We start from the raw sequence: 57,671 nt of genomic DNA on the forward strand, positions 1-57,671 counted from the left end.
TCGATCATCTGATTACACTTTTGATGGTAGGGAATGATGAAATTACCCAACGTTACCTGAATCGCTTACAGGAGAAATACGCTCCGGGTAAATCAGTTAAGCCAAATATCGGGAAGGGATTAACAGCAGATCAAAAAGCTAAATTAGGTGGTGCTAGTTCTGGTACGCCGGGAGGATGGGAACCACAAGGTAGTAAGAACGCTCAGAAGCACAAAGCGGTTAGACAACAACAGAAAAATCGATTTGAGGAATTGCGAAGGATTTTTGATAAAAATGACCCGTCACGAGATTTGATGATTGATGGAAAAATTATTAGGCAAGGAAGCGGTGGAAATCGTTATACAACAAAGGTTTTTGAAAGCCAAAAATTAACAGATAGGCAAATATATCGTTATGCAAAACAGTTAGCCGGACAGCCTTTAACAAAGATTAAAGATGGTATCTATACAGCAAAATTGAATGATGGCACTCTCATAACGCTTAGAAATGTTTCAAGTTCGGTTAAACAAACTGGAGCACGCTGGACAATACAAATTAGAAATAGCCCTGTATTACGTCAAGTAGAAAATGGTCTTGGTAGAAATGCTGAGATAAAATTTAGGTAATGAAAATGGTAACTGATGCTGAGTATAAGATGGTTGTTGAACATGCTGAAACCCAAGCACTAGATGGGTTATGGGCTTATATAGCTCCAGATATGCTTCCATCTAAGCGTGTAACTTCTGGAGATTTTTCCTTTAAAGAAAGGAAAAGACTCTTCTTTTGGTTTTTAGAAAAGCTTTTAACAGAAGGAAAGCTAAGATTAGCTAAGCACGGTAAGTTTTTAGAAGGCACAACTAACGAGCAATTACAGTCTTTTTATTCTGTTTTTCCCAAAACTGAAGAAGAGTTAATTGAACAATTTTGGTTCTTTGATGAAGCTTGTCCGGGAGGTGCTGTCTGGGTACTTGAAGATGGCTCTCTGGAGTGGACTTAAGCCTGCCCCGCACTGCTAGCGTCGGGGGATTTCATTTCAATAACCGCCTGAATGACCATGTTAGTGAACATAATCAATTTATACGAAAAACTACCACTGTATTAATGAAAAGATTGGTAAATATTATTAGAAAAACAACAAACGATATCACCTTATATACTCATTAGTAATAATAAAGGAGCTAGTAAAAGAGGTGATGAGGGTGTTAATGCTAATGGAGGCAACGGTGCACCTGGTGGTAACGGTGGAAATGGCAATAATTCTCCAGGTGGTAAAGGCGGAGAGGGTGGTAAAGGCGGTGAAAACGGTGGGCATGATGGGCATCGAGGTAAAGATGGATAGTTATAGTTTAAGAAAGCAAAAATACCATACTAATTGGTATTTGAAACAGGGCGTCTGTAGCCCTGTTTCTATTTCACGTATCAGTGTTGACAAAATCTCCCATTTGTTCAGCCTCATTAAAGAGTATATGAGGCTGGTTAATGGTATTTATTGCTGAATACTATTTTGTAATTCATGCAAAGCAGCCACCTGTAAAAAGCGGCTACGGTTCTTGTATAAGTTTGGACTCGCTTTAACCTGATCATCGATTTTCTTCGATAATAAATCAGGCAGAGTGACATTGAATTTTGTCGATTTACCTAAATACGGCTCAACATCAACTTCAACTACAGCCCACGCCCACCCTCCGTACTCGTCATCTTTGATCCAATAATCCAATGATTTTGCTTCAGGGGGAATTGGTTCATTTCAGCCAATAACTCTAAATGCCCTGTGATAGCTTCCTTGGCATTTTTTACTGCGTCTTCCATTGAGTCACCAGCAGAGAAACAACCTGATATATCGGGAACAACCACACCATAAGCATGATTTTCATCACCAATTTCAATCGCAATAGGATATAACACGTAACCTCCATAACTTTGAAAAATTTGATTAGTGCAGATAAGGGGGCTTACAGCCCCACTTGTTTCTGTATTTTCCTGAGCAATCCCGTTTTGATTTCCTGTTTAGGATGTGGAATTGTCAGCAGGTCGTTACGTTCAGGATGTTTAAAGTGCGAGAGATTAATTATCCACTTTAATTTGAGCTGATTTGTATGCTGTTAATAATGCCAATATTGGTGCAATGGAGAAGAGTAAAAATAACCAATAAGAGGAAGATGCGGCTGCTACTACTCCACCAGGCTGATAAAACCCAAATAAATTAACGACCATACCACCCAATGCAGAACCAAATGCAGAGGCAAATAACTGCACGGTAGTAATGGATGAAGCAGAGATGTTTTTATCTGCATCACTGGAAACCTGCAAAATGCGGGTCAAAAGATGAGGCCAGCCGAATCCAACCCCGAAGCCAAACAATCCTAATCCTAAAATTAGCGGCAATATTATCTGCCATTCACCTGCCGATCGAGATGGCAATAATACAAGTAGCAGCAACATACCGGCTAACATAAAAATCGGGCCGCTGACAATTGCAAACCGCATCTTTGCTCCTTGCCAGCTAGCACTGAGCATTTCTCCTATTGTCCAACCCACTGCTGCGGAAGCAACCATATAGCCAGAAGCTAAGGGGGATTGCCCATGCAGAATTTGCAGAAAATAGGGAATAAAAACATCCCCCGCCAAACCAATCACCAATAGAGAAATGGTAGTGAATAGAATCAGATGAGGAGAACGCAAACTCAGGGCATTTTCAGGCAATAATCTTGCTGAAGCCCGGCGTTCATGAATGACCAACAAAGCGATCAATAGAACAGCTGCGACAATACCGATAATGTTAAACCGAACATCCTGTGACAAACTGCCTGAGGAAACCGCCAGCACTGCGGCTGATAACAGGATCAATTGCACGATGGGCAATGCTGTTTTGGTTTTATTCTGCGCCGATGTTTTAGGTAAAATCAGGTAGGTGAATACGGCATAACACAGGGTAATTGGGAGCATAATGCCAAAAGCGTAACGCCATGCGTTTATTTCAGCAAAAATCCCACCAATAGCTGGCCCGATCAAAGTTGCTACCCCCCACATTCCCGAGATCAGCGCGATGGCTCGAGGCCAAAGTGATTGAGAAAATACGAGATTAACCATCGCATAGGAAAGTGCAAACAGAAACCCGCCACCAAGTCCTTGAACGGTTCTGCCAATCAACATAACGGACATCATCGGTGCAAGGGTACAAATTAAACTACCGATGAAAAAGATCAGCGATGCAACCAGATAAGCATTCCTTGCACCCGATAAACTCAACAATCTTGTAGAGAGAACAGAGCCAACAATTGATGCCACGACAAATAACGTCGTATTCCAGGCGTAGAGGTTCAATCCTCCAATATCATTTACGACAGAAGGCAGAATGGTAATCGCAATTAAGGTATTGGCTGCCATCAATCCCACGCCCAGTGAAAGTGCTATCGCACTCGGCGCATTTTTGCTGGAAAACAGATCCCTCCAGCGGCTTTCTCCATTCATCATCATGATTGTTATCCTGAACATAGGTTGAGTTGCGGAAAGTCTTACGTTAAATTAAACAAGATAAAACTTGGAATAAATTAATGTCGGAATCAATAATATGTCAAGCACTTACTTGGAAAATGATGTAATCGTAGGGCAAACAGTGAGTGAGAAGCTATTAATGCTGCTGAAAACTCAAGGTGCCTTACAAGCCTCTGATGCCGGCAAATTATTGGGAACAACGGGAGAAGCCGCCCGCCAGCAATTTGTGAAACTGGCTAAAGAGGGATTAGTTGAAGCAAAATCGGAAACAAGGGGAGTTGGGCGTCCAATACAACTTTGGCATATCACAGAGAAAGGCCATGCCAAATTTCCTGATACCCATGCAGAGCTAACAACACAACTGATCTCGATTATTCGTAGTCAATTGGGTGAAACTGCCATGGATTTGATTATCAGCGCCCGCGAACAAGAGGCTTTTTCCAACTATAAAAAAGCAATGGAAGGAGCTACCGAGTTACAGGAAAAGGTTGAGCGTCTGGTTTCAATTCGCTGTCGAGAAGGCTATATGGCTCATTATTCTGTTGAAGAAAATGGCGCTATTCTATTTTTCGAAAATCATTGCCCAATTTGTGCTGCCGCTAAAATGTGTCAGGGATTTTGTCGGACAGAGCTGAAACTATTTAGGGAGGTTCTGCAAGCCAATGTGGAAAGAACCGAATATATCCTCAGTGGACACCGACGCTGCACTTATCGCATCACCACCTCACGTTCTCAATAAAGAGCCTGCTGCTTGGTATAACCCTTGAAAAAAACCTACACAACTGAAATGTTGCGTAGGTTTTTTTGTCGACGTAGATCTTTTTATTGATCAGTTTTCAGACTACTTAACCAAAACTGAAATCTGCCAGTTCATCCGTGGTCGGCGCACCATTGGCACCAGGGCGGCTGACAACAACAGCGGCAACACGGTTTCCGAGATCTACGGCATCGCGTAAAGACATGCCCTGCGATAATCCCGCCAACATTCCACCACAATGTGCATCACCTGCGCCAATGCGATCCTCAGCCTTGACCTTATAAGCAGGAACATATTCTGGTTCGCAATTGGGCTGGCATATCCATGCCCCTTCAATGCCTACCCGAGCAATAATCGTGAAACCATGTTCATTAGCATAACGGCTGGCCTGTGTCATTGAATCCCCCGTACCACACAGTAAGGCAATCTCATCTTTATTTAAGCTGAGTATTGTTCTTTCCACAGGTAATGCTCGAATAAATTCAGGGTCTATATCAAGCAAGCGAGGGCCAAAATCCAATACCAAAGTCAGCTCTGCCGGAGAAGCCAGCAGCCATTCACGCAAATCTCCTGCTTTTAGATTGGCTAGTTCATAGCCGCTGGTATAGAGATATCCCTGCTCAGGAAGAGGGATCGTCGCTAATATATTTTTATGCCAATTGTCGTCACAACCAGGAACGGAGACATAAACGCGTTTGCCATCGGGCTGCATCATGGCAAAACACCAGCTATTGTCTTTTGTGGGATGACGCAGGGTTACCTTCAACCCAAGGTCTTCCATTTCTGTTGCGACACATTTACCCCAAGCACCATTACCTACAAATATGCCATTGATAACTGGCGCTTGAAGACGGCACAGTGCACACGCCACATTAAATGCACAGCCACCGACTTGCCGATCAACTTCCTCAGCTTCCCAATATTCACCATCATGAAATGGTTCGGGTAATCTGAGAACAATATCCCCTGTCGCCGATCCCAACACAACAACAGGTAATAGAGGCTCCTTCATTTTTTGTACCTATTCAGCATTAAATACAGACCATAACAGATAAGACTGACGAAAAATGACAGGAATAACCCAAGGCTGGAATTGGCAAAAATTCCCACTGCCCACGGGCCACTTATAAAGTCATTTTGCGTCACCAGAACACCAGCCAATGCTCCCAACAGCCAGCATGAGATGGGGATCCATTGAATGCCACCATTCGAGCCAATATAGTTAAATAACTTATCCGTACAATACCCCTGCTTGCGGCGGATCACGATGTAATCAAGTAAGAATACCGCTTCCCACGATGCCAAAAACACACCGCAGAATATCAAGAATGCGACAAACGGCCCCATGAAATCACCAGTAACAAAAAGAGTATAAATCGCAACGGTCAGCACAATAACGGAATCAATGGTAACAGCATGGACTCGTTTAATTTTTATTCCCAATGTCAACAAATTTAAACTGGCAGAATAGAGACTCATGACTGCCATTGTGACTATCCCCGCAATTGCCGTCATTAAATAAGGAATCACCATCCAATCCGGCAAGATAGAGCCAATATGAGCAATCGGATTCTCTGATTTAGGAAGGTCAGGCAATTGAACGGAGAGCAGGATCCCTGCAAACAATAGCAATACCAGGGGGATCATTCCGCCTGCGGTTACCGCCGTAAAAATTTTTACTTTGGAGGAATTGTCATTTTGATAGCGACTATAATCAGCGCTCGTTGCTGCCCACGCAATACCACTACCGGCAGCAACTACCGAAACAGCGGGCAGGAAACCCGTTATCCAACTGCCTAATGGCATGGTTAATACAGCTTCCCATTCTGTCGTGAACAGAATATAGAACACGACAACGAGCGTCATTATGCCGAAAATTTTGGTAACCCACCGTTGCATGGTGATGACCATCTCTTTTCCCAATAAAGTGACACCAATTGACAGCCCAGCAAACAATACCATGCTAATTACAGTCAAAAGTGTACTTTCACTGAGTCCGCAAGCCTGAAATAGTGCAGAAAGCGTCAAAGTACCGGTAACAATATTGATGGATTCCCATCCCATAGAGATGAACCAGAAAATCACCGTCGGCGCAATATTTCCCTTAATACCAAAAATAGTCCGGGAGAGGGTGAGCGTGGTGGTTCTTCCCAATTTGCCACTGAAACTGATATAGCCAACCAACGCGAAGCTGGAAAGGCCAATCAGTGCCGCGAGTACAGATTGCAGAAAAGAGAGTTTAAAAGAAACGATAATGGCACCGTAAACAATGCCGAGGATGCCAATATTAGCGGCTGACCAAACCCAGAATAGATCCAGAGGTGAACCTGTGCGTTCTGAAGGAGGGACAATATCTATACCAGTGCGTTCTACCTTCCAGAACCGATGACGCTTTTGTTGTGTACCCATTATGTTTTCCATCACTGTCTTAAGATCAAACCTAAGACACAAGGCGAAAAACCCTATCTGAGTTGAACTTCACTAACTTATACCATTTACCTCAGCAGGGAATATGAAAATATCGGATAACGTCCTGAAAAATGACTCTGGTCATGGCTACAATGGTTCTCTTTCCCTAGGTTGGCGCAAATCACACACTTTACCGGAGTACCAAAAAAAATAGCGCCATGACCGGAGCACTACGTTCCGGCTTGATTAACCCAGCAAAAGAAGTCAATTAAGCCGATGTTTCTTCAAGCACAACTGGCAGCAGGACGTCTGCTCTACCACGCCACGCCAGAGCCGATGTCAGACATAAACCCCAAGATTGAAGAACACATAACGTTTCTGTATACCCTTCATCTTCCGAGCTACAGCTCTGTTGGATGTCATTCGAAACATATTGGATATACAGCTCCTGCAAATAGATCAGGTAGTTTCAGAAAAAAGCTCCAGAAAAAGCTTCCAACCCCCGACTTCTTATATAAGCAGGATTTATACTTTATCTATCAATTAAGGCCAATAAAAGTCCAATTTCGTCATTATGTGATGCCAATCTAATTCCAATACACTCTATACCTTGCTGTACAGGCTAATGTACACTTAGGCCATCAAATAACAGGGGTTAAAAAAATGCTGAATCACTTTGTTGACTGGGTATACAAACAACTTGAAAAGAAAAGCAATAGTCCTCGTTATATACAACTGCAAAAAGCCATTGAAATGGCACTTGAAAATCGATTATTGAATGTTGGTGAGTTTTTACCACCAGAACGCCGATTAGCTGAGCTTCTCAATATATCTCGAGTAACCGTCAGTAAGGCAATGCAGATTCTGGAAGAAAAAGGGGTCATCATACGCCAGCAAGGTATTGGTACTCAGGTTGCCAAACCGGGATGTTCTTCACTTAATCAAGCCGTTGGTTTCACCTCTCAGATTATTAAAGAGGGAGGAACGGTATCCAATTACTGGCTATCGAGGAATATCATTCCCGCACCGGAAGAAATTGCGAAAAAACTGTCGGTTAACACAGGTGAGCCGATCGCTGAGCTACGTCGTATTCGCCTTGCCAACGGTACACCGGTTTCCCTTGAAAATACCTATATTCCCCGGCACTATCTGCCTCATCCTGAGCTGTTGGAAGGTTCCCTGTATGCACATTGGGAGGAACAAGATATCCACCTCACCAACGTGAATCACAAAATCAAAGCCATTTCCTGCCCTGCGGATCTGGCGATATTACTCAATATTGCTGAAAGCTCGCCATTGCTACAAATTCACCAAATAAGTCTGAATAACCAAAATGATATCATTGAGTTCAGTGAAATTTTGTGTCGTGGTGATATTTATGGACTAGATTTTAATTCTCCTCAAAATATCGACATTAATTAAAAACTTAAAAATAATTAATACATCTGACTATTTATAAATCACACATCCCTTCTCTTGAAGAGAGTGATCCAGCCTAAAATCCGCTCATCATTTCCAGTTAATTACCTACACTCTGCCATTAAAAAATGACATCTCTGTACAAAAAACAACATCTATAGATTAATAAAAGACCAATATATTGTTATTAAATGAAAATATCACTTTAGTTTTTATAAAATATATTAATAGCAAAAACATCACTTACATATTCATTAAATATCTAATAAAACAATTGATTATATCACATCGGCATCAATACATCGGAGGTTTCAATTCATTGGAAAAAAATAAAAACAGTCCACCGACATGGAGTGATACCGATTGGGAAGCAGCCATGACAGTAAAAGTCATTATTAACGGCAAGGCTTATTTTTATGAATCCCGGGAAATAATCCACTCTTATGAAGATATCAGACATATAGCGGAATCAGTGGGATGCAAGACTGAAATCATTCCTCTTCAAAAATTGGATGGCTTCACAAATGACGCCCATATCGTAGCCATATATCTGTGACGCATCTCTTCAACATCCCTTCTGTCAAACAACATCATCGACAGAAGGGGTAGTAGAGAAAAGTAACAATGAAAACAAGGGAAAACAGCGAAAGTTATGTCTTATTTACTGGTTCCAACTGATGCCGCCTCCAACTGCTGGTAAATATAATGCTTATAACTCTCTACCAGCGCATTGTCCTGACAATCATCCAGCGCACCATCACACAAATGACGCATGATCATATTGGCTCGGTAAAACACAGGGACAGGCAAACGAGCACGCTCCAGAATCATTCCGCCAAGAAAGGAGATATCGGTCAATTGACCCGTTGTTATTGACGCTCCCTGTTTCAGGTTATCCCTCAGGGTAAATTGAGTTACATGTGCGGGATCACGTAGCGGAGAATTATAGTGCTCAAAGTGGAGGTTCGGTTGATGATCACCAAAATAGAGGAAAACGGTAGGTTTGTCGCGATGGGCAACGAATTCACTGAAATCCTTGATGGCCGGATCAGAAGCCACAATTTTTTCCATATAATGACTAAACTTACCTACCACTGTTGAAGGCTCAACGTTGCCAGCCAAACCATAATCATCATTATGGCTCTCTTCATAAGGGCCATGTTCATACATTGTCAGAGAAAAAATAAAAATCGGCTTATTTGTTTCCTTAGCCAAGATGGCTTTCACATAAGACAACATATCTTGTGTCGAGATTTTCCATAAATTTTCTTCCATGTCTGCCGGATAGCCCAGCTCTTGCGGTTGAATAATCCGATCAACACCCAGCGTTTTGTAAGCATGTCCCGCATGATAAGCAGACTTATTAAATGGTGTCAGAACAACTGTGTAATAACCATTGTTTTTCATTACGCGGAACAAGCTGTTTTTAAGATGATCAACGACAGTGTAAAACACTGAATTTTTATTGGGTTCAAAGTCCTCTGTATTCAATCCGGTTAAAACGGAGAATTCAGATAACCATGTTCCTCCTCCAAAGGTCTGTACCCTGAGTGGACTTTGGCTACTGACACCTGCATCACGCTGGAACATATAAAGATCTGGCAAATGCACATTGGCGGGTAACTGATAAATATGGGGATTAACGGTGGATTCCTGTAACAATACAACGACATCGGGTTTAACATCTGACTGGGGTTCAGGCAACATCACTTTTTTCGCCTGTTGTAAGAAATAATCAGCAGATGAACCAAATTTCGGAGGCTGATATTGCGAATCCGAGGCAGACATCACCATATTGGTCATCGTCCCCCGTCCCTTCGGTAATTCACTTTGCCATTCAGTATAGTAAGCATTAACCGTCAGATTGATACTCCCGATACTCACTACCATCGAAGCGATACTGGCGAGTCGCCATTTGATCCCACGTGCAGAAGGTGCCGATTTCCAACTCAATATCATGTTTAATATCAACCAGATAAGCATAGCTACTACAGCGATACCTGCCAGCCAATAATAGTGTAAAGTCTCCTGATTTGAAGGATCCAACATGACATTTAAATCAGAAAACAGTAATTGCTCTTTGTAGTAATGAACTTTTATCTGGTTGAGAAATTTGAGGATGATAAACAATGTTCCAGTTAACACTGCCGAAAATAACCAGCGCGCTGAAACTAAAAAAGCCAGACCAAAAATGACGCCAAATACGCCGACAGAAACCAGTGCAGGATAAATATCTCCGCCCTTTTCAAACACTAATATCAAGGAAGCAATCAACAGCAATCCCAGATAAATCTTCGAGATTATCTTTTTTTTCATACTCTATTGAATTCCACACATGAGTTTAGTTTGACAACTCTTTGAAAAATAGCACAAGTTATCAAATATACCGCAAATAAAATGCCGCAGATTCGCTCAGTGAAGACAGTATGAATTCAAAGGAGTTCAACTGCTGAAGCTATTGAAAACAGATATCGAACAGGTTTAAAACCAAGCGCTAAAAAATGCCCTCATCCCGCAAAACATGCAAATCCGCTTTCCTGCGGGTAAATCCCATGCGATCAAAGTATTCCAGTATTTGGATCGCTAATTTCCGGCCAATCCCCAACTCATCCCGAAATTCTATTGCCGTTATGCCTCCCTTATCCTGACAATAGCGACGGATTAAATCAGCAAACTGCTGAATGCACTGACGATGGTAATAACGATCAGACACAATAGCGATGATCAGCCCTAATTGCGCAGCTTTTCGCAAAAGGCTACGCATAGTTTCGTCATCTTCCCCCATTTCCGTTGCCAAATCGCGTACCCACCACACTTCCGCTTTAAAATGTGGTTCTACGTTTAACCACAGGCACTCCTGCTCCGCGGTAAACATCAATCCATGCTCAGGCGAATGTATCCAGCCATTTGTTTGTTTTAGTAATTTTTGATCTATTAGCTGGTTGATTAATTTATAAGCCAGCATGTCATCCAGTGTTGGCAGAGCCATTCGTTTCAAACGTGCTTTGCCTACTCCCAGTTGATCAGGGTGTTTTTCATGGTATCCCGCCATAGCCTGCAATAATTTTTGTTCTGCCAACGCAGCATGGTGCTGCGATAGTGCCCAATCACCCGCAATAATCACCTTCATCTCGGCCAGCAAGCTATTGAGCTGGTTTTCTGTCAACTGACGTGACCAAGCAAAATGGCTGAGTGACAATGCACCACGGGTTAAATATAAGGTGAGGATTTCCACATGGCTGTGCATTCGAGCCAGTTGGGATAACCAACCAAGAAATTCAGGCCGACGCTTACCCCTGCGTGGGGAATTTAAGCTAATGACCCTCGCTCCTGCCAGCGTTCTCTTGGCACTGATATCACGCAATATCAAGCGATCATTTTCTACCAGCCACAACGGGCGATCCAGCGTCAGTTCAGCCAATATTGGCGCATCAGTCAGCGAATTCAGTATAGAAATTCGTCCGGTGATATGGCTGGCAGCATGGTGGATATGGAGAGATTGCCAGTGTTGCAGTGGTACATCAGCTTCAATTTCCACCAGCACTTTTTCAGCAGCAAGCAATAGGCCTTGTGATGTCGATTTCTGCAATAACGGTTTCTGCAATAACAACCAGTCGCCACGGGAAATTTGTTCTTTGCTGATATCGCCGACGATATTCAATGCAGTACGCTGTCCCGCTTTAGCGCTCTGGGCAGGTTGATTCTGGGCATGCAGACCACGTATTCTCACGGCTTGCTCACTGCCAGTCAGCCATAAAGTTTCACCGACATCGATACTTCCCGCCAACGCTGTCCCAGTGACAACCAATCCTGCCCCTTTAACGGTAAAAACACGATCGATAGCCAAACGGAAGCGTTGCTTCAATTTTTCATGCTGCAAATTTTGCAAAGAAGAAGGGGGGCAAAATTGATGGACAGAATTAATCTGATGAATAGACAGCAAATGATCCCGCAATGGAATAATGCCATCCTCCGTAATCGCTGCCGTTACAAACAGAGGCGCTGATTGCCAACCTTGTGATACCAATAATTGCACAGCCTGTTGCCGGACTTCCTCAATTCGTGCTTGTTCGACACTATCCGCTTTAGTCAGCACAATCGTGATGGCAGGTCGCCCGATTAAACGCAAAATAGCCAAATGTTCCCGCGTCTGAGCCATCACACCATCATCACAAGCCACAACTAACAGGATATGATCGATGCCACCAATCCCCGCCAACATATTGGACAGGAATTTTTCATGTCCCGGTACATCGACAAACCCCACCGAAGATCCATCTGGTTGCGGCCAGTAGGCATAACCGAGATCGATAGTCATCCCGCGTTTTTTCTCTTCCGGTAAATGGGTCGTATCAACGCCCGTGATTGCTTGAATTAGTGTCGTTTTACCGTGATCAACATGTCCCGCAGTGGCAAAAATCATAGTTATCGAACCTATTTTTTATAGCAACAATTTCCATAACAACAATTTCTATAACAAATTTCTATAACAACAATGCCCGTAATAATTCACTTCCATCTTCCAGACAACGTAGATCCAGCCATAACCGACCATCATACAGGCGTCCAATCACTGGTTTTTCCAAATTGCGCCATTGGTGAGCTAATTTTTCCAATGTGCTGCCACGTCCATCAACGGCAGTAAAAGTCAGCGCCCAACTGGGCAATCGATCCACAGGCAAGGAACCACTGCCAATTTGGGAATAGCAAGGTTCATCACGAACAATGAGTTTTTCGCTGTAATATGCCTGCATTTGGAGAAGTAGCTGTTGCGCCATATCACGGATTTCGCCTTGCGGACGGGTCAACAAACGTAAAGTCGGTAATTTCTGGCGAAGTTGCTCTGGATGTTGATAAAGGCGCAAAGTTGCTTCCAGTGCAGCCAGCGTCATTTTGTCTGCCCGTAAGGCACGCTTCAGGGGATGCTGCTGGATAGCCTCTATCCACCGTTTTTTGCCCACAATAATGCCGGCTTGTGGGCCACCTAGTAATTTATCGCCGGAGAAAGTCACCAGATCGATGCCGTGATTCAGATAATCCTGAGGCATCGGCTCTGTGGGTAAACCATATTGTGTCATATCTATCATGGAACCACTGTCAAGATCGATAGCAGTTGGTATTTGGGATACCATGCCCAATTTCGCCAGCTCCCCTCCCGACACTTCAGCCGTGAAGCCCTCAATACTGTAATTACTGGTATGCACCTTCATCAGCATACCGGTATCAGGATTGATCGCCCGCTGATAATCTTTCAAATGCGTCCGGTTCGTTGTCCCCACTTCTACTAAACGGCAACCCGCTTGCACCATAACGTCAGGAATACGGAAAGCTCCGCCAATCTCAACCAATTCACCACGGGAAACGATAACCTCTTTTCCTTGCGCCACTGTTGCCAGCACCAGTAAAACCGCAGCAGCATTATTGTTAACGATGCAGGCATCTTCCGCACCAGTTAATGTACAGAGTAAATCGGCCAGTGCGCGATCACGATGCCCCCGGCTGGCACCATCAAGGGAGTATTCCAATGTAACCGACGAGCGCATGGCCTGTGTCACGGCATCAATTGCTGTTTCAGCCAACAATGCGCGCCCCAGATTGGTATGGAGCACTGTTCCGCTCAGGTTAAATACTGGCTTCAATGCTGATGTCTTGCCCCAGTCCAATCTTCGGTGCAATGATTCTGCCCAGTCATCACTCCATTCTGGCAAGGCTTGATGCTCACGAATATTGAATCGTGCCTGTTCCTGCATTTCCCGCAATATATCCACCACTTGCGTCTGCCCATGAGATGCAATCAGCAAGGTGATTTCCGGCTGCCGCAACAATTTGTCAATGGATGGTAACTGACGGTACAACGAATTTATTACTTGTGTCATCTCGCCCCCCATTCCCTTTATTCGTTGGGAAACAGAAAAGGGTTCAGGCTACTGCGGGCAAAACCTTCTTCTTCCATTTTGGCATCCAGAATCAACGACGCCAGATCATCTGCCACAGCATCTACATTCGGATCTTTTTCCTGATACAGAATTTTGAGATAACTGCCACAATCACCACAACTTTCCACCTTAATTGCCGCTTTCTCACTCTCCAATGACCAATAATTCAGGTCTCTGGTTTGTTCACAGTTACTGCATTTGATTCGAACAACATGCCATTCGCTTTCACACAGATTGCAATGCAAATAACGCAACCCCTGACTAGTACCGATTTGCACCACACTGACCACCGGCATACTGCCGCATACCGGACAAAATTGGCGATGTTCTCCATATTCCGCCTGTGCCTTACCGGGGATTAAACTGGCCATTTGTGTCCAATACACAGATAACGCAGCCCAGACAAACACCGCCTGATCAGCACTGACTTTGCTGAACTCGCTATTGAGCAACGCACTCGCCATCTCTTCTAATTCTTGTGCTGAATTTTTTGCCAGATTTTCGAGGACAGGTTTCACATGTTCGGGTACAGTAGGTTGTAATTCCGCAATCAAGGAATGCAGGATATTTTGCCAGTGCTGAGTACGCCGCAACGTTTTGCAATCCAGAGGGACAAAACCCTCTTGTTGGGAAGAATAACGAAGCAACTCGTTCAATTCTACATCCAGCGGGTTGTCATACAATGCCTTTTGCTGGGCTTGTGCAATTTCCGCCACAAAGTTCAGATAATTTGCAAATGGATTACTTTCTGTTGCCAACGTTTTCAGCCGCTTGGCGCGCTGTTGGTACAATTTTTTCAGGTTGGTAAACAACAATGGGGGAATAAAGCCAACAGATCTTTCATTCACTCGCTCTTTGGTCAACTGCTCTTTAGGAACAATGCGAATACTCATTATCTTAACCTTTCCTGTTATGTTGATATGCCCGTTATATTGATACATAAATACCCAGCCATCTTACCTTGCCGGACAGCAGAATAGCATTACCATATACCCAAGGGATTTCAAATTGCATCCTATAAAACAGCAAGTTGGAATATAGACTGGATAAATTTCAACACAAGTTTACTGACCTTGCAAAAATTCAGATTAGACTATTGTTAGGCTATTTTTAGTCATAAAGAGGGAAGGGTGGATTTGATAGCATGATAATGAGCGCTCTTCTTGGTTAAACTATCGATAATTGAAGAGATTAATGATGAAACTTACACCTGAGAAATTGCTATCTGCAATAGAAAAATACGCCCATACCCCCGAAAAACAGCAAACCTTAAACCAAAAACAAATGCTGTGGTTTTCCGATCCTGAGAACGTTTTCTTATTACTCAGCCTGGTGCTGACCCTACCTGAAGAGATGATGACCAAGATGGGGGACAGCATTAGCAATTGGGTTAACGTTGCAGTAGCGGAACTTGCATTAACAACAAACAAATTGCCTGTTGAAGACAAACAGCAGATTGAAGAGATCATTGAGCAAATTTTGGTTTATGCCAATGAAAATTTCGAGCTTAACGGTGAATGCGTGCTGTTATGTCTATCGAGCTTGAAAAGACATCAGTTTCATATCAAAACTGACATCGCCCAACTATTGGGTACCCCGAAATATGCTGATGACACTAACATTGCCACCTTTCCTTCACCTCCCCCCAATTTAAGCCAACTATTTGAGCAAGTCAGAATTGAGTCCGGCCTTGAGTTCCTCGAATTTTTTGAAAGCGGTTTTTCCGTGATTCCCCATGATGGCCTAAGCCATCTATTTTCAGAAGTGGCCCGGTATCCGTGGGGCATAGATGCCCTGCTTCTGTTGACCCAGTACTTTGAGGAACCGATAGCCCTTGCCAGTGCGCAAGCGTTGGACGATTGCCCTTCCTCTGCATGGAAAAACTTATCCTATCTGCAACTTGTCAATCTGTGTACCCGATTTAACCGCCATCCTTCCATTCACTCTTGTTTTAAGCGCTGGAAAAAAAGAGCGATGGCACATCATACCGTTCGGGAACCCGCTGAGATACATGAATTATACGCCACCCATGTTGATGGAAATGACTGCGCCAACATGATCATGACAATCAAACTGGATGGTCAAGAATACCAAATGAATATGATGCTGGATTTTAAATCTGGTATCCGCGAGAGCTTATTGAATAGTGATCCTGACCTAACCATCCTCGAACTGATTAAAGAATTGAACACTCATGACGCTCATATTGACTTTGTCCCCGTTTCTCCTGACTGGCTACAACAAATTTTACCGTGGATACTTTCAGTTCAGCTAAATAAAAAAACACCTATTGAGCTTTACTCACTTTATTGGTTGTCACGACTTCCCTTCGAATGGACACAGCCAGAAGAGTTTGAACTTGAGCATTGGAGCCAGAAGCTGGGCTATCAAGCTGATCCAAAACGACAAGAGCGGCACCGCCTTGGCACTACCATGGGTTCACCATTAATCCTGAGCTGGTTAGCGCCAGAAGAATACTTATCAGAGGCGAAACAGCCCAAAGATTTATTAAAGCTCTATTACTATGCAAATCGGGAGCTGTTTGCTGGGCGACTGACTTATTCCGCCGCAATCGAGCAATATAGGCTGCCATCACCAGCACCACATTTGGTAAATCAATATTTAGATTTGGCCTATACCCTCAGAGATCCCGCGTTAAATCGCAAGAGATTTGCTTTATTTGACACTTTAGCTGAGCTCAGTTTTGAATATTTTTACTTGGAACAAGATGAGGAGATCCTGCCGCAAGGATTGGTTCTCAAAGTGAGTTTACTTGATGCCAGCCCGGCCGTATGGCGCCGAATCCGTGTCAGCAATCAGCTCACGCTGATTGAATTTCATGATGTAATACAAAATGTCATGGGCTGGGAAAACGAGCATTTATTCAGGTTTAATATTTCAGGGATCGATATCCCGGAAGAACATTATGACCAAACATGTATCGGCGTATTTCTGGATGAAATTGGAGACGAACTCAGCTACCAATACGACTTTGGTGATGATTGGCTCCATCAGATAACAGTAGAGAAAGTGCTGCCAAAAGATATTATCCAGCCTGAAATAACCGCAGGTAACGGTATGTGTCCGGCAGAAGATTCTGGTGGCATTTGGAGTTGGAATTATTTACTCAAACTAAGAAAACAAAAAGTACTGACGGAAGATGAAGCTGAACAATTAGAGTTTGTGGGCTTGTCGCCAAGTGAATCGTTAGAGCCTTTTGATAAACAGCAGGCTAATAAGCGGTTAAAGGCACTATTCAACCAATAAAAGTCTCAGTCAATAAAACCGAAGGAGGAGAATAATCCCGGTTTTCTTCGCTAACGGCTATTTGAATAAATCAGCATGGTTCCCAACGCGATACACGATCAATTCCGTGTCAGTGCGTTAGTAAATCAAGAGTAAATCTGGGGCACCATGACACTCCAAGTAACCAATATGGTTACCAATCAGTCGGTGCTCTTTATATTTCGAAGGTAATGGCTGGCCTGTCTGTAAAAGCGCAAGAGTTTCGAGGATAATCCCTTGCGCTTTTTTGTTGTTGGCATACTTTTTAGCATCCTTTTTAAACCGACTCTGGTAAACAATTGTCAGCATGATCTACCAACCTAGCTCATGTTTTAACTCATCAATTGTATTGACTCGGTGAACTCCCTTACCATTTTCCAAATCACGAGTAGCTTGTAGTGTTTCGCTATTTGGCTGAAGAAATCCATCAGGAAGTTGCCCTTCAACAGCCAGTCTATTAACAAGCATACGGATCACAGTAGACAAATCGAGTCCTAAGGCTTTGGCATTCGCCATAGCTGCTTCTTTAGAAGCTGAGGACACTCTGGCTCTCACTACGGTATCAACCATACAATTGCTCCCATTAGATGTACAAATAATAAACATTGTGGCCATATTGTAGACACAAAGCAAAGCTTATCAATTGTGACAATAACCAAGGAAACAAGAACGGCAGAAACAAGGCAGGATACACAAAATACCCTGCCTCAAATTTATTTTTTCTCTTTTTGCCGTTCTTGTTTCACAATTTCACGATACCAGCGAGGATGATGTTTTTTCGCCCAGCCACGTGTTACCCAACCTTCTACCATTGCCCGCACTGATCCCTTCACCCAAAACGCAGCATAGGCATGAATAATAATAGTCAGGATCAGACCAATCGCTGCCAGTGAATGAACCAGTAAAGCAATTCGGATCAATGGAATAGGGAAATACTCTGCAAAGTAAGGGCGCCAGATAATGATTCCACTGAGCAACAACAGAAACAGGCAGACACTCACTAACCAGTAAATCCCTTTCTGACCGAGGTTGTACTGCCCTGTGTCCCCCGCTTCTTCATTACGCAGCACTTTGTGAATATTCTTCGCCCATTCGATGTCATTCCTGTCAATCAGGTTATGTTTGAAATACCTGAAAAACATAAAGACAAACAGGAAGAACATCACCGAACCTGCAAATGGATGTAGTATCCGTGAGAGCTGTGGTGTACCAAAGATATTCATCATCCAGTTCAGAGAAGGAAAGAAAAATCCCAATCCGCTGATGGCAGTAAACAGGAAACAAATCACAACCGCCCAATGATTGATTCGTTCAACCGGAGAGTGGCGAATAATGACATCGTTACGCTTTTTCATTTCTTCACCTCCTCATTGTTTGCATTGTTCGAATCAATATCATTAAGTGCGCTCTCTTCCTCTTCTTTGGAAACTCGGTTCGGCCCAATACCCACATAATGGAAAATAGAAGCAGCAAAAGTAGCGGCAAAACCAATCGCGGCCAATGGCTTCCAAATACCTTTCCAAAAGGTGACAGTCGGGCTGATGCCAGGATTATCCGGCAACCCATGATAGAGCTGAGGTTTGTTGGCATGGTGCAGCACATACATAACATGAGTTCCGCCTACACCTTCGGGATCGTACAAACCCGCATTTTCATAGCCTCGCCCGTTAAGTTCCTCAACCCGCTCTGCCGCCAGTGCTTTCATATCCTGTTTGCTGCCAAAATGAATCGCACCCGTTGGGCAAGTTTTCACACAGGCCGGTTCCTGCCCTACACCAACACGGTCAACACACAGAGTACATTTGTAGACGCGATTATCTTCTTTGTTGATACGCGGCACATTGAATGGACAGCCTGCAATGCAATAGCCGCAGCCAATGCAGTGTTCTGACTGAAAATCAACGATGCCATTGGCATACTGAATAATCGCCCCTTCCGCCGGGCAGGCTTTCAAGCAACCCGGATCAGCACAGTGCATGCAGCCATCCTTGCGGATCAACCATTCCAGCTTGCCATTCTCCTCCACTTCGGAAAATCGCATCACCGTCCATGATTTCGCCGTCAGATCAGCAGGATTGTCATAAACACCAACGTTGTATCCAATTTCATCGCGGATGTCGTTCCATTCTGAACATGCCACCTGACACGCTTTACAGCCGATACAGGTTGTCACATCGATCAGCTTTGCTACCTCTTGCTGGTGATCCCGCACACGAGGCGCGGGAGTCAGTGAATTGGTGGCAGATCGACGAATAATGTCCTGAGATTGCAATGACATGATTTTTCTCCTCTACACCTTTTCCACATTAACCAGAAACGCTTTGAATTCCGGTGTTTGCGTATTGGCATCACCGACAAACGGCGTCAGTGTATTCGCCAGGAACCCTTTCTTCGCCGCGCCTTCAAAGCCCCAGTGAATTGGAATACCGATGGTGTCCACTTCACGGCCGTGAACATTCAAGGTACGAATACGTTTCGTCACTACCGCTTTGGCCTTGATATAGCCACGATTAGAGCTGACTTTGACGGTATCGCCCTGTTTGATGCCTTTCTCTGCCGCCAACCGTTCACCAATTTCCACAAACTGCTCTGGTTGAGCAATAGCGTTCAGCAACGCATGTTTTGTCCAGAAATGGAAATGTTCGGTCAGGCGGTAAGTGGTTCCCACATAAGGAAACTTATCCGCCTTGCCCATTGCTTCAAAATCGCTTTTGAATACCCGGGCAGCCGGATTGGAAACCACATTCGGATGCAGCGGGTTGGTTCCCAACGGAGTTTCAAATGGTTCGTAATGCTCAGGGAACGGCCCTTCTGCCATTTTGTCGATGGCAAACAGACGTCCCATACCTTCTGGCTGCATGATAAATGGCCCTACATCCGTTCCAGGAGCCGCATTGCTGTAATCAGGAATATCCACCCCGCTCCATTTATCGCCATCCCATGCAATCAATTGGCGTTTAGGGTCCCACGGATTGCCCTGTGGATCGGCAGACGCACGGTTATACAGAATGCGGCGATTCAATGGCCACGCCCATGCCCAACCCAGTGTATTACCGATGCCAGATGGATCAGCATTATCGCGGCGTGCCATCTGGTTACCTTCCGGTGTCCAGCTTCCGGCGAAAATCCAGCAACCACTGGCGGTTGTGCCATCATCACGCAATTGGGCGAAAGAGGATAATTGCTGACCTTTTTTCACCAACATATTGCCGCTAGCATCCAGCAAGTCAGACAAAGCGCGACCGTTATTTTCCTGTGCCACCTCTTCCGGTGTTGGAGCATCCGGATTAAAGTAATCCCATGTCATGCTTAACACTTGTTCTGGTGCCGCACCACCTTCCTCGCGATACAGATCACGCAATCGCTTGAAGATGCCCGACAAAATTTCACCATCCCCAATCGCTTCCCCTGGTGCATCCGCACCTTTCCAGTGCCATTGCAGCCAGCGGGCTGAATTGACTATCGAGCCATTTTCTTCCGCAAAACAGCAGCATGGCAGACGGAAGACTTCGGTCTGGATAGTTGCAGGATCAACATCGTTAAATTCACCATGATTTTGCCAGAATGACGAGGTTTCAGTACTGAGAGGATCAACCGTGACCAAGAATTTCAGTTTCGATAACGCAGCAACAACTTTATTCTTGTTCGGGAATGACGCTATCGGGTTGAAGCCCTGACAGATATAGCCATTGACTTCCCCTTTCGACATCATTTCAAAATATTGCAGGACATCGTAAGGTTTATCCCACTTCGGCAACAGATCAAAACCCCAATCATTCTCTTTACGGGCATTATCACCATAGAAACTCTTCATCAGGCTGACAAAGAACTTCGGATAATTTCCCCAATAATTAACCTGCCCTGAAACGGTGGCTTTTGGTGTATTGGCCTGCAAATAGGTTTGCAAATCGGTCTGTTTTTCCGATGGCAGGGAGAGATAGCCCGGCAGGCTCTGGGACAGTAATCCCAAATCGGTCAGTCCCTGAATATTGGAGTGACCGCGCAGCGCGTTAATGCCACCCCCAGCCATGCCCATATTGCCGAGCAGCAACTGGATCATCGCCATCGTGCGGATATTCTGCGCGCCAGTGGAGTGTTGCGTCCAACCCAGTGCATACAGGAAAGAAGTGGTTTTATCTTTCGCACTGGTTTCAGCCAGATATTCACACACCTTGAGGAAATCTGCCTTTGGTGTACCACAAATATCGGTCACGACATCCGGAGTATAACGGCTGACGTGAACCTTCAACAGATTCCAGACACAACGTGGATGGGTCAGAGTTTTATCACGTTTGGCGAAACCATTTTCATCCAACTCATAATTCCATGTCGTTTTATCGTACTTACGATTTTCAGCATCATAACCGCTGAACAGGCCATCATCGAACGAGAAATCTTCCCGCACAATCAGGCTGGCATTGGTGTAAGCCTCAACATATTCACGGTTAATTTTTTCATTGGTCATCAGGTATAAAATCACACCTGATAGAAAAACAATATCTGTACCGGAACGGATAGGCGTATAGAAATCCGCCACGGATGCCGTACGGGTAAAACGGGGATCGATAACAATCAGTTTGGCCTTGTTGTGAATTTTGGCTTCCATCGCCCAACGGAAACCGACAGGATGTGTCTCAGCAGCATTCCCGCCCATCACGACAATCAAGTTCGCATTCTTAATATCCACCCAGTGGTTGGTCATCGCACCGCGACCAAATGTTGGAGCAAGACTTGCTACCGTTGGTCCGTGTCAGACACGCGCCTGGTTGTCTACGGCAAGCATGCCGAGAGCGCGACTAAATTTCTGCGATAAAAAACCGGTTTCGTTACTGGCCGCAGAAGCACACAACATGCCCGTGGTCAGCCAACGGTTAACCGTCACACCATCTTGATTGGTTTTAACGAAATTGGCATCGCGGTCTTGTTTCATCAATCTCGCTATGCGATTGAAGGCTTCATTCCAGCTTATTCGCTGCCATTGATTGGAGCCGGGGGCACGATATTCCGGATAGTGCAGACGATTTTTGCTGTGAATAAAATCCACCAAACCAGCCCCTTTAGGGCATAGTGCACCACGGTTTACAGGATGATCCGAGTCTCCTTCAATATGAAAAATCGTAGATTTGGCATTTTTGGCACCATCACCGAGGCTGTACATCAATAATCCACAACCGACAGAGCAGTATGTGCAGGTATTTCGGGTTTCACGCGCACGCAGCAATTTGTAGTTACGTGTTTGTGCAATCGCGGCGGTTGGGACAAACCCCAGCGCGGCTGCCGTCGTACCTGCCATACCGCCAGCGCAGATCTTAAAGAACTTTCTTCTGCTGACTTACATGGGGGATCTCCTTACTCACATTGCTTATTAACACTTGCTTCTTATCAAGATTTTCTTGGGTGATAAAACAACATTTGGTAATAATTTGATGAATCATTTTTGATTCTGGGCACTGTCTGCTATAAATCCACACAAACAGTATTATGAATCAATCTATCGGGGAATTCACTAATGGATGATGCAAGGTCAGAAAATGAGTTAACCATGGAAGGAATCAACGGTGCTTTCCGTATCAATGTGCAACAAAAAAACGCAAAACAAAGCAAACAGTTAAGCAGAGCAAAGCTGGATTGGGTAGCCGAAGAAGTTCCTGTCGCATTGGTTTATAACGGTATTTCCCATGTCGTGATGATGACCAGCCCGAAGGATCTCGACTATTTCGCCATCGGGTTTTCATTGTCGGAAGGGATTATCGCGTCTCCACAGGAAATTCGGGGCATTGATTCGATAGTCAGCAGTCATGGCGGCATTGAATTGCATATTGAACTTTCCAACCGCCGTTTTGCCAGATTAAAAGAACGCCGACGTAATATGGCAGGAAGAACTGGCTGCGGTATCTGCGGCACTGAGCAACTGACAGAGATCTTTCGCCCAATTACACCCCTGCCTTTCACCCAAACCTTTTCCCTCTCTCACCTTGATACTGCACTTGCCCAATTACCGCGTGTTCAAGACATCGGTTCACTTACTGGCTGTACCCACGCGGCGGGTTGGATTGCCCCTGAGGGGGAATTGCTTGGTGGTTGTGAAGATGTCGGCCGCCATGTTGCGTTGGATAAGTTACTGGGAATGCGAGCCAAAACGGGTTGGCAGCAAGGCGCTGTGTTGGTTTCCAGCCGCGCCAGTTATGAAATGGTGCAAAAATCAGCTAATTGTGGCTCAGAAATTTTATTTGCCGTTTCTGCTGCAACCTCGCTCGCCATTGAAGTCGCACAGAAATGCAATCTAACGTTGGTCGGGTTTTGTAAGCCGGGACGGGCAACCGTGTATACCCATCCACAGCGAATTTTGGATTAATCAAGGCCGTGATACATCCACAGATTTGGCTCAATGTAATAAATTTAATTACATAAGAAACTATTTTAAAAATAATTGTATTGTTAGTAACAAAATAACTTCTGTAAATTAAATCGACTTACCTCACATTTCCAACAAAAAAGCAAATAACTCAGATTTCCCTAAAAAACAAGAAAATAAGTAAAATTCAATAAATTAGATAAAAATAATATCTGATAAACCCTACAAAAACAGAAACAAATAGAAATAATTATCATTTACATTATCATTTGATCGGTGTACGTTTTCCACGCGCAATAAATCAGGCCGTTTTTATGATTGGGTAACGAGGGATCCCCCATTCCAAACGAGGATAATGATGAAAAAAATTAAGGTATTAGTCGCCGCTTTAGCCACATTGGGATTCATGGCACAAGCTCAGGCAGCAGTTGGATTTGGTCAGAGTCAGATAGATACTACACCACACATTCAGGTAGGTGAAACTAAACCCGGCTCAGGCCCACACGGCGGCAAAGGTGGTGAACCTGGTATTGGTGTCAGTTCCGTTTATGGTGGTCAAATCACGGGCTTTGCCGGTTTGACTCGCATGGCACCTGCTGACAACAATGGTATTCATAATATCTCAATGGCAGGCGCACCCGGCTCTCACGGCGGTATGGGGGTATTCCATTTCAGTAAAGTTGCCAATGCAGATGTTTACTTTGGTGAATGGTCTCAAACGGGTAAAGCATCGGATAGCACTCACACCGCTTATTATGCAGGCAAGGATGTCACCACCAATATTCCAACCGACGGTACAGCAACTTATACGGTGGCAGGTATTAACCAATACAGCGGTGACAATGCGCTGTCCGGTACATTTACCGCAGATTTTGGTGAGAAAACGCTGGTTGGTTCACTGGCAAATGCGGCGATGACGATAAATATTGATGCTGATATCTATTCTGATGCCAAGTTTGAGGGCGACGCCAAGATCGGTGATCTTAAGGGGGCAACTCAAGGTCATTTCTTTGGTGATAGTGCCGCCAGTCTGGCTGGATATGCCACATTTGATGGTGACCACTCCAAAGATACCGCTTTTGGTGGTTCTAAACAGTAATCATTAATTTTTCAGAGAACAGTGCCAAAAATGGCACTGTTCTCTGTTTTTTATTTATTTCCAATAACGTGAGCTTTTTGGTCTGGTTTCCCGATGTCTGACAATAGAACAACGCCAATATTATCAGCGGCACTGATGGCTCTAAGCCTCTCTCTGCCCGTTTATGCCGATGAAGATACTCCACGAAAAATCTGGCAGGAAGCACAACATAACCAACAGAAAAATGAAACCAATCTGATTACACCAGATCCTGTTTTCATTGGAAATGACGCTTCACTGATTGTGATTAATGGGCAAACATTTCAGGTTGAAAATAATATTGATGATATCGGTCAGGCTTTATTCCTTGCCATTAACCACCAGCAGTGGCCGGACGTCAAACGCTTTCTGGCGGCTTACCAGAAACTGCCGGGGCATGATGTTATGTTGGTCAATTTTGCCCAAGGCGGATTGGCACGTCTTGAGGGAGACTTAGATCTCGCTGCCTATCATTATCAACAGATTCTGAATCAACAATCCGATTTTCCCCGTATTAAATTGGAACTGGCCCGTGTTTATTTTGAGGATCATAAGAATCGGGAAGCTAAGCAACTCTTTGCTGGATTGAATGAAGAAAAGCAGTTACCCGAAGCCGTTTTGAGAAACATTAACAGCTACCTGGAAGCGATAGAACTGAGAAATGGTTGGCGCGGCTCTTTTTCGGCGGGTTATGCCTATAACGATAATGTGAATATGTCTCCCAATCAGGAGCCCAGTTGTCAGAAATACATAGGGGAAAAATGCTTCGAGTCCCGGAACGTACCCAAAGCCATAAAAGCATGGGGCATGTCTTATGATGCAACATTAAGCCGACGCTACCAGCTTGTTGGTCATCATGGCATTTTTGGCCGCAGCCTGATTTATGGCGAAAATTATCGTGATCACCATGATGAGAACGAAAATACGTTCCTGATGGTCGGCGGATACAGCTATAAAAGCAGAAGTCACAATTTCTCCTTTGGTCCTCTGTTTGAATATAAACAACGTGCAGGTGATACCTACTACCACGCCACCGGTGCCAAAACAGAATGGCGATGGATATTCACTCCCCAAACCGCTCTGAATGTTGAACTTGAACATAAAAAACTACGCCATCAGCAGAATCTCCGTCGGAAAGATGGTGCTCTTTCCTCAACTTATCTCACTCTCTCCCATGCCATCAGCAAAGATTTTGTTCTGTTTGGCGGTGGCGATTGGTTATATCGGGACAATGACCAATATCCCGTGGATCGCTATCAGCAATGGGGCGTTCGGGCAGGCATCGCCGGACAACTCTATCCCGGTATTAATAGTTCGCTATTTGCCACGCTGAAGGAACGGCGCTTTGGGGCCTACTTAGCATCATGGGATACCAGACGTCAGGATACAGAGCAGATCTATACCGCCGGCATTAAAATCCCTGCTGCTGAAATATGGGGAATGACACCTTCTTTCACTTTCCGCCACCGACGCAATCACAGCAATGTGGATTGGTTGTACAGCTATAACAAAAACGAAGTGCTGGTAAGGCTGGAAAAGTATTTTTAATCAAAATCTGATGATTTTTTATTTTTGATGATAATCGATAAATTGAGGCGAGGGATATCAATGGCATACCGAGTTAAAACACAATTCACCCCTATCACAATTGCATTGTCACTGGCATTTTCACTGGCCGCCCCGCCCCTGTTTGCCGAATCCAAACCGACGGCCACAACCCCAAACGGCAAGACAGATCTGGGAAAAATTCATGTCACGGATAAAAGCGATAAAGATGAAGAGGGTTATAACGCGGTCTATGACAAAGATATCGCCAATATTTATATCGGCAAAAAAGAAATAGAACGCTATAAGGGGACTTCTCCTGCCGATTTAATTAAAGGCGCAGTTGGCGTATACAGCGGCGATGCCCGCAATGGTGGCGCGTTGGATATCAATATCCGTGGCATTCAGGGACAGGGGCGCATTCCGGTCACGATTGATGGTACGGAACAGGCGATTACCGTAGGACGGGGTTATCATGGAGCCAATAACCGCAACTACATCGATCCAAACCTGATCAGTAGCATCGAAATCGAAAAAGGCCCCTCTCTGAACCGCAGAGTTAAAGGATCAATCGGCGGTGCAGTATCTATCAAAACATTGACCATTGATGATGTCGTGTCAGAAGGAGAGACCTTCGGTATCAATACCAAACTGGAAACCAGCAGCAACTCCGTGAGAGAACGTATGCCTTCCCTGTCACTGGGGCAGGACTACCGTGATATTCCCGACTTTATCCAAAACGATGTTGAAACCGATCCTGCATTAAAAATCACCCCACATTCGTCAAAAGACAATAAGCTGTTTGGCTTCAAAGATAATGCGTTCCGCATCGCTGTGGGTACACGGCAGGAATATTTTGATTTGATGATGGCTTATGCTTACCGCCGTCAGGGTAACTATTTTGCCGGCAAGGGAGGTGCTCATCGTTATGATGAACCAATCACAGACGCTGATGAAAAACTCATGACAGGCGCATTAAACAGTTTAGATCCTTATCTGCCATTTGCAGCCCGTATTTATCGCTCCGGCAATGAAGTTCCCAATACTTCCAGTGAAATGCGTTCTGTGTTAATAAAAAACACTTGGCACCTTAACGATGACCAAGCCCTACAACTGGGCTTTCGCAATACGCGAATGGAGTTCGGTGATATTATGCCTTCCAGGCTGGCAATGGTGCTTGCTAAAGATAATGTGGTTCCCCAATGGCCATTAGCCAATGCCCACCAACAAGCCACCTACTTGACCTATAAATGGCATCCCACCGATAACCCCTATGTCGATTTAGACATGAATCTGTGGACAACCCGCACGACGAGCAACACCAACACCGCAGGTGGATATCCCCGTAGCCCGATTGACAGAGATTATCAATGGGAACGAGGCACCGAAGGCAGGAACCCCAATATTGATGGAACATTAATAAATACCTCTGCCACCAATTCTCAAAATAATCGTTGGGGGCTGGATATCTCAAATAAATTTGAACTCACCCGTAATCTGGATTTGACTTTAATGGGGAATTTCCAACGTGAGCGCCTTAACTCCAGTGATGGCTACAATCCCTATAATATGTATTTCTTCCAGTCACCTGCTAGAAAAGGGCAACGTCAGGAAATCAATCTTGCCTTTAATTTTGACTGGCGTCCTACTTCATGGCTGGCATTGAGCGCTGGAGCCAAACGCGTTTCCTATTGGTCTAAAGATGATTTTCTCACTGAACGACGCGCCGCAAGAGATGGACGTTACGAAAAACAGAAGGAAATCATTGGACATAAAATGAGTTACTTGCGAACACTGACAACAGAAGAAGCTGATTATCTCAAGAAACGGTGGGATGACGACTACTATTCCAAACTCAGCAGGCAAGAAAAAAGAGAAGTACGTAATAAAGTCAAGGACATATTCCTTAAACCAGAACGTAGTGGGCAAAAACGCTATATGGCTAAGGAAGAATTCACTTGGAATTACGCTCCCAACAACGGCCAGCTCAATAAAAACGATAACCCCTATTTCAATGGTCAACTGGATATGAATGAAAAGGTTATCGACCCAATGAGCGGTAAAGAAGTCTATAAATATGAATACGGCACAAGCGTTAATGCAGATGGTATAGCCGGCCCTGATGTTGACGATCCCTGGGAAACACCGTCAAAGCGTAAGGATCACGTTTGGGCTCCGACCTTCTCTGCTACCGCTTATGTCACCGACGATTTCCGTATCTATACCCGTTATGCCGAAGCGGTCAGAATGCCCAGTATTTTTGAAGATACGGTCGGTTTTTCAGGCGCCAAAACTAACCGCGGAGGCCAACAGTTCAAGCCTGAACGCGCAAAAACCGCCGAAGTAGGCTTTGTCTATGATTTCAGCCAATTGGTTGAGGCTGAACGTCATGCCGATATCAAACTCTCTTATTACAATACTGTGATCGAAAATGTATTTGATAGGGATAATACCTATAAATTCTCCCAATTAGATAAACAGAAACTGGCCGGTCTGGAATTACAGGCACGTTACGATAATGGCAGTTTCTTCACCGATATGGGGTTGGTCTACAATATGAAAAACAAAGTGTGTGACAACAACTCTGTGTTAAGAATGGACTCTCAAAATCGCTATGGCATCCCAGAATGTATTGATGGTGGTTTTCCCGGCGGTTTTTTACGTACCTCCATCCAGCCTAAATACTCAGCCAATCTGACCATCGGCGGACGTCTGCTTGATGAAAAACTGGAGCTGGGCAGCCGGATGCTCTACCACAGCAAGGCAGAAAACAAAGATGAAAAATGGCTGATGAATGCCTTACCGGATGTTTATAAAGGGCAGTCTAACAACCCTATGCGCTGGAACCCGGTATTTACCGTTGATGCCTATATCAGCTATCAAATCACGCCAGACATATCGGTAGAACTGACGGGCACGAACCTGACTAATCGCTATTATCTCGATCCACTGACCCGTTCGATGATGCCAGCACCGGGCAGAACCTTTAAACTCAGTTTGACCAGCCAGTTTTAGAGGCTTGTTTTATTAGAGGATAGTGTGACCAGTACAGCCATATTAGATAATCCAGCCACTTATTCTCCATTGATGCCCAGAAAGGGCTTACTGGTTGGTATCCTGATTGCCATTTTATTGCATATCAGTCTGATATGGCTGTTCAATCGACATGCTTCATATGATGACACAGCCCATCATATCAACAACAATTCTTCTACTACGGGGCTATCGATTACGATGGTTGCCGCCTCATCGTGGGAGAATAAGCCGGAACCTGTTTCGCCGCCAACCCCGCTTTTAACTGCACCGGAATCACCGATAAAACCTGAAATTGTGCTGGATAAAGCGATCCCAACTGAAAACACAGTGGCAAAACCGCTGGAAATCAACAAACCAAAGAAACGTAAAAAGCAGCAGAGAGAAAAACAGCAAGAGATAGCAGAAAAGAAACCCACCCCATCACCGCAGGTACAAGAAAACAATAATGCAGAGCAGGTAACCAGCGGTAGCGCTCAGATTAATTCGGAAAGCAGTATGAGCCGGGCTGTAACGTCACAGCCTTTGGTGGGACAGGGAAATAGTGAGATGGATAATTACCACGCAAGGCTGCGGCAGGAAATTGAGCGCCATAAACGCTATCCCCGCAAGGCAAAGAGGATGAAACAGGAAGGCTCAGTCATCGTTAACTTTACCCTGCTGGATGACGGTACATTAACCGCTACCAAAGTGATTAATTCTTCAGGCAACTCTACATTGGATAATGCCGCACTCGATGCCATCAATCGCGCCATATCTGTTGGCCCCAAGCCAGCAGATATGGCGTCAGTGGTCACACTGGAACTCGATTTTATGTTGGATAAAACGAGATAACACCAGTTTTTCACTTACCAATACAAAAACTCGAAAAAATCCGCCCCAACAAATCATCGGAAGTAAATTCGCCGGTGATTTCACTCAATGTTTGCTGTGCCAGACGCAGTTCTTCTGCCAGCAATTCTCCTGAACGGGCAAAGACCAGTTGCTGATGGCCTTCCTGCAAATGTTCTGCCGCCGTATTCAATGCCTGCAAATGACGACGACGGGCAAGGAAACCACCTTCAGTATTACTGTTGAAACCGATTGTCTCTTTTAGGTGGTCGCGCAGCGAATCAACACCTTTCCCATCACGGGCAGAGAGGCGAATTAATGTATAACCGTTGATTTCTGCAACACCCGTTTCTTCCCCGGTCATATCTGTCTTATTACGAATGACCGTAATAGGCAGATATTCAGGCAGCTTAGTCATAAATTCAGGCCAGATTTGTGCTGGCTCAATAGCATCCGTAGTCGTACTGTCCACCATAAACAGCACCCGATCAGCCTGTTCGATTTCCTGCCATGCCCGCTCAATGCCGATACGTTCCACTTCATCACTGGCTTCACGCAATCCCGCCGTATCAATCACATGCAGCGGCATTCCATCGATATGAATGTGTTCGCGCAAAACATCACGTGTTGTACCTGCAATATCAGTCACAATCGCTGCTTCACGTCCTGCCAGTGCATTAAGCAGGCTGGATTTACCCGCATTCGGACGCCCTGCAATCACGACTTTCATACCTTCGCGCAACAAGCTGCCCTGACGCGCCTGTGAACGCACCTGATCCAGTTCTGCGATCACTTCATCCAGACTGGCTTCTATTTTGCCATCGGAAAGAAAATCAATCTCTTCATCAGGAAAATCAATCGCTGCTTCAACGTAGATCCGCAAGTTAGTCAGCGCTTCTACCATTTGATGAACTTGGTTGGAGAACGTTCCTTGCAGGGAGTTCATCGCGGAGCGTGCCGCTTGTTCTGAACTGGCATCGATCAAATCTGCAATAGCTTCTGCTTGTGCCAAATCGAGTTTATCATTTAAGAAAGCACGTTCAGAAAACTCCCCCGGATTCGCAATGCGCACGCCGGAAATAGCCAGAATACGTTTTAACAACAAATCCAGAATAACTGGCCCACCGTGCCCTTGAAGCTCCAGTACATCTTCTCCCGTAAATGAGTTAGGGCCAGGAAAGTAAAGTGCAATTCCCTGATCAAGCACAGAACCATCTACATCACGGAAGGGCAGGTAATCAGCATAACGGGGTTTTGGGAGTTTCCCCAATACCACCTGAGCGACTTCCGCCGCCTTACGGCCAGAAATACGCAGAATGCCTACACCGCCTCGTCCCGGAGGAGTAGCCTGAGCGACTATTGTATCGGTGGTATTCATGAAATTCTCTCTTTTGACCTATATCCGTTATCTTCAAGCAAATAGCTGCTTTATTGACTGTAAACTAAAATCTATTGGGTATATAAACTGCAATAATAAAGGCGGTCAATGACCGCCTTCTACTTATAATTTAAAACTCGTACCTTAATTTTAAAACGAATATCTTAAAAACTAGCTTTTAAAAAGCGTTACTTTTTTTCGCGGGTATGCAAACCGCGTTTCTCCAGACTGCGGAAAATAACCTGCTGCTGGATAATGGTAACCAAGTTACTGACGATGTAGTACAGAACCAGACCAGATGGGAACCACAAGAAGAAGACTGTGAACACGACAGGCATGTAGGTCATGATCTTCTGCTGCATTGGGTCAGTCACGGTAGTTGGTGACAGTTTCTGGATAACAAACATGGTCACACCCATCAGCAATGGCAGGATGTAGTAAGGATCTTGTGCAGACAAATCCTTAATCCAACCAATGAACGGTGCATGGCGCAACTCAACAGAACCCATTAGCATGTAGTACAACGCAAGGAAGATTGGCATCTGAATCAACAGAGGCAAGCAGCCGCCCAGCGGGTTTACTTTCTCAGTTTTGTACAACGCCATCATTTCTTGGCTCATGCGCTGGCGATCATCACCAAAACGCTCACGCATCGCCGTGATTTTCGGCTGCAACAGACGCATTTTCGCCATTGACGTGTATTGCGCCTTAGTCAGCGGATACATGATACCGCGCACGATAAAGGTGATCGCAATAATGGAGAAGCCCCAGTTACCGATGAATTCATGCAGGAATTTCAGTAGCTTGAACAATGGCTGGGAAATGAACCACAACCAACCGTAATCTACGGTCAGATCCAGATGTGGTGCAACTGCCGCCATTTTGTCCTGAATTTCAGGGCCTACCCACAGAGTAGAAGAAATATTCTGCTGGCTCTTCGGCGCGATATTGATGTTTTCACCCTTGTACCCGATGATCGCCATTTTTTGGTCTTTCAGGTCAATGGAATAGAAAGTACTGGTTTTGCTTTCTCCCGGAACCCAAGCAGTAGCGAAATATTGCTGGAGCATCGCTACCCAGCCACCTTTTGTGGATACGGAAAGCGCTTTGCTTTCAATATCACCAAATTTGTACTTTTCGTATTTTATGTTATCAGAAGAGTAAGCCGCACCACGATAAGTATGCAGAGCAAAGTTGCTGCTGCCATTATCACGATGTTTTGGCAAATCAATGCTCTGTTTCAACTGACCGAAAAACGCCATCTGCAATGGTTTGTCAGTGACGTTATTGATGCTGTAATCAACAGAAACTGCATAGCCACCACGTTTTAAAACGAAGGTCTTGACATAAACCACGCCATCCGGGGCGGTATAAGTCATCGGAATACGTAATTCATCCTGACCATCAGCCAAAACAAAGCTATTTTGGGCGGCATGATAAAGCGGACGTTCAGCTTGCTTATCTGGACCATTGGTACCAGTTAATCCACTTTGAGCCTGATAAGTGAACTCAGGGGTTGTTTCCAGCAGTTTGAACGGTGTTTTGGAGCCCAGAGTATCTGGATAGGCCAGCAGATCAGCCTCCTCGATATCACCGCCACGGGTATTGATATGCAATGAAAGCACATCCGTTTTCACGGTGACCAGTTTACCTTGCCCACTGCTTGCTTCGCTACTCAGCGTAGTATTTGCTTGCTGCGTGATCTGGGCCGTTGGTTGTGGGTTTTTGTCATTTTCCCACGCCTGCCAGACCAAGAACGAAACAAACAGCAAGGCGATGAGAAGAAGATTGCGTTGCGAATCCATCGTTAATGTTCTCTGTTATCGTCGTTTTTTTTAGGTGGGACAGGATCATCACCACCTTCGTGTAAAGGATGGCATTTTAATACGCGCTTCACTGTTAACCAGCCGCCTTTTATCATTCCAAACCTGCGCAATGCCTCTATGCCATAGTGGGAACAGGTAGGATTGAAACGACAACGAGGCCCCAGCAGTGGACTAATCACTAACTGGTAGCCTCTGATCAAAGCAATCAGGAGGCGCGAGCCAAGCGACAGTGACGACGCCATAATTTGCCCAAAGCTTCCGTCAGCTCACGGTTATCAAGCTCAGCAACCCCTTTTCTCACCAAAATCACAAAATCCATTGAAGGCAATTTATGCTGGTTTAAACGAAAACTTTCACGAGCCAGTCGCTTAATACGATTTCGCTCATGGGCGCGTTTAACATTTTTTTTGGCGACGGTTAGACCGATGCGGGGATGCCCCAGCTCATTCAAGCGCCCGAGAACAGTTATCTCTGCAGAGCTTGCCCGTTGTGGCTGCTGGAAAACATACGTGAAATGCTCGGGAGTTAACAAACGTAACTCCCTCGGAAAAGCGAGCTTAACCACTTGGTATGGTTAGCTTTATTACTTAGAAACGGTCAAACGAGCACGGCCTTTTGCACGACGGCGGGCCAGAACTTGACGACCATTTTTAGTGGCCATACGAGCGCGGAAGCCGTGAGAACGGTTACGCTTCAGTACGGACGGTTGAAAAGTGCGTTTCATAGCGATTTCTACCTAGCTTAAAATTTGTTACTGATTCAGCAAATGCGTTGGCGACCAGTGAGAAATAAGTAGACACCAATGCCTCAGTCGCAACATCAATATATAGAAAGAGGCAGGATTGTAATAAAATGTACTACCCTGAGTCAATCCAAGATGACACAAGCCTAACCGACTTCCTGTCGGATTTTCTATTTCAATCAGACGTTCGGTCAGACTTTTTGCTACCCGAAGTGCTTACCCCAAATCCTCACCAGACATAAGCCGGAAAAAATCGTTGGTATAACACGTAGGGTGCAAGATTATACGGACTGTGCAATAAAGCGCAAGGATCATACACAGATCATTGCATCTAAAATGAGTGATCATTGCGTTGTTTTCACGTTGAATTTTAAACGATAACTAAATGAAGTTTGCTATATGCCATGATTCCACTACAGTATCTTTTGCGGGCCTTTATATTCTGCAAGTGCCAAAGCGTGGTGATCTCCCTGTGGATAAAAAGCGTCAAAGCTGTGTAAAAGAATGAGGATCTATGTCGTCTTTTGCGTTATGATCGTTGGCCACGATCCCGACCTCTCTCATATGTGGATCGTTGGGGAGCGATGATGTTAAAAATCGCCACAAAGTACATGCTACCTCCTCGCCATTGAGGAATTACACCTTGTGCCCAGCATAACGTATCTTTTATTTCGGTTTCTTTTATTGGTCTTGTTTTAAGGGAGTTCGCCGTGTCACTTTCGCTTTGGCAGCAATGTCTTGCCCGATTGCAGGATGAGTTACCTGCCACAGAATTCAGTATGTGGATACGACCCCTTCAGGCAGAACTGAGTGATAACACTTTGGCTCTCTATGCCCCCAACCGTTTTGTGCTGGATTGGGTAAGAGAGAAATATATTAATAATATCAATTTGTTATTAAATGATTTCTGTGGTCCTGAAGTACCGTTACTGCGTTTTGAAGTAGGGAATAAGCCTGTTTCACCAAACCAGTCTGCAGCTCAGAAAATCATTGCCGATATGCCGGTGGCTGCTGTGCCGTCCAGTTCATCAGTACGCCCAAGTTGGGACAATCCAAAAACCCAGCCAGAGTTATCTTATCGTTCCAATGTTAATCCCAAGCATACATTCGATAACTTTGTTGAAGGTAAATCCAACCAACTCGCCAGAGCTGCTGCCAGACAAGTAGCAGATAATCCGGGAGGCGCATATAATCCCCTGTTCCTCTATGGCGGAACCGGATTGGGCAAAACCCACCTTTTGCATGCTGTCGGCAACAGCATTATGGCACGCAAGTCCAATGCAAAAGTGGTTTACATGCACTCTGAACGTTTCGTTCAGGATATGGTAAAAGCATTGCAAAACAATGCGATAGAAGAATTCAAACGTTATTATCGCTCAGTGGATGCCCTACTGATCGATGATATTCAGTTTTTTGCAAATAAAGAGCGATCCCAAGAAGAATTCTTTCATACGTTCAATGCCCTGTTAGAAGGTAATCAACAAATTATTCTAACATCAGACCGCTATCCGAAAGAGATCAATGGCGTCGAAGATCGGTTAAAATCCCGTTTTGGCTGGGGATTAACCGTTGCTATCGAACCACCGGAGCTGGAGACTCGCGTTGCCATTCTGATGAAGAAAGCTGACGAGAATCAAATCCAGTTACCGGGAGAAGTGGCTTTCTTTATTGCCAAACGCCTGCGATCTAACGTTCGTGAACTCGAAGGCGCTTTGAATCGGGTCATCGCCAACGCCAATTTTACAGGCCGTGCGATTACTATTGATTTTGTACGCGAAGCATTACGTGACTTATTGGCTCTACAGGAAAAGCTGGTAACCATTGATAATATTCAGAAAACTGTAGCTGAATATTACAAAATCAAGGTTGCGGATCTGCTTTCGAAGCGCCGCTCACGCTCCGTTGCCCGTCCGAGACAAATGGCAATGGCGCTGGCAAAAGAGCTGACAAATCACAGCTTGCCTGAAATCGGGGATGCCTTTGGTGGACGTGACCATACAACTGTACTTCATGCTTGTCGAAAAATCGAACAATTGCGTGAAGAGAGTCATGACATCAAAGAAGATTTTTCTAACTTAATCAGAACATTATCTTCCTAGCGCTATGAAATTCATCATTGAACGTGAGCAATTATTAAAACCTTTGCAGCAGGTGAGCAGCCCTTTGAGCGGCCGCCCTACTCTGCCCATTTTAGGTAACTTATTATTACAGGTCACAACAGGTTCTCTGTTGCTGACAGGCACCGATTTGGAAATGGAAATGAAGGCTCGGGTTACACTTGCCCAGCCACATGAACAAGGTGCAACCACTGTCCCCGCACGTAAATTCTTTGATATCTGGCGCGGGTTGCCTGACGGAGCGAAAATCAGCGTAGAACTGGACGGCGATCGCATTCTCGTCCGTTCTGGTCGCAGCCGCTTTTCGCTCTCGACCTTGCCCGCTTCAGATTTTCCCAATCTTGATGACTGGCAGAGCGAAGTCGAATTTTCTCTGCCTCAGGCCACACTGAAACGTCTGATTGAATCCACTCAATTTTCCATGGCGCATCAGGATGTTCGCTATTACTTGAATGGTATGTTGTTTGAAACGGAAGGCGAAGAACTGCGTACCGTAGCCACTGATGGCCATCGTTTGGCGGTTTGCTCCATGAGCATCGGACAAAATCTGCCGTCCCATTCAGTGATCGTACCTCGCAAAGGGGTCATTGAATTAATGCGCCTGCTGGATGGCGGAGACAACCCACTACAACTACAGATTGGCAGCAACAACATCCGTGCCCATGTTGGTGATTTTATCTTCACATCGAAGTTGGTTGATGGCCGTTTTCCTGACTATCGCCACGTACTGCCAAAAAATCCTGATAAAACGTTGGAAGCCAATTGTGACATGCTTAAGCAGGCATTTTCACGGGCAGCGATTTTATCCAACGAAAAATTCCGTGGCGTTCGCATCTATTTAAGTGAAAACCAACTTAGAATTACCGCCAATAATCCGGAGCAAGAAGAAGCAGAAGAGATCGTTGATGTCAGTTATCAGGGCACTGAAATGGAAATTGGCTTCAATGTCAGCTATGTATTGGATGTTCTAAACGCATTAAAATGCGAGCAAGTGAGTCTCCTGCTAACGGATGCCACATCCAGCGTAAAAATTGAGAATTCAGCCAGTCAAGCTGCGACTTATGTCGTGATGCCGATGCGTCTGTAAAGAATGCGCCTATAACAGAATTAACTCATAAATATGATTCTCTCGCGTTTGCTGATCCGCGATTTCCGTAATATCGCGGATGCTGATCTGTCATTGGCAACCGGTTTTAATTTTCTGGTTGGGCCAAACGGTAGCGGCAAAACAAGTATACTGGAAGCCATTTATACATTGGGTCATGGTCGTGCTTTTCGCAGTATTCAGGCGGGAAGAGTCATTCGCCATGACTGCGAAGAGTTCATTCTTCATGGGCGAATTAATCAGCAATCCCATGAACGTATTTTGTCGGTGGGCTTAAGCAAAAACCGTCAAGGCGATAGCAAGGTCAGGATAGATGGCAGTGATGGGCATAAAATTGCTGAATTGGCGAAAATGCTGCCCATGCAACTCATTACGCCAGAAGGTTTTACTTTACTAAATGGTGGCCCAAAATATCGTCGGGCTTTTATTGATTGGGGATGTTTTCACAATGAACCACGTTTTTTTACTGCTTGGGCCAATCTTAAAAGGCTGCTCAAACAGCGGAATGCGGCATTGCGACAAGTCACCCGCTACAGCCAAATCCAGCATTGGGATCGGGAACTTGCTCCGCTGGCAACCGAAATCAGTCAATGGCGGGCTGAGTATATTGCAGGAATTTCCGAGGATATAGAAAAAACCTGCAAACAATTTTTACCTGAATTCACACTCAGCGTCAGCTTCCAACAAGGCTGGGACAAAGAGAGTGAATATGTGGAACTGCTCGCGCGGCAATTTGAGCGCGACAGATCGCTAACCTACACGGCTTCCGGCCCGCATAAAGCCGATCTGCGGATCAGGGCGGACAGTACGCCAGTAGAAGATATGCTGTCCCGTGGTCAGTTAAAGCTACTGATGTGCGCGTTGAGGTTAGCACAGGGTGAATATTTCACCCGACAGAGCGGGCAAAAATGCCTGTATCTGCTTGATGATTTTGCCTCAGAACTGGATGCCGGCCGTCGTCAGCTATTAGCCGAGCGTCTAAAATCTACGCAAGCCCAAGTGTTTGTCAGTGCAATTACACCGGGGCAAGTTACAGACATGATTGATGTAAATAGCAGGATGTTTCGCGTAGAACATGGCAAAATCGAGGTTCAACCACAGGATTAAGATGAGCGAGAAACGTTGATGTCGAATACATATGACTCCTCAAGTATCAAGGTATTAAAAGGGCTGGATGCCGTCCGTAAACGTCCAGGCATGTATATCGGTGATACCGATGATGGTACTGGCCTGCACCACATGGTCTTCGAGGTTGTTGACAACGCTATCGACGAAGCCCTCGCAGGTCATTGTGACAAGATAGTTGTCACGATCCATGCAGATAACTCGGTTTCTGTGCAGGATGATGGCCGCGGTATTCCTACCGGCATACACGAAGAAGAAGGTGTTTCAGCAGCAGAAGTTATCATGACCGTGCTGCATGCGGGGGGTAAATTCGATGACAACTCCTATAAAGTTTCCGGCGGTCTGCATGGCGTAGGGGTTTCTGTTGTTAACGCCTTATCGGAAAAACTGGAACTGACTATCCGTCGTGACGGAAAAGTCCACGAACAGACCTACCACCATGGTGTTCCACAGTCTCCGCTGAACATCGTTGGCGATACCGAACATACAGGAACCACTGTCCGTTTCTGGCCAAGTATGGATACGTTCAAGATTAACACTGAATTCGAATATGATATTCTGGCAAAACGCCTGCGTGAATTATCATTCCTGAACTCTGGTGTTTCGATTCGTTTAGTCGACAAACGTACAAATGCAGAAGATCTCTTCCACTATAAAGGAGGCATCAAAGCGTTTGTTGAGTTCCTGAGCCGTAATAAAAACCCAATTCACCCAAATGTCTTTTATTTCTCTACAGAAAAGGACGGTATTGGCGTTGAAATTTCCATGCAATGGAATGATGGTTTTCAGGAAAACATTTACTGCTTCACCAACAACATTCCTCAGCGCGATGGGGGAACCCATTTAGTTGGTTTCCGTACCGCGATGACCCGTACCCTCAATAGCTATATGGATAAAGAGGGCTACAACAAAAAATCTAAAGTCAGCGCCACTGGTGATGATGCCCGTGAAGGCCTGATTGCAGTAATTTCCGTTAAAGTACCTGATCCTAAATTCTCTTCCCAGACCAAAGATAAGCTGGTTTCTTCCGAAGTGAAGACCGCAGTTGAAACTCTGATGAATGAGAAATTGGTGGAATACCTGCTGGAAAACCCGAACGATGCCAAAACCGTCGTCGGCAAAATCATTGATGCAGCCCGCGCCCGCGAAGCAGCACGTAAAGCCCGTGAAATGACCCGCCGTAAAGGTGCGCTGGATCTGGCTGGATTGCCGGGCAAACTGGCTGACTGCCAGGAGCGCGATCCTGCCCTGTCCGAACTCTACTTGGTGGAGGGTGACTCTGCGGGCGGTTCAGCAAAACAGGGACGCAACCGTAAGAATCAGGCTATCCTGCCATTGAAAGGTAAAATCCTGAACGTTGAGAAAGCGCGCTTTGATAAAATGCTCTCTTCACAGGAAGTCGCAACTTTGATCACAGCGTTGGGCTGCGGTATTGGCCGTGATGAGTACAATCCGGACAAGCTGCGTTATCACAGCATCATTATCATGACCGATGCCGATGTTGATGGTTCTCACATCCGTACCCTGCTGCTGACCTTCTTCTATCGCCAGATGCCGGAAATCATTGAGCGTGGCTATGTTTATATCGCTCAGCCACCACTGTACAAAGTGAAGAAAGGCAAACAAGAGCAATACATCAAAGATGACGATGCAATGGAAGCGTACCAGATGTCCATCGCATTGGATGGCGCAGCGTTGTACACCAACCCGCATGCTCCGGGGCTGAAAGGTGAAGCATTGGAAAATCTGGTGACTGAGTTCAACACAACCCAGAAAATCATCCGCCGCATGGAGCGCCTGTATCCGCTGGCTCTGCTGAACAGTCTGATTTACCATCCTAAATTGACCGAAGATGCACTGAATGATCAGACAAAAGTGGAAGAGTGGGTAAGCGCGCTGGCTATTCGCCTGAATGATAAAGAACAGCATGGCAGCACTTACAGCTATCACATCCATGAAAATCGTGAACGCCAAGTTTTCGAGCCAGTTCTGTGCATTCGTACACATGGTGTTGATACTAACTACAGTCTGGATTTCGATTTCATCCACGGCGGCGAATACCGCCGCATCACCAAACTGGGTGAATTGCTCGCAAACTTGATCGAAGAAGATGCATATATCGAACGTGGTGAGCGTCGTCAGGCGGTAAGCAGCTTTGAACAGGCTCTGGAATGGCTGACCAAAGAGTCGCGCCGTGGTCTTTCCATCCAACGTTATAAAGGTCTGGGGGAAATGAACCCAGAGCAGTTGTGGGAAACAACTATGAACCCAGAAACGCGTCGTATGATGCGTGTAACCGTGAAAGATGCAATTGCAACTGACCTGCTATTCACAACCCTGATGGGGGATGCGGTTGAACCTCGTCGTGCATTTATTGAAGAAAATGCCCTGAAAGCAGCGAATATCGATATCTAATATCACTGATTAAATTTCATATCCATCCCAGATAACGTACAGTTATCTGGGATAAAAAAATAAATTATTTCTTCAATAATACGTATGAAATAATAACATCAATCTTCTCAGGTTTTTCCAACCATTTATTGAAGACTTTACCTAGCCCATCTTTTTTATAGCTGGCATCACAGCTTGCAGATGTTCCTGATGGGCCTAAGCCATATGATGTTGTGCCATCTTCAGGTTTAACCTGGCATTTATGCGACACAGTAAAATCCTGATATAACCATTTAGGTTCTATTGTACTGAACTCAATGACAACGCCCGGTTTTTTATTAGACAGATACTTTTCTGTTACGTAATTAAAACTAGGTGCAATACCACAAAATGCATTTTCCTCTGTAACACAAGGAACCTCCCGGTATTTATTGGTATCAAAGTCCTTATATTCCTTCATCTGCATTGTTCGATACCAATACATTGCCTCTTGTGCCTCTTTGTTAGCTTTGGCTGCTTTTTTATTTGTCAATGTCACCTTATTAGCAGTATTGACCTCAACGCTCAATGTTCCGTTCTTATACAATGACATCACTTTCGTATCTTTTAAGCCATTTTTTGTGATTAAATCTTCGATTGCTTTATCCGCTATACTAAAATGGCTAACCACCAGCAAAACAGGGAGCAGAAAGAAGTGGCTTTTATTCAATTTCATATAAACCCCTTAAATTAAAAAATAGAATATCCTTGACGTAAAACATCTAACAAATAGAATTAGAATTATGATCTGATTGCATGTTTAAATTTATTTCATTGATATAACTCAACAATAAAATCTAATTCAATCATTATGAGAAAACAAAGAAAAATTAAGTTATAGGAAATTAAAATAAATCAGGCAGATGAAAAAAATTACTTATAATAAAATGATATATTAAATATCAATCACAACAATCACCAATGAATTAAATATATATCCTTATGACAGTTAAATAATTATTATAATTTAATTAATGTAACCATTTCATATTTTAAAAAACCGCCAATATCAGAAATATATTGTATTATTTTTCTTTCATTGACGGCTTATTTCTGCATATTAAATCACAGAACAACTGACCTTAAAGCAAAATACGCAACATACGGCGCAGAGGCTCTGCGGCTCCCCATAGAAGCTGATCACCCACGGTAAAAGCGGATAGGTATTCCGGCCCCATATTCAGTTTACGCAAACGACCCACCGGCGTATTCAATGTGCCAGTCACCGCAGCGGGTGTTAACTCACGCATCGTCAATTCACGATCATTCGGAATAACGCGAACCCAATCATTATGGGAAGCCAACAACATTTCAATTTCATGAATCGGAATGTCTTTTTTCAATTTCAGAGTAAAAGCCTGACTATGGCAGCGCAATGCCCCAATACGGACACACAAGCCATCAATCGGGATCACATTATTGCCCGTATTCAATATTTTGTTGGTTTCTGCCTGACCTTTCCACTCTTCGCGGCTCTGCCCATTTTCCAGTTGCTTATCAATCCACGGGATCAGGCTTCCCGCCAAAGGTACGCCAAATTGATCTGTCGGCAATGCACCGCTGCGGGTAAAATCCGTGACACGTTTTTCAATATCCAAGATCGCAGAAGCCAGATCTTGCAACTCACCTGCAACTTGATTATGCAGCATTCCCATTTGCACCAGCAGTTCACGCATATGGCGAGCACCACCACCAGAAGCTGCCTGATAGGTCGATACCGATGCCCATTCAATCAAATCATTGGCAAACAACCCGCCCAACGACATCAACATCAAACTAACAGTGCAGTTACCACCAACAAAAGTTTTGATACCTTTATTCAGGCTATTCTGAATATGCTGATGGTTAACAGGATCAAGAATAATAACGGCATCATCATTCATGCGCAGGGTAGAAGCAGCATCAATCCAATATCCCTGCCAGCCTGTTGCCTTCAATTTGGGATAAATTTCATTAGTATAATCCCCACCCTGACAGCTAATGATAATATCCAGTGCATTCAGTGCCTCGATATCAAAAGCATCTTGTAATACACCTGATTTTCCTACGCTATTTATTGCAAACTGCGGGGCAGGAAGCCCATGCTGGGAAGTTGTGAAAAAAACCGGATTGATCTCATCAAAATCCCGCTCTTCCAACATCCGCTGCATCAATACTGAGCCGACCATACCACGCCAGCCGATAAAACCTACATTTTTCATCATGGATACCCTGTCTTGAGATAAATTAATCAGACACACTGACCCCATTAAAGCTGACAAAATATAGAGAAAGGTGCAAGCATATTTATGAACTATAGCAGGGGGGTGAAGTCCAATGGAACGAAAACGTACGCTAAGGTAATTAATTAACTCCATTGGATGCTTTCAAAGTACTTACTCTATTTCACTAATGAAACGGGACTTCTGCTGAAACCTAAGATTGCCCCAAGGCATCATTCTCTGCTTAGGATAAGACACATACAGCCAACGCTTGGCTCTCGTCACCGCCACAAAAGCGTTATTGCGTTCCTCGTTGAGCTCTTTGGCCGTCCTGGCCCTGTAATCAGGAAAAACCCCTTCGCACATGCCTATCAAAAATACAATATCCTTTTCCAAACCCTTCATCGTATGCACAGTACTTAGAGTTAGTCCTTCATCTATACTACTTTCAGAAAGTTGCCCTAATGCCAATGCATTTCTAAATGCCACCAATGAATCACTTAAGCCCTTACGCTTAAATCGGGTCCACGTACCACTAAACTCTTTAAGCTCTTCGATACTCAGCTTAACGTCTTCTATTTTATCGTCCGAAATACCGTTGTGATTTTCAACCAACGATGTGAGAAGACCATTAAACTCCTTTATTAACTTGGGAATTTTAGGGTTTTCAACATCTAAGTTATCGATAGTAAAAAGAAGTTTTTCGAATATCGTAGTGTACTCATCAACTGCTGATGAAATTTGAGCTGCCATTTCCCGCAATACATTAGTTGTCCAGTTGGCTGGCTCAGAGATTCTCAGTACTTGACACAACTTCTTCCCATCCACCCAATCTTTAGAATTCAACTTCACCCTAATAGCATAGTCCAAGACCTTTCCGAATCTAGTTGAGGGCTCAAGTTGCCTCTCACCTTTTCTCAAAGAGTAAGGTATCGAATTATCTTCAAGACATTTTTCAAGCTTGCCAAAAACAAATCGATTACGGCCAATCACGACCATATTACCCAGTGAAATCTCGCCTTCAATCTCATCGTGAACTTTCAAATCCAAAAGCTTCTTTATAGTGGCAACAACCGCCGTAGCTTCATCCTCTTCAGAATCAAACTCTGAAATGCTAACGCCACCCTCTAAGGCATAATCAATTTCTGCTTGTGATCTTGGCCGCAACTTGTTTGCCGTACGAATAACCGCCTTAGTGCTGCGATAGTTTTCCTTCAGCTCAAACTGTTGAGGCGTAAAATCATTAATAAAACTTGAACAGAGGTAGTCTTTTGATGATCCATTAAACCCATAAATCATTTGATTAGGGTCTCCTACCATCAGAACACTTTTTATCACATCACCGCAAAGCACCTTGATAAACTCATACTGTGCTTTATTAAGGTCTTGGGCTTCATCAACACAAACATGCTTATACTGTGAGCGGTATATTTTTGCGATCCAGTCATGTGTAAGTAGTATTCGATGCGCATACACTAAAATATCGTCATAATCGATACCGCCACTATTGAGTAATGCAGTCTGATAGTCCTGATATATTTTCCAGATATTGTTATTTGGGTATAGCTCAGTGACTTCGAGCTCTGTAAGCAACTCCCTTTTTATTTTCGAGAATATATCCATATAGGATTGCAGATTTCTTTCCCTGCTTTTTAATTCCTTTGAATCGGTAATAGCGAGATAGTCATCTATATCAATGCCATCTTCACGCAAAGACTGCATAAAGACTTCCATGCGGTCTTTATCTCTATCATATATATGCAACTCCGATGGCAAACCAACGGTATGGCCATATTTCTCCAAAATACGCTGCGCAACCGAATGAATAGTGGCGATCCAGGTCCTTTCTACCTGATCGAAGTCAGTTAAACGCGCACTCATCTCCTCTGCTGCTTTATTCGTGAAGGTAAGGGCGATAACACCGTCTTTTTTTGTTTTCCCCAAAATATGTCGAACACGCTCTGTTAACACTCGCGTCTTACCTGAACCAGCTGATGCAAGTACTTGAATGGCTGTATCCATAGGAGCTTCAACGATCTGGCGCTGAGCATTCGATAGATTCATATCAGACTCCTGACTCAATTTGTTTGAATAGTTCAATGATCTTTTGAGGAAACCTTTCTTTCGGCAACTTAATCAGATTATCGGCAATTGCCTTTGCATAAAGTGGCTTGCTTGAATCCAGAATTTCGAGGATTGCTCGAACTCGCCCATCGTCACCAGTGTAATCCCTCAGCACATCTTCAAAAATAAGCTGCTTACAGGTTCCACAGCTTGGCTTATCAGTTCTAATCCGTTTTAACAATGCGCCATCTTTTTTCCCAATCCACTTATCTATTGCATCGTCACCATCGATTTCCTGAATAGTTTGTTCTATCAACTCATTAAAGCTTTGGCTTAACAGATAGCCTTCGAAATCAGTCCCTTCAAGTATGGTGATATTAGGAGCTTTCTCGATATCAGTAGCCCCAAACACTTTTTCATAATTCTTCTTGAGCTCTTTAACCGTTTTTTCTTCACCATCACTAAATATGAACACTGGTATGTTGAGATCTTTCGCTAAAATAAGAAACGGACGATACTTCGCTCCTGAACCATTGACACCTACGAAATTTATTCCGAGCGAAAAGGGGTGCTTTCCAGTATAGGACTCAAACAATTCTGGCAGGGCTTGCTCTTCCGTCTCCCCTTCCGATAAGACTATTGCTTTTGAAAACAATAGCTCACCACGAGAGTGAACCACCTCTCTTTTCAATTTTCTTAGATCATCGTCTTCAAACTCATCTCTTAGCTGATATACCTGAACCGAATTCTCCGGCTTGCTTAGGGACTTAATTTCATGCAGCTCTGCCAAGCCGGCAATATAAGGCGAGTGAGTACTAATAATCACTTGCCCAGGCACATCAATGAGTTGCCTATATAGTGTCCTCTGCGCATTCGGGTGCAGGTGTGCTTCTGGTTCCTCGGCGGCCAAAATTGGGAAAAACGGCTCAGCTTCCTCTTCGTGATTCTTGGCCAAAAGTTCGGTAAAGGCTTTTACGGTCAACATGGATGCCCAACTACGCGTACCCATACCGTGATATTCCATTGAGAATGAGCTTTTATCAGATTCACCGAAATTCACACTAAACCGCTTTGATAGGTCACGAATCTTCTTCGGAAACGGGGTAAGCTCTGTTTGGCCAGATCCTTCAAATGATTGATTTAAATTGTCCAGGTGGGTCTTCAATCGCTTGAGTGGTTCGCTCTTCTCGATAGCCTCCTTATTGACTTCGGCCACCATCCGCTCCAGTTCAGCAACGTCTTTATCGTCGTACTCAACACTTGATAGCACGCGCCCCACAAATGAAGACTTCTCTTTCAATTCATTATGTATATCTCTTTGCGCATCAATCGGAATAAAAGGCACAGACTCCAATCGCTTACCCAATCTGTTCTTATTGTTAATCCGAACATCTTGCCAGCCAATACGTTCTGGCCACGCATCCAAATGAAACCGATCAACAATGTAGCCGCCCTTCACTCGATCTGGTTTGGCAACGGTCCGTATAGCTACAAACTGACTCCCATCAGGCTCTGACTGAATTTTATCGCCAAATACCTGCTGCCAATCCTCTGAAAATTCTTTCGCTCTAGCACCATCGTCAACCGCTATAAACCGAAGATCGACTGTGATAGCTTCTTGGCGTTTTTCATCTTCGCCTATATGAAAATCTTCATCAGATAAGTAACGCGAGTAGTCACCTATTGCTAACTGCAACGCCTTAATTACTGACGTTTTTCCTGCATTGTTTTGCCCTAGTAAAACGGTTACTCTTGGAAGAGTTATCTCAATATTTGATATTCCTCTAAATCCGGAAATACGAACTGTATCTATCTGAATATTCATTATCTCAAGCCTGTTTATTATTAATTATTTTGTAAACCGTAGAGCGACCTATGTTTAACTTTCTGGCAATTTCTGTAGCCCCAAGGCCTTGCTCACGAAGGGAAAGCACTTCTTTTTTGTTAATCGTAGGTTTTCGACCAAATTTGACTCCTTTGGCCTTTGCTTCTACGCGGCCTTCATATGTTCGCTCAAGTATCCTCTGACGTTCAGCTTGGGCGACCGCTGACAGGATGGTAACCACCATCTTCCCCATCACCCCTTCAGTACTGATCCCATCATCGAGGAACCGGATGGATACACCTATTTCATCAAATTCCTTGATTAGCTGGATCATGTCAGCTGTATCACGGCCCATTCGGTCAAGTTTCTTCACCAAGATAACATCATCTTCTTCCACTTTAAGCCGGAGCATCTGAAGACCTTCGCGATTTGCATGGCTACCTGATACCTTGTCAGTGAAAATTCGGTTGGCACGGACGCCTTCGTCCAGAAGAGCCTTAACCTGTATATCAAGTGACTGTTGACTGGTGGAGACTCTAGCATATCCGAAGAGTCTCATAGCTACTTTGTCTCCCAAATCGATTAGTAGACGTTATGTCTAATAAGTAGTTATTAAGCGATTTAATAGACAGTTTATGCTGCTCACTTTATGATGTCCACCAAGTTATAAATTAATAGACACTAAGAATGTCTCGCATTTTAAACAGCTTTGCTTGGGGGATACATGCCCGTCGATTTTCTAACCTTGGAACAGAAAGCCAGCTATGGGCAATTCTCTGGTGAGCCGAATGAAGTGTAGTTGTCCCGTTACTTTCATCTGAATGAAGCCGACTTGGCTTTTATCAATAATCGGCGCGGTAATCAGAACCGTTTTGGTGTTGCTTTACAGTTGGGCTGCGTTCGATTTCTGGGGATCTTCATATCCAATCTGCCACAGGTTCCAGCTAACGCTCAATGGTTTGTCGCCCGACAGCTTGGGCTTACTGATGTCGCGATATTGTCTACCTACGCGCAACGGGAGACCACTCGGAGGGAACACGCTGCCTTGATCCGGGATCAGTACTAATACCGGGAATTCACCTGGCCGTGGTCGTTCCGGTTGAGTCGTTTGCTCTACACGCGCAGTTGGATCACTTGAAACAACAAAGCGAGGACGTGAAAGAAGAAGACGAAGCCAGATTATCCCCGCTCAGCCATAAGCATGTGAACATGTTGGGGCATTATTCGTTTACCCTTACTGAACAAGTACTAAATGGGCAACTCAGGCCGCTAAAGCAACCATCGGAGCTGGACGAATGCCCCACAGTTTTTATGGTCTCCTAGCACTAGCATTTCTGCATGGACGTGACTGCCATTTTTAAAAGAAAGGGGTTTGGAAAAACCAGACTAAAACCTACGACATGTGGGGCAAAAAATTCTGCATTGTTATGTCAGGTAACCCTTATACCGAATCCGGCAAATTGTTCAAAATTCCCGATATATTGGCAAACCGTGCCGATATTTATAACCTCGGTGAAGCACTGGGGGGTGATAATGCCGGTGTGGGTGATCGCGTGGTTGCTCAGTTGGCTGATTTGGTTGAAAGTGTTCAGACATTGAAGAACAGATAGTTACAGGTTTTTTGTAATATCATTTGATTCAGGTCAGAAGGATGATCCGAACATCATCCTTCTGTTCCTGTCCTGCTAAAGATAATTATCCGACCTGCGATGTACAAGCGATACTTGTTACCAATGGTCGACGGTCTTTCCAAGCCATCTCTTGCTCTAGTTGAGCGGATACCTGGAGTACAGTAGCCTCGTCGCCATAACGACCGACAAGTTGTACACCGATGGGAATACCATCATCGCTCCAGCCAAGCGGCAGTGAAATCGCTGGCTGACCAGTAATGTTGAAAGGAAAGGCGAATACTGAATCTGTCCATTTGTCGTTGTAACGTTCAATGTCAGTCTCCGACATATCATAGTAGCCACTGGGACGCGGTAATTGTGTCAACGTAGGCGTAATGAAAATATCGTAAGGTAAAAGGTCATTGGTTAGCTCTCGTCCGAGCAAGCGGATCTGCTCTATGTCTTTGGAATGTGTTGTACCACTGATCGAACGGCCACGTTCGATAATTGCCCAAGTAATTGGCTCGACATCATCCGGTGTCACTGGCCGTCCAACGATGCTAGATAGGTCATTTAAACTTGACGCTGCCTGCACGAAAATCATGTCTGTATAAGCCTTCCAGGCAACAGTAGTGTCAAACACCATGTCGTGCTCTTCCACTATGTGTCCAAGTCCTTCCAGCGTACGTACCGTTGCCAGCACAGCCTTTTTCACCTGAGCATCAATTGGGGTGCCATTGGAGGGAGTAACGGTGAATCCGACACGTAATTTTCTAGGCTCCTGAGCCAACAGTTCCAACCAAGATAAATCCGGGGTTGGAGGTGTATAGGGATCGCCCGGAAGTGCGCCGGCCACGGCGTCCAGATAAGCGGCAGTGTCTCTTACAGTGCGTGAACAACAGAGAAAACAAGCACCGCCATACCAATAATCACCGACAGGCGCTAGCGTCACACGCCCCCGCGATGGTTTTAGCCCCACGATGCCGCAGCAAGACGCAGGAATACGGATAGATCCAGCACCATCACTGGCTTCACCGATGGGTACAATGCGTGCAGCCACTGCCGCTGCTGTGCCACCACTTGAACCTCCGGCACTAATCCCTTCTTTCCAGGGGTTTTTCGTGATGCCATAGAGCTTCGGCTCAGTGCTGATCGACCAGCCATTCTCTGGCGAATTTGACTTCCCAACCAATATCAATCCCGCACGTTTAATACGTTTTGTCGTCTCTGAGTCAACCGGCGCAATCATATCTTTCAGATAACGGGAGCTATTGGTGAGAGGCGCACCTTTCCATAGAGAGATAAGTTCTTTAAGCAAAAACGGTACGCCAGCAAAGGGGGCATTATGATCAACAGAAGCCGCTGCCTCTCGACCAATATCATAGAGTTTGTGAACTACAGCGTTAAGTTCAGGATTAAGCCGTTCAATACATGTAATAGCCGCTTCTACCAATTCCAAAGGGGTCACCTCACCCTGATGCACTAGTTTAGCTAAACCCAGCGCATCTGACTCGGTATAGGTGGTTATGAGACTCTCAGTTACAGCCATATTATCTTCTCCTATCGAATAGTTACGAGCTTGCTTAAGACATATACAAATTCACTGATTTCACACATTCCTCCTGTCGGTTTATTCCTCAGAAGTTATGCATAATCTTTAGATAAAGACTTTTTCAGCAAATCGAGTCTATAACTATATTTCTGGCTGCCAATTGAACTAAGTAGAATATTCATATGGAAATTAAATAATTATTTCCATTTCAATGCCACATCATCTATCGGCTGCCCCAATACTTCTTTATCTTTTTTATAATCATGTGGAACATGCCAGTTTGGACTCCTCCCCTGACGAGGAAGGTCTTTATCACTACGCTTCACATAACCCGAGCGTAAAGCACCAAACATATGTTCATCAACGACTATCTCATCCGATGAAGCATACGCTGTTACAACTGTGGCATTACGACGATCCATCTCCTTTAACAAACGACAAATATAGTCTGCTGATAAATCAACTTTTAATGTCCAGGCATTATTAATATAACCAAACAAAGAGGCAAAATTAGGAATACCTTGTAACAATGTCCCCTTATAAAACATTAGCTTATGACTTTCTAGTGGTTGTCCGTCAACAGAGAGCTTAATTCCCCCCATAAGTTGTAATTGCAACCCTGTCGCTGTCACTATGATATCCGCAGGTAATTCCTTACCAGACTGCAACAAAATACTGTTTTCAGTAATACGTTCAATCTGATCAGTAACGATAGACGCTTTGCCTTCTCTCAGTACCTTAAATAGATTGCTATCGGGAACAAAGCACAATCTTTCGTCCCATGGCATGTACTTTGGCGTAAGGTGTTTCATGTCAAAAGTAGGGCCAACCTTTCTGCGAGCCAACCAAAGTAAGAATGTTTTCAATAAGTTAGGAAAATATCGACTCACTTTATACAGTGAACTAAAAAAGAAAATATTACGACTTCTGCTCAATGCATAAATCCAACGTTGCGGAACAATGCCTTTTAAAAACTCAGCGATCTTATCCTTGCCCGGTATCGAAAAAATATAGCTAGGGGAACGCTGTAACATAGTGATGTGTTCAGTATCATTGGCCATAGCTGGAAGTAAAGTTACGGCTGTTGCACCACTTCCAATCACAACAACTCGCTTTCCTTTGTAATCCAATGTATCAGGCCAATGTTGTGGATGAACTATCGTGCCTTTGAAATCTTCAAGGCCGGGAAATTGAGGTAAATGTGGTTGATCATAGTTGTAGTAGCCTGTCGCAGAAATAAGAAAATTACAGGTAAATTGCCGTATTTCTCCACTAGCTTCATCAATTGCAGTAATAGCCCATTGATGTGTTTCATTTGACCAATCAGTTTGAGTAATCTTTAATCCAAACTGTATTTTCTTATCAACTCCATACTCTTCCGCCGCTGAATGGAGATAATGTCTAATTGAAAGGCCATCAGCAAAAATGCTGGTATCTGTCCAAGGGCGGAATTTATAGCCGTAGCTCATCATATCTGAATCTGTACGAATGCCCGGATAGCGAAATAAATCCCAAGTTCCACCTATTGCATGACGACGTTCTAAGATCCCCACTTTCTTATTAGGACATTCTCTTTCCAGATGACATGCCATACCAATGCCAGAAACTCCAGCTCCTATGATCAAAATATCATAATGGTTATCCATACAATCCCCCTACAAAAATGCACATTTAATCAAATAAGTATCCTGCACAATCTTCCATGTTATTTTTTATTTGCAGGGGTAACCATTTGCATTTATGTGGGGGGAGTATCACAGTTAGAGACAGCTAATAGCCTGAGTTTTGGTAGAAACAACTGTATTTCCAATCTTAGATTTTCTTAACATGTTATCTAATCCGCCAATATCCCCCTTTTTTCGCATCAACTCGAATCAAGAGTCCATTTTCCTGCAACACTTTGATATTTCTTTCTATTGTTCGAGGATTAACGCCCAAATTATCAGCTAATTGAGATATTGTTATAGAGTGCTGATCAGCGATAAGAGATAAGATTTTTTGCGAAGTCGCATTGAGTGGCTGTGAATTTTCTTCCGACATTTCTACCGACATCGCAGTAGTATTCGGCTTTTTCGTATGAATACTTTCCTTAAGTGCTTCGACTAATTTTTCCAGCATAAAATCAATAAATGACGTACAGTCGCTCGCCTAGTCACATTCTCTAATCACCTGATAATAGGCCTGCTGTTGATAATGAATGATGGTTTCTACTGGTAACCATGCCAACTCTAAACGCCATTCACTTAAAATCAATGTTTGCCATAAATGCCCCATGCGACCATTCCCATCAGCAAATGGATGAATAAATTCAAATTCATAATGAAAGATAGAACTGGCAATCAATGGGTGAATATCAGTCTGCTTTAACCACGTAAGTAGATCGCTAATCAGACGCGATATTTGGCTGGCAGGGGGAGCCATATGGATAAGTTGATTTTCGCGATAAATTCCAACATCACTGCAACGTAATTGCCCTGGTTGATCAATTAACCCCATCATCAACAGTCGGTGTGCTGCCAATAAGTCAGATAATCGGTGACTACGCCAATCCGGTAATTTCTCATAAGCTAATATGGCATTGCGTACTTCCTGAATATCCTTTGCAGGGGCCAATACACGTTTACCATCCATAATTGCTGTGATTTGTTCAATCGATAAACTATTATGCTCAATAGCCAATGACGCTTGTATTGTGCGAATCCGGTTTTCTTTACGCAACAAGGGTGAAATTATCTCACTTTGTACTGACCAACGCCCCAATAACTCGCCTATTTCTATAACACGATTAAGTATAGATGGTGTGATACGGTAAGGAGGTTGGTAAGCCGCCACAATAATTTCCTCTTGAATCGGCCAAGCGTTAAAGTGAGATTACTACATTGGTGTTACAACTACAGTTATGTAATCCTAGTTATGTAAACCTAATGATGTGAACCTAAATTTATAGCGATCTAACCATGAGTGAATATCAATATTATCATTTTGAACGGATTGATGGCGTGCTGTCCACAAAACAAAGCGCCGGAAAAAATCAGCACCTTGTCAGTACCCAGAAGGCACTATTGTTAGTGCCTTGATGCCATTAAGATTAAAAATGAGCACTGAACGTATCAAAGTTATCGACTTTGACAAATTTAGCAGAGTTGGGCACTTCTTTACCGTCTTTGTCTTTGCTTAACGCATTGAAATGCTCAACGCCACACTTGATCTTGGCCTTTTCAGCCTCACGCAGATCATCTGAAAATATGCTTGATTTCGTTTCAACCACAAAGTAAAGCTGCTCCCCCGTTCCATCATCTTTGTCAATTAATACCGCCCAGTCAGGATTGTAACTGCCCAGTGGAGTATCAATCTTGAACCAAGATGGCAGCTTGGAATAAATCTTCACTTCTTCAGCGCCTTCTAGCTTTTCAGCAAAGTTAAACTCGGTATCTGAATCGCAAATGATGTAGTCATATACCGACTTTTCAGCTTTCACCATATCTTTGAGGTAGCCAGTCAGCTCTTCTTCTTGGAAAAGCTCTTGGGAATAGTATGCCTCGTCACCAATACGGTGATATTTAACGCCATCTACAATGACAATACGCATCTGCTTACGGATAACTTCACCAGCTAACTCGATAAAGCGCTGAGGGTTGTTTTTGAAGGATTCCAGCTTATCGCCCAAACCCAGCAGAATATCGATAATTGTCTGACGGGTCAGGTTGGTTTGATCGGTCAGATAAGTCACGATATCTGGCAACTGGAAGTTGCGATTGCGGTAATACTGGATTTTGGTTTTCTCATCGTAGGTTTCCAGTTCAGCTTCAGTAACAGCAACCTTAACCTTGGTGTACTGAAACTTGGCGCTGGCTACCGCTACGTTCGTTCTAATTTCCTTGATACAGTTTCCAACCAGCTCGTTGATACTAAAGTTAACACGATAAGTTGTTTTGTATTTAATACGCCCCCAAAGAGCCTTGAAGTCTTCACCAAGTACAACCTGTTTACCATTTGTATCTTCACACAAGGCTACAGAACGCTTCTCTTCGTGTTTTTTCACGTTTAAGCCTTTTGTCAGTTTCTTTAACGTGGCAACGATGGCATCAGTATGCTCAGCGACACTGGAAGGAAGACTTACCTCATTGTTATTGATAGCAATTTTCAGCATATCCTGAATCTTGCCTTTACTATCGATATAACCTTGAGACAGAAGATGCCGGAAGATCTCTTCTGACTTCTTCGCTCCCAAAAAGGCTTTCTCATCCAGCTCGCCAGAAACAACAATGTTGGCAAATTGGTGAGACTCAACCACACCAAATTTAATGCCTTCCTCCGCTTCAATCTCTTTTTGCAGTTCAGAAACAAAGCTTTCATAAGATTCGTTTGCCATAACGGTCAGAGTATTTACCTCAAAACCGTAAGCCACGCGCTCACCAGATTGATCAACGGCTAAACGTAAGCCACGACCGATTTCCTGTCGTTTTTTAGTAATTGAGCTGGTTTCATTCAACGTACAGATCTGGAAAACATTCGGGTTGTCCCAGCCTTCTTTCAATGCTGAGTGTGAAAAGATAAAGCGCAGCTTCTCGTCTATAGATAGAAGCTTTTCTTTGTCTTTCATGATCAGATTATAGGCCGATTCATCGGCGGCGGTTTTACCCCCTTCGCCTTTAGCTGAAAGCTTCGAGTCAGCAAACTGAGGGTTGCCGGAGGCATCTTTTTTCTTGTCCTGTGCAAAGTAACCATCATGCACTGTTTGAGTGAGTTCTTGCAACGCGACTGCGTTGATGGTGTATTTATCTCCATTATTATCCCAGATTCTCGGGTACAACACGCGATATTTGGGCTTGCTAACCTGCTTGGCAAACTCTTCTTCAAACCACTTGGCAAACTTACCCTGAACAGGAACGCCATCTTTAGAGTAGCCGCGGTAGTTGGCAACCTTATCGATAAAGAACAGACTCAGCACCTTAATACCTTTCTGGCTTAGGATTTTCGAGTGGTCGAGCTTGTCATAGCCCGTTGTTACCTTGTGGTAGAACTTCAGCTCTTTTTCTAGGTGCTCTTCGATAGTTTTGGCTATTTGAATGCGCTTAAAGGCCTCCGAATCCACTTCGCCAATAGCTTGCCCAAGACGCACAATTTCATCACGACTGGTAAAATCAATGTACTCATTACCTTCTTCGCAATAAATATCGTTAACGACATAGCCTTCATAAACACTACGCCCACCCGAAAGTTCGAATAAGTCATTGAGCTGACCATCTTTGATGGTTATTACTTTACGTGGTTGCAGCTTGCCTGTACGCGTTTGAGCATCAATTTCAATCTTGGCAGAAATGGGGGACTTTTTATTATCAACACTCACTAGCTTAATGTAGGCTTGGTTATGCCCGTCTTTAACATCCAGGGAAGCAACCTCAATTTGCTTAACCAGTTTGCGCTCATAGGCATCAATAGCGTCAAGCTTATACAACAGGTGTGGAGCTTCCTTCAACGTGGCTGAATAACGGAATGTACACAGCGGTTTTAAGCTACCAATCGCTTCTTTTCGGTTTGCCGTTGATACAACAGACTGTGGTTCATCAATAATGACGACAGGACGAGTAACCTGAATAAATTCAATAGGCTTCATCCCGTTTAATCTGTCATCTGTACGGTGAATCAGATTCGCCGTAGTTTCCTTCGTAGGATCAGAGAATGACTTACTGAACGCATCAATATTGATCACCATGATTTGAATGTAATCATTGGTAGCAAAGTTACGAACCTGCTCGCGCTTTGATGAGTCATAGACAAAATAGTCATACTGGGCGTTTTTATACTGCTCACGGAAGTGCTGCTCAGTGATTTGCAGTGATTTATAGACGCCTTCTTTAATCGCAATGGACGGCACCACGATAATGAACTTTGTCAGTCCATAACGCTGATTTAGCTCAAAGATAGAACGCAGGTATACATAGGTTTTACCTGTACCTGTTTCCATCTCAACACTGAAATCCAGACTTGGCAGTTCTTGCTTTGCGTTTTCAACCTGTGGCAAGCCATTCTTTAACTGAACATTACGCGTGTTGGCATAAATCTCATCAGGCAATAAGGTAAGAGTATTACCGACACCGATGTCGTTGTTTTTACTAAATATATCCAGCTGCTGATTCGCCAGCACATTATCAGCTACAGTAAAATTGCATTGAAATGTTTCCTGCCCTTCAAACACACCTAAAACAGCTTCAACTGCATCTATTTGGTGTGATAAGTCCGATCTAAATTGAATCTTCATCACCACCACCTTAAATGCTTTTTACATCGTCGATACCATACTGCTTCAGGATCTGAATCACATTGGTCTTCACTACGCTGTCTGCAAATCCTTGGTCTTTAAAAACGACTTGAGTATTTTCTGGATTGAGTTTTTCTTTCAGTTTGGCGATGCCCTTAACCACCTGTTCAGTAATGCTATCGTCCAGGCAAACTATTAAAGAACCTGTACCAACAACAAATACCCTCTTGCCCTCGATTGTTGCTTCTTCAACATGAGTGGTTAATTCAATACCGTATTTAAGTAGGATTTCATAAAGAACGTCTTCTGAATTACGACCATTTTTAACGGAATCAGAAGCTTGTTGAAGAACCTGTTCCAAATTATCAAAGTTAGCATCCCAATAGTGAATATTTGTTTGATCTAATTTGAAAAACTTAACACCCTGAGTTTTATCTTCTTCTAAAATAGCATTTTTTATTCTTTTTAGGGAGATTCTGGAAATCAATTCTGGTAGTGACTCCTTAGTACAATACTCTGTTGCACCTGAATTTTTTGAGACAGACTCAGGCAATTGAACCAATATAAACTTTCTTCTGCCGCCATCTTTCTTATTTTGCTTTAACACCGCATGACCTGTAGAACCACTTCCAGCAAAAAAGTCAAGAATTATATCTTCACTATCCGTGACCTTCATTAAGTGTTCAATTAGTCCTGTCGGCTTTGGATAATCAAAAACAGATGAACAGAGAAGGGCTTCAACCTCTTTACTTCCTTGCTTTGTTGTAAAATCTGTTATTATTGTTTTTGGATGTTCGGTGCCTCGCTTTTTAACATACTGAAGAACACCATTAGATTTGAAGAAAAACTCAACAACCTGCTGTCCTTTAGAGTCAAAAGTATCATTTCCTGATAGCCAATTTTCGATTTGGCTCTTCATTGTCCAACCCGCTTTTAGAGTAACTTCGCTAGCTAAATATCCATTCTTACATTCAAATACACCTGAAGTAACTTCAACGACTTCTTTATCTCCAAATACTGATGAAAACGTTTTATTTTCACCTAAAAACCTAACTCCAGCAGGGAATGTTATTTCTGACGCAGGGTTTTTAAAGCTCACTTTTTTTATTGCACGATCAGAAATTAAGCTATCATCTCCCTTATAAACAATATGAGGTAACTGAGATATATCTTTTGCATATGCCAAGATATATTCATGTTCTCTGGTAAAAGTTGATGCAGAGGTTCTTCCACTCTTCCAAATAAATCTTTCAACAAAATTATCTTCACC

Annotated in this window: 45 protein-coding genes and 3 pseudogenes (1 of these 48 running past the window's edge); 19 read left to right on the forward strand and 29 right to left on the reverse strand. The window is 44.1% G+C overall.

The window, feature by feature from the left end; genetic code table 11:
* The 3 genes from BM135_RS17345 to BM135_RS07800 form a co-directional block, all read left to right on the forward strand.
* On the forward strand, positions 1-605 hold a 605-nt coding region (locus BM135_RS17345; RefSeq protein WP_245737326.1), incomplete at its 5' end, for a hypothetical protein.
* A gap of 5 nt (positions 606-610) precedes the next feature.
* Positions 611-976 carry a DUF596 domain-containing protein gene (locus tag BM135_RS07795; protein WP_092519204.1) on the forward strand — a complete coding sequence of 122 codons (366 nt, stop codon included), beginning with the start codon at positions 611-613 and terminating at the stop codon, positions 974-976.
* A gap of 208 nt (positions 977-1,184) precedes the next feature.
* Positions 1,185-1,475, forward strand: a complete 291-nt coding sequence (locus tag BM135_RS07800; protein ID WP_092519205.1) for a hypothetical protein — start codon at positions 1,185-1,187, stop codon at positions 1,473-1,475.
* On the opposite strand, the pseudogene BM135_RS07805 reads toward BM135_RS07800, so the two are convergent.
* The 3 genes and pseudogenes from BM135_RS07805 to BM135_RS07815 form a co-directional block, all read right to left on the reverse strand.
* Positions 1,466-1,884: pseudogene (locus tag BM135_RS07805) on the reverse strand (type II toxin-antitoxin system HicB family antitoxin). The gene BM135_RS07800 and the pseudogene BM135_RS07805 sit on opposite strands and share 10 nt — an antisense overlap.
* A gap of 47 nt (positions 1,885-1,931) precedes the next feature.
* Positions 1,932-2,051 (reverse strand): type II toxin-antitoxin system HicA family toxin, encoded by a 120-nt coding sequence (locus BM135_RS17665; protein WP_092519263.1) that lies wholly within the window; start codon positions 2,049-2,051, stop codon positions 1,932-1,934.
* Positions 2,044-3,456 carry an MFS transporter gene (locus tag BM135_RS07815; RefSeq protein ID WP_092519206.1) on the reverse strand — a complete coding sequence of 471 codons (1,413 nt, stop codon included), beginning with the start codon at positions 3,454-3,456 and terminating at the stop codon, positions 2,044-2,046. The genes BM135_RS17665 and BM135_RS07815 overlap by 8 nt, the downstream gene beginning before the upstream one ends.
* Before the next feature lie 94 nt (positions 3,457-3,550).
* Between BM135_RS07815 and BM135_RS07820 the strand changes: the two genes are divergently transcribed.
* Positions 3,551-4,213, forward strand: a complete 663-nt coding sequence (locus BM135_RS07820) for a helix-turn-helix transcriptional regulator (protein WP_092519207.1) — start codon at positions 3,551-3,553, stop codon at positions 4,211-4,213.
* A gap of 106 nt (positions 4,214-4,319) precedes the next feature.
* Here the strand turns inward: BM135_RS07820 and BM135_RS07825 are convergent, their stop codons facing one another.
* Both BM135_RS07825 and BM135_RS07830 read right to left on the reverse strand, forming a co-directional pair.
* Positions 4,320-5,243, reverse strand: coding sequence for a PfkB family carbohydrate kinase (locus tag BM135_RS07825; protein WP_092519208.1), 924 nt, complete (start codon positions 5,241-5,243; stop codon positions 4,320-4,322).
* On the reverse strand, positions 5,240-6,640 hold the full coding sequence (locus BM135_RS07830) for a purine-cytosine permease family protein (RefSeq protein WP_092519209.1): 1,401 nt from the start codon (positions 6,638-6,640) through the stop codon (positions 5,240-5,242). Before BM135_RS07830 ends, BM135_RS07825 begins: the two co-directional genes overlap by 4 nt.
* Before the next feature lie 663 nt (positions 6,641-7,303).
* Between BM135_RS07830 and BM135_RS07840 the strand changes: the two genes are divergently transcribed.
* Positions 7,304-8,062: a GntR family transcriptional regulator gene (locus BM135_RS07840; protein ID WP_092519211.1), complete on the forward strand. Its 759-nt coding sequence runs from the start codon at positions 7,304-7,306 to the stop codon at positions 8,060-8,062.
* Between the two features lie 316 nt (positions 8,063-8,378).
* The gene (locus BM135_RS16580; RefSeq protein ID WP_139204087.1) at positions 8,379-8,615 is read left to right on the forward strand and encodes a hypothetical protein; all 237 of its coding nucleotides are present in this window, start codon (positions 8,379-8,381) and stop codon (positions 8,613-8,615) included.
* Between the two features lie 101 nt (positions 8,616-8,716).
* On the opposite strand, the gene BM135_RS07850 is transcribed toward BM135_RS16580, so the two are convergent.
* The 4 genes from BM135_RS07850 to fdhE form a co-directional block, all read right to left on the reverse strand.
* Complete coding sequence (locus BM135_RS07850) at positions 8,717-10,375, reverse strand: sulfatase-like hydrolase/transferase (protein ID WP_092519213.1); 1,659 nt, start codon at positions 10,373-10,375, stop codon at positions 8,717-8,719.
* 178 nt (positions 10,376-10,553) lie between these two features.
* Positions 10,554-12,482 carry a selenocysteine-specific translation elongation factor gene (gene selB, locus BM135_RS07855; protein ID WP_092519214.1) on the reverse strand — a complete coding sequence of 643 codons (1,929 nt, stop codon included), beginning with the start codon at positions 12,480-12,482 and terminating at the stop codon, positions 10,554-10,556.
* A gap of 61 nt (positions 12,483-12,543) precedes the next feature.
* Positions 12,544-13,935 (reverse strand): L-seryl-tRNA(Sec) selenium transferase, encoded by a 1,392-nt coding sequence (selA, locus tag BM135_RS07860; protein WP_092519215.1) that lies wholly within the window; start codon positions 13,933-13,935, stop codon positions 12,544-12,546.
* Between the two features lie 17 nt (positions 13,936-13,952).
* A complete protein-coding gene (fdhE, locus tag BM135_RS07865; RefSeq protein ID WP_092519216.1) occupies positions 13,953-14,888 on the reverse strand; it encodes a formate dehydrogenase accessory protein FdhE in 936 nt (311 codons plus the stop codon).
* Positions 14,889-15,189: 301 nt separating this feature from the next.
* Between fdhE and BM135_RS07870 the strand changes: the two genes are divergently transcribed.
* A complete protein-coding gene (locus BM135_RS07870) occupies positions 15,190-17,262 on the forward strand; it encodes a plasmid pRiA4b ORF-3 family protein (RefSeq protein WP_245737327.1) in 2,073 nt (690 codons plus the stop codon).
* Between the two features lie 117 nt (positions 17,263-17,379).
* Here the strand turns inward: BM135_RS07870 and BM135_RS07875 are convergent, their stop codons facing one another.
* The 5 genes from BM135_RS07875 to fdnG all read right to left on the reverse strand — a co-directional run bounded on the left by BM135_RS07875 (position 17,380) and on the right by fdnG (position 22,573).
* Entirely contained in the window at positions 17,380-17,589 is a 210-nt protein-coding gene (locus BM135_RS07875) for a type II toxin-antitoxin system RelE/ParE family toxin (RefSeq protein ID WP_092519218.1), read from the reverse strand.
* A gap of 3 nt (positions 17,590-17,592) precedes the next feature.
* Complete coding sequence (locus BM135_RS07880) at positions 17,593-17,850, reverse strand: type II toxin-antitoxin system RelB/DinJ family antitoxin (protein WP_092519219.1); 258 nt, start codon at positions 17,848-17,850, stop codon at positions 17,593-17,595.
* Positions 17,851-17,993: 143 nt separating this feature from the next.
* Complete coding sequence (gene fdoI, locus BM135_RS07885) at positions 17,994-18,635, reverse strand: formate dehydrogenase cytochrome b556 subunit (RefSeq protein ID WP_092519220.1); 642 nt, start codon at positions 18,633-18,635, stop codon at positions 17,994-17,996.
* Entirely contained in the window at positions 18,632-19,558 is a 927-nt protein-coding gene (fdxH, locus tag BM135_RS07890; RefSeq protein WP_092519221.1) for a formate dehydrogenase subunit beta, read from the reverse strand. Before fdxH ends, fdoI begins: the two co-directional genes overlap by 4 nt.
* A 12-nt stretch (positions 19,559-19,570) precedes the next feature.
* Positions 19,571-22,573: a formate dehydrogenase-N subunit alpha gene (gene fdnG, locus BM135_RS07895; protein WP_245737328.1), complete on the reverse strand. Its 3,003-nt coding sequence runs from the start codon at positions 22,571-22,573 to the stop codon at positions 19,571-19,573.
* Positions 22,574-22,789: 216 nt separating this feature from the next.
* Here fdnG and fdhD point away from each other — a divergent pair, with 216 nt between their 5' ends.
* The 5 genes from fdhD to BM135_RS07925 all read left to right on the forward strand — a co-directional run bounded on the left by fdhD (position 22,790) and on the right by BM135_RS07925 (position 30,164).
* Positions 22,790-23,635: a formate dehydrogenase accessory sulfurtransferase FdhD gene (fdhD, locus tag BM135_RS07905; RefSeq protein ID WP_092519224.1), complete on the forward strand. Its 846-nt coding sequence runs from the start codon at positions 22,790-22,792 to the stop codon at positions 23,633-23,635.
* 355 nt (positions 23,636-23,990) lie between these two features.
* Positions 23,991-24,734, forward strand: coding sequence for a Slam-dependent surface lipoprotein (locus BM135_RS07910; RefSeq protein WP_245737329.1), 744 nt, complete (start codon positions 23,991-23,993; stop codon positions 24,732-24,734).
* 93 nt (positions 24,735-24,827) lie between these two features.
* Positions 24,828-26,300 carry a porin family protein gene (locus BM135_RS07915; protein WP_092519226.1) on the forward strand — a complete coding sequence of 491 codons (1,473 nt, stop codon included), beginning with the start codon at positions 24,828-24,830 and terminating at the stop codon, positions 26,298-26,300.
* A gap of 60 nt (positions 26,301-26,360) precedes the next feature.
* On the forward strand, positions 26,361-29,312 hold the full coding sequence (locus BM135_RS07920; RefSeq protein WP_092519227.1) for a TonB-dependent receptor domain-containing protein: 2,952 nt from the start codon (positions 26,361-26,363) through the stop codon (positions 29,310-29,312).
* A gap of 24 nt (positions 29,313-29,336) precedes the next feature.
* Positions 29,337-30,164 carry an energy transducer TonB gene (locus BM135_RS07925; protein ID WP_092519228.1) on the forward strand — a complete coding sequence of 276 codons (828 nt, stop codon included), beginning with the start codon at positions 29,337-29,339 and terminating at the stop codon, positions 30,162-30,164.
* Between the two features lie 10 nt (positions 30,165-30,174).
* Here the strand turns inward: BM135_RS07925 and mnmE are convergent, their stop codons facing one another.
* From mnmE to rpmH, 5 genes are all read right to left on the reverse strand, one after another.
* Positions 30,175-31,539: a tRNA uridine-5-carboxymethylaminomethyl(34) synthesis GTPase MnmE gene (gene mnmE, locus BM135_RS07930; RefSeq protein ID WP_092519229.1), complete on the reverse strand. Its 1,365-nt coding sequence runs from the start codon at positions 31,537-31,539 to the stop codon at positions 30,175-30,177.
* A 188-nt stretch (positions 31,540-31,727) separates the two neighbouring features.
* Positions 31,728-33,344, reverse strand: coding sequence for a membrane protein insertase YidC (yidC, locus tag BM135_RS07935; RefSeq protein ID WP_092519230.1), 1,617 nt, complete (start codon positions 33,342-33,344; stop codon positions 31,728-31,730).
* 2 nt (positions 33,345-33,346) lie between these two features.
* Positions 33,347-33,607, reverse strand: a complete 261-nt coding sequence (yidD, locus tag BM135_RS07940) for a membrane protein insertion efficiency factor YidD (protein ID WP_092519231.1) — start codon at positions 33,605-33,607, stop codon at positions 33,347-33,349.
* Positions 33,571-33,930 carry a ribonuclease P protein component gene (gene rnpA, locus BM135_RS07945; protein WP_092519232.1) on the reverse strand — a complete coding sequence of 120 codons (360 nt, stop codon included), beginning with the start codon at positions 33,928-33,930 and terminating at the stop codon, positions 33,571-33,573. The genes yidD and rnpA overlap by 37 nt, the downstream gene beginning before the upstream one ends.
* Positions 33,931-33,948: 18 nt before the next feature.
* Positions 33,949-34,089 carry a 50S ribosomal protein L34 gene (rpmH, locus tag BM135_RS07950; protein WP_000831330.1) on the reverse strand — a complete coding sequence of 47 codons (141 nt, stop codon included), beginning with the start codon at positions 34,087-34,089 and terminating at the stop codon, positions 33,949-33,951.
* 728 nt (positions 34,090-34,817) lie between these two features.
* Between rpmH and dnaA the strand changes: the two genes are divergently transcribed.
* Genes dnaA through gyrB form a run of 4 tightly spaced genes read left to right on the forward strand, consistent with a single transcriptional unit; the run spans position 34,818 to position 40,869 of the window.
* A complete protein-coding gene (dnaA, locus tag BM135_RS07955) occupies positions 34,818-36,206 on the forward strand; it encodes a chromosomal replication initiator protein DnaA (protein WP_092519233.1) in 1,389 nt (462 codons plus the stop codon).
* 4 nt (positions 36,207-36,210) lie between these two features.
* A complete protein-coding gene (dnaN, locus tag BM135_RS07960; protein WP_092519234.1) occupies positions 36,211-37,311 on the forward strand; it encodes a DNA polymerase III subunit beta in 1,101 nt (366 codons plus the stop codon).
* Positions 37,312-37,344: 33 nt separating this feature from the next.
* Complete coding sequence (gene recF, locus BM135_RS07965) at positions 37,345-38,436, forward strand: DNA replication/repair protein RecF (protein ID WP_092519235.1); 1,092 nt, start codon at positions 37,345-37,347, stop codon at positions 38,434-38,436.
* 18 nt (positions 38,437-38,454) lie between these two features.
* Positions 38,455-40,869: a DNA topoisomerase (ATP-hydrolyzing) subunit B gene (gyrB, locus tag BM135_RS07970; protein WP_092519236.1), complete on the forward strand. Its 2,415-nt coding sequence runs from the start codon at positions 38,455-38,457 to the stop codon at positions 40,867-40,869.
* A 64-nt stretch (positions 40,870-40,933) separates the two neighbouring features.
* Here the strand turns inward: gyrB and BM135_RS07975 are convergent, their stop codons facing one another.
* From BM135_RS07975 to BM135_RS07995, 5 genes are all read right to left on the reverse strand, one after another.
* Positions 40,934-41,563, reverse strand: coding sequence for a hypothetical protein (locus BM135_RS07975; protein ID WP_092519237.1), 630 nt, complete (start codon positions 41,561-41,563; stop codon positions 40,934-40,936).
* Between the two features lie 406 nt (positions 41,564-41,969).
* Complete coding sequence (gene asd / locus BM135_RS07980) at positions 41,970-43,088, reverse strand: aspartate-semialdehyde dehydrogenase (RefSeq protein ID WP_092519238.1); 1,119 nt, start codon at positions 43,086-43,088, stop codon at positions 41,970-41,972.
* Positions 43,089-43,262: 174 nt separating this feature from the next.
* Complete coding sequence (locus tag BM135_RS07985; RefSeq protein ID WP_092519239.1) at positions 43,263-45,152, reverse strand: ATP-dependent helicase; 1,890 nt, start codon at positions 45,150-45,152, stop codon at positions 43,263-43,265.
* Between the two features lies 1 nt (position 45,153).
* Positions 45,154-46,977 (reverse strand): ATP-dependent nuclease, encoded by a 1,824-nt coding sequence (locus tag BM135_RS07990; RefSeq protein ID WP_092519240.1) that lies wholly within the window; start codon positions 46,975-46,977, stop codon positions 45,154-45,156.
* 4 nt (positions 46,978-46,981) lie between these two features.
* A complete protein-coding gene (locus tag BM135_RS07995) occupies positions 46,982-47,536 on the reverse strand; it encodes a recombinase family protein (protein WP_092519241.1) in 555 nt (184 codons plus the stop codon).
* Between the two features lie 165 nt (positions 47,537-47,701).
* Between BM135_RS07995 and BM135_RS17355 the strand changes: the two are divergent.
* From BM135_RS17355 to BM135_RS08005, 3 genes and pseudogenes are all read left to right on the forward strand, one after another.
* A pseudogene (locus tag BM135_RS17355) lies at positions 47,702-48,112 on the forward strand (DUF4158 domain-containing protein); the annotation flags it as partial.
* Entirely contained in the window at positions 48,064-48,300 is a 237-nt protein-coding gene (locus BM135_RS17915; RefSeq protein WP_175486023.1) for a Tn3 family transposase, read from the forward strand. The pseudogene BM135_RS17355 and the gene BM135_RS17915, both read left to right, overlap by 49 nt.
* A 104-nt stretch (positions 48,301-48,404) precedes the next feature.
* Positions 48,405-48,587 (forward strand): hypothetical protein, encoded by a 183-nt coding sequence (locus BM135_RS08005; protein ID WP_139204089.1) that lies wholly within the window; start codon positions 48,405-48,407, stop codon positions 48,585-48,587.
* A gap of 85 nt (positions 48,588-48,672) precedes the next feature.
* Here the strand turns inward: BM135_RS08005 and BM135_RS08010 are convergent, their stop codons facing one another.
* The 5 genes and pseudogenes from BM135_RS08010 to BM135_RS08030 all read right to left on the reverse strand — a co-directional run.
* Positions 48,673-50,136 (reverse strand): amidase, encoded by a 1,464-nt coding sequence (locus tag BM135_RS08010; protein WP_092519243.1) that lies wholly within the window; start codon positions 50,134-50,136, stop codon positions 48,673-48,675.
* A 200-nt stretch (positions 50,137-50,336) separates the two neighbouring features.
* Positions 50,337-51,785 (reverse strand): flavin-containing monooxygenase, encoded by a 1,449-nt coding sequence (locus BM135_RS08015; RefSeq protein ID WP_092519244.1) that lies wholly within the window; start codon positions 51,783-51,785, stop codon positions 50,337-50,339.
* A 184-nt stretch (positions 51,786-51,969) separates the two neighbouring features.
* A pseudogene (locus tag BM135_RS08020) lies at positions 51,970-52,971 on the reverse strand (Fic family protein).
* 256 nt (positions 52,972-53,227) lie between these two features.
* Positions 53,228-56,401, reverse strand: a complete 3,174-nt coding sequence (locus BM135_RS08025; protein WP_245737330.1) for a type III restriction-modification system endonuclease — start codon at positions 56,399-56,401, stop codon at positions 53,228-53,230.
* Between the two features lie 10 nt (positions 56,402-56,411).
* Positions 56,412-57,671, reverse strand: partial view of a site-specific DNA-methyltransferase gene (locus tag BM135_RS08030; RefSeq protein WP_092519264.1) — the 3' portion only. Its footprint extends 645 nt past the window's final position; the window shows 1,260 of its 1,905 coding nt (coding positions 646-1,905); its start codon lies beyond the right edge, outside the window; its stop codon occupies positions 56,412-56,414.

Origin of the sequence: Xenorhabdus japonica (genome assembly GCF_900115195.1) — a bacterium.
GTDB lineage: Bacteria > Pseudomonadota > Gammaproteobacteria > Enterobacterales > Enterobacteriaceae > Xenorhabdus > Xenorhabdus japonica.

Excerpts from the sequence above, each read along its gene's own strand:
- rpmH (WP_000831330.1), bottom strand. The coding sequence starts at position 34,089 with ATGAAACGCACTTTTCAACCGTCCGTACTGAAGCGTAACCGTTCTCAC.
- BM135_RS07870 (WP_245737327.1), top strand. The coding sequence starts at position 15,190 with ATGATGAAACTTACACCTGAGAAATTGCTATCTGCAATAGAAAAATAC.
- BM135_RS08010 (WP_092519243.1), bottom strand. The coding sequence starts at position 50,136 with ATGGCTGTAACTGAGAGTCTCATAACCACCTATACCGAGTCAGATGCG.
- BM135_RS07815 (WP_092519206.1), bottom strand. The coding sequence starts at position 3,456 with ATGATGATGAATGGAGAAAGCCGCTGGAGGGATCTGTTTTCCAGCAAA.
- BM135_RS07920 (WP_092519227.1), top strand. The coding sequence starts at position 26,361 with ATGGCATACCGAGTTAAAACACAATTCACCCCTATCACAATTGCATTG.
- BM135_RS07910 (WP_245737329.1), top strand. The coding sequence starts at position 23,991 with ATGATGAAAAAAATTAAGGTATTAGTCGCCGCTTTAGCCACATTGGGA.
- BM135_RS07830 (WP_092519209.1), bottom strand. The coding sequence starts at position 6,640 with ATGGGTACACAACAAAAGCGTCATCGGTTCTGGAAGGTAGAACGCACT.
- fdhD (WP_092519224.1), top strand. The coding sequence starts at position 22,790 with ATGGATGATGCAAGGTCAGAAAATGAGTTAACCATGGAAGGAATCAAC.
- BM135_RS07880 (WP_092519219.1), bottom strand. The coding sequence starts at position 17,850 with ATGGTTGATACCGTAGTGAGAGCCAGAGTGTCCTCAGCTTCTAAAGAA.
- BM135_RS07975 (WP_092519237.1), bottom strand. The coding sequence starts at position 41,563 with ATGAAATTGAATAAAAGCCACTTCTTTCTGCTCCCTGTTTTGCTGGTG.
- asd (WP_092519238.1), bottom strand. The coding sequence starts at position 43,088 with ATGAAAAATGTAGGTTTTATCGGCTGGCGTGGTATGGTCGGCTCAGTA.
- BM135_RS08025 (WP_245737330.1), bottom strand. The coding sequence starts at position 56,401 with ATGAAGATTCAATTTAGATCGGACTTATCACACCAAATAGATGCAGTT.
- BM135_RS07995 (WP_092519241.1), bottom strand. The coding sequence starts at position 47,536 with ATGAGACTCTTCGGATATGCTAGAGTCTCCACCAGTCAACAGTCACTT.
- BM135_RS07820 (WP_092519207.1), top strand. The coding sequence starts at position 3,551 with ATGTCAAGCACTTACTTGGAAAATGATGTAATCGTAGGGCAAACAGTG.
- gyrB (WP_092519236.1), top strand. The coding sequence starts at position 38,455 with ATGTCGAATACATATGACTCCTCAAGTATCAAGGTATTAAAAGGGCTG.
- BM135_RS07825 (WP_092519208.1), bottom strand. The coding sequence starts at position 5,243 with ATGAAGGAGCCTCTATTACCTGTTGTTGTGTTGGGATCGGCGACAGGG.
- fdxH (WP_092519221.1), bottom strand. The coding sequence starts at position 19,558 with ATGTCATTGCAATCTCAGGACATTATTCGTCGATCTGCCACCAATTCA.
- BM135_RS07840 (WP_092519211.1), top strand. The coding sequence starts at position 7,304 with ATGCTGAATCACTTTGTTGACTGGGTATACAAACAACTTGAAAAGAAA.
- BM135_RS07985 (WP_092519239.1), bottom strand. The coding sequence starts at position 45,152 with ATGAATCTATCGAATGCTCAGCGCCAGATCGTTGAAGCTCCTATGGAT.
- BM135_RS07875 (WP_092519218.1), bottom strand. The coding sequence starts at position 17,589 with ATGCTGACAATTGTTTACCAGAGTCGGTTTAAAAAGGATGCTAAAAAG.
- BM135_RS07990 (WP_092519240.1), bottom strand. The coding sequence starts at position 46,977 with ATGAATATTCAGATAGATACAGTTCGTATTTCCGGATTTAGAGGAATA.
- BM135_RS07915 (WP_092519226.1), top strand. The coding sequence starts at position 24,828 with ATGTCTGACAATAGAACAACGCCAATATTATCAGCGGCACTGATGGCT.
- dnaN (WP_092519234.1), top strand. The coding sequence starts at position 36,211 with ATGAAATTCATCATTGAACGTGAGCAATTATTAAAACCTTTGCAGCAG.
- selA (WP_092519215.1), bottom strand. The coding sequence starts at position 13,935 with ATGACACAAGTAATAAATTCGTTGTACCGTCAGTTACCATCCATTGAC.
- BM135_RS08015 (WP_092519244.1), bottom strand. The coding sequence starts at position 51,785 with ATGGATAACCATTATGATATTTTGATCATAGGAGCTGGAGTTTCTGGC.
- fdhE (WP_092519216.1), bottom strand. The coding sequence starts at position 14,888 with ATGAGTATTCGCATTGTTCCTAAAGAGCAGTTGACCAAAGAGCGAGTG.
- fdoI (WP_092519220.1), bottom strand. The coding sequence starts at position 18,635 with ATGAAAAAGCGTAACGATGTCATTATTCGCCACTCTCCGGTTGAACGA.
- BM135_RS07850 (WP_092519213.1), bottom strand. The coding sequence starts at position 10,375 with ATGAAAAAAAAGATAATCTCGAAGATTTATCTGGGATTGCTGTTGATT.
- recF (WP_092519235.1), top strand. The coding sequence starts at position 37,345 with ATGATTCTCTCGCGTTTGCTGATCCGCGATTTCCGTAATATCGCGGAT.
- BM135_RS07795 (WP_092519204.1), top strand. The coding sequence starts at position 611 with ATGGTAACTGATGCTGAGTATAAGATGGTTGTTGAACATGCTGAAACC.
- yidD (WP_092519231.1), bottom strand. The coding sequence starts at position 33,607 with ATGGCGTCGTCACTGTCGCTTGGCTCGCGCCTCCTGATTGCTTTGATC.
- BM135_RS08005 (WP_139204089.1), top strand. The coding sequence starts at position 48,405 with ATGTCAGGTAACCCTTATACCGAATCCGGCAAATTGTTCAAAATTCCC.
- mnmE (WP_092519229.1), bottom strand. The coding sequence starts at position 31,539 with ATGAATACCACCGATACAATAGTCGCTCAGGCTACTCCTCCGGGACGA.
- yidC (WP_092519230.1), bottom strand. The coding sequence starts at position 33,344 with ATGGATTCGCAACGCAATCTTCTTCTCATCGCCTTGCTGTTTGTTTCG.
- BM135_RS07800 (WP_092519205.1), top strand. The coding sequence starts at position 1,185 with ATGCTAATGGAGGCAACGGTGCACCTGGTGGTAACGGTGGAAATGGCA.
- selB (WP_092519214.1), bottom strand. The coding sequence starts at position 12,482 with ATGATTTTTGCCACTGCGGGACATGTTGATCACGGTAAAACGACACTA.